We start from the raw sequence: 57,671 nt of genomic DNA on the forward strand, positions 1-57,671 counted from the left end.
CGGCCCCGGGCTTGAACTCGAAGTCGTGGTTCTCCTGGTTGTAGACGCTCACGCCGGTCACGTCGCTGGGCAGCAGGTCCGGGGTGAACTGGATCCGGCGCACCGAGCAGTCGATCGACCGTGCCAGGGCTTTGGCGAGCTTTGTCTTGCCAACGCCGGGAACGTCCTCGATGAGCAGGTGCCCCTCGGCGAGGAGGACGGCGAGCGCGAGCCGGACGATGGCGGTCTTGCCCTCGATCACCTGCTCGATGTTGGCGACGATCGCGGAGGTCGCCTCCTTCAGCTCCTCCGCGCCCAAGGGCGCTCCGAGCTCGTCGGCGGTGCGCGGTGTGGTCACCAGGGCCTCCTCATTCAGTTCAGGAACGGACTGAATTTTTTCAGCTTCGATGGAATGTTTGTGCCGCCAAGATGGCATCAGTTCGGTTACCGTCCGGGCACGGGGAACGGAGCCTACTCGATCATCCTGACCAATGCGACGAGGTCGTGCATCAGACGTTCGGTCCGTTCCGGACCAAGCGCCCGTTCCATCGCTCTGTGCTGGGACACCGCACGCCTTTTGGCCCGATCGAGCAGAGCTGTGCCCTGATCGGACAGATACACCACGACCCGACGTCTGTCCGCCGGATCCTGGTGCCGGTAGACGAGCGCGGAGTCCACGAGCCGATCGACGGCCTTCGTCAGCGTCGGGTGCGGCATCAGCACGGTCTCCGCCAGCTCGCCCATGGGCTGACCGGGGTTTTCGGCCAGGGCACTGAGAATGCGCCACTGTTCCACCGTAATCCCGGCCTCGGCCAGCGCCACGGAGAGATCGCGATTGGCGGCCCGTTCCGCTGCGCTCAGGGCGTAGGCCAGGTGGGTGCGCAAGTCACTCGCTGGCATGGGTCGCCCCTTTCCCTCACGGTCGGTGCAGACGATACTCGGGTCGTGCGTGCGGATGTGACCATCGTCAGTGACCTGTTGGAAGCCCGACTGTTGGCTCCCGAACCACACGAGGCGGTCCGGGTCGCGTTGGTAGTCCCGCTGTCGGGAACATTGGGCATGGTCGGGCCCGGCGCGGTCAACTGCGCGAAGCTCGCGGTCGCCGAACTCAACGCCGGGGCCGGCATTCTGGGCCGTCCGGTGGAACTCGTCCTCGTCGACGGCGGCCGGTCGCCGGCGGAGGTGACCGCCGACGTGATGGGGCTGGTGGAGGCTGGCGCGGTGCGCGCGCTGGTCGGCTCGCACGCCAGCGATGTGCGGATCGCGCTGAGCAGGGCGATCGGCGGCCGGCTGCCATTCGTGTACACGCCGCCATACGAGGGCGGCGAGCACACCCCCGGGGTGTACCTGTCGGGTGAGACCCCCGAACGCCAGCTGCTCCCAGTGCTCCGCTGGTTCGTGGAGGTCCGGGGCCGGCGGCGCTGGGCGCTGGTCGGCAACGACTACGTCTGGCCGCGCCGGCTGCACGGTGCGGCTGCCGTGTACCTGAAGAGCTGTGCCGCCCAGGTGGTCACCGAGCGTTACGCGCCGCGTGGCCTGACGGATCCCGGTCCGCTGTTGCACGCGATCGCGGCGTCCCGGGCCGACGCCGTGCTGCTGACCCTGGTGGGCGCGGACCTGACGTTGTTCAACCGGGCGTTCGCCGCGAGCCCGCTCGCCGGCCGGGTGGTCAGGCTCGGCGCGGCCCTGGAGGAGAACGGGCTGCTGGGGGCCGGTGGCGACGACACGGGCGAGCTGTACGCGTCGATGGGTTTCTTCGCGTCGATGGCCACGGACGCGTGCGCGGATTTCACGGAGCGCTACACCCGGCGTTTCGGGAGTCCGGCGCCGATGCTCAACGGGCACGCGGAGGCGGTGTACGGCGGAGTCCGGTTGTTGTCGGCGCTCGCCGAGCGGGCGCGTTCGTTGGATTCGGCTGAGATTGACGTCACATCGGATGGTGTGTCCATTATGGCGGGCCGGGGAATGCTGACCGTCACGCATCGTCATGTGGCCCAGTCCGTGCACCTCGCGCGGGCGGACGGACTCGAGTTCGACGTCGTCAAAACTTTCTAGAGAAACCTTTTCTCTTTTAAGTAACCGGACTACTCTGCCGCGTTATGACTAGCCAGCAACAGGGGCATTCCCTCGAAGAGTTCGGATACCCTCAGGAGCTCAGACGGTCGTTGAGCTTCACCGATCTCTTGTTCTACGGGCTCATCTTCATGGTCCCGATCGCGCCGTTCGCCATTTTCGGCCAGGTTTATCAGGCCTCCGGTGGAATGGTCGCCCTCGCCTACGTCATCGGCGCCGTCGCGATGATGTTCACGGCGCTGTCCTACGCGCAGATGTCCAAGGCGTTCCCCATGGCGGGCTCCGTCTACACCTACGCGGGTCGCGGGATCGGCGCTCCGGTCGGCTTCCTCGCCGGCTGGGCGATCCTGCTGGACTACATCCTGGTGCCCGGCCTGCTGTACCTGGTGGCCTCGATCGCCATGCACGCGACGATCAGCGCCATCCCGGTCTGGGCCTGGCTGATCGTGTTCGTCGCGGTGAACACCGCGGTCAACTACCTGGGCATCAAGCTCACGGCCACGGTCACCAAGGTGCTGCTCATCGGTGAGCTCATCGTCCTGGCGATCTTCCTGGTGGTCGGGTTCGTCGCGCTGGCGCAGGGCAAGGGCAACGGGAAGGCGTTCGGCGCCCTGTTCGAGAGCGGCACCTTCTCCTGGCCGCTGATCTTCGGCGCCGTGTCGGTCGCCGCGCTGTCCTTCCTGGGCTTCGACGGCATCGCGATGTTGTCCGAGGAGAACAAGGGCAACGAGCGCCAGATCGGCCGCTCGATGATCGCGGCGCTGGCGATGGCCGGTCTGCTGTTCTTCGTCCAGACCTGGGTCGCGTCCCTGTTCGTCACCGACCCGGCGGCCCTGATCGCGAAGGGCGACGCCGACGGGGTCGCCTTCTACAGCGCGGCGGAGGCCGCCGGCGGCCACTGGCTCGCCGTGCTGACCGCCGTCACCACCGCCATCGCGTGGGGCTTCGCCGACTCCCTCGTCGCCCAGGTCGCCACGTCCCGGCTGATCTTCGCGATGGCCCGCGACCGGCAGTTGCCCTCGTTCCTGGCCAGGATCAACGTCCGGCGCGGCGTGCCCGGCAACGCGATCCTGCTGGTCAGCGCCATCTCGCTGGCGCTGGGCCTGTTCATGAGCACCCGGCCGGAGGGCATCGGCGACCTGAGCTCGATGATCAACTTCGGCGCGATGTTCGCGTTCCTGGTCCTGCACGTGTCGGTGATCTGGCACTTCCTGGTCAAGAAGAAGAGCAAGGACTACCTGCGCCATCTGGTACTGCCGCTGATCGGCTTCGGCATCCTGGCCTACGTCATCGTCAACGCCAAGGTCGCGGCGACCCGACTGGGGGGTGCCTGGATCCTGCTCGGAGTGGTTATCCTCATCGGCCTGTACGTCTTCGGTCGCCGGCCGAAGCTCTCCGGTCTCAGTGGTGAGGAATCGGCTTGAACCTCGTGACCTACCGGCCCACGCCGGAGGACTACGCGTACACGTTCGGCGGCCGGGCCCCCGTGGCCCGGCTCCGGGCCGGTGACGCCCTGTCCGTCTACACCGAGGACTGCTTCGGCGGCAAGGTGCTGGGCTATGACGACTTCCCCTCCCAGGTGTGCGAGTTCCCGTACCTGAACCCGGTCACCGGGCCGTTCCACGTGGAGGGCGCGGAGCCCGGCGACACCCTCGCCGTGCACTTCGTGTCGATCACCCCGGCCCGGGACCGGGCGGTGTCGACCACGTTCCCGCACTTCGGGGCCCTGACGTCGACGTCGCACACGGCGTCGTTGCAGCCCCCGCTCGAAGAGCGGATCTGGGTGTACGAGCTGGACGTGGCCAAGGGGATCGCCCGCTACTCGGCGCGCAACAGCGACTACACGGTCGACCTGCCGCTGGACCCGATGCACGGCACGGTCGGGGTGGCCCCGGCGGCGTTCGAGTCCCGGATGACGATCACCCCGGACGCGCACGGCGGGAACATGGACAGCCCGGAGCTGCGCGCGGGCGTGACGGCGTACTTCGGGGTCAACGTCCCCGGCGCGCTGTTCGCCCTCGGCGACGGGCACGCCCGGCAGGGCCACGGCGAGGTGTGCGGCACGGCCGTGGAGTCGGCGATGAACACGGTCGTGGTCGTGGACGTGATCAAGGGCCAGGCCACGCCGTGGCCGCGCCTGGAGTCCGACAACGCGATCATGTCCACCGGGTCGGCGCGGCCGCTGGAGGACGCGTACCGGATCAGCCAGCACGACCTGGTCACCTGGGTGAGCGGGCTGACCGGGCTGGACACCCTCGACGCGTACCAGCTCGTCAGCCAGGCCGGCGAGGCGCCGGTCGGCAACGTGTGCGACCCGAACTACACAATGCTGGCCAAGATCGAAAAGTCCGTCTTGCGGGGGGCGCTCCCGTACCACGGGGTGCACGACAGACTCCGGGCTGTTGCTGCGAGGATCTGAACGTGCCCCTAGGCGATGACCTGTACCTGCTGGCCCACTCCAGCGAAGGCAAACCGTACGTCCATCTGCCCTCGCTGAGTGTCGGTCTGGCTACTGCCGTCCTGATCGAACTCATGCTCGCGGGAAGGATCGGTGTCAGCGAGGGCCGGGTGATCGGCTACGAGCGGCGTCCGATCAACCTGTCCGTCGCGGACAGCGCCCTCGGCGCGATCTTCGCCGGCGCGAACCAGACGCCGAACTACTGGCTACGGGCCGTCGCCTCCGACAGCTACGACCGGATCTCCGGTGCGCTCACGGCCTCGGGTCTGCTCCGCAAGGTGCAGACCCGCAGGCTGGGCCTGGTCCCGGTCACCCGGATCCAGCCGGTCGACCCGGAGATGGCCGTCCGGATCCGCGCCCGGCTGCGCTACGCCCTGCGCGGCCCGGACGAGGTCCCGGTCGCCGACGCGGCCCTGTGCGCCATCGTCGGCATCGTCGGGCTGGAGAGCCGGGTGTTCCTCGACGGCCTGCCCAACGGCCACCTCGCCGCCGTGTCGGCCGGGCTGCACCCGATGCTCCGGGCGATCCTCGGTGCCGCCGAGCACGAGATCGCGCAGGCGGCGATGTCGGCGTACCGCTAGGTTGGTCACGTGAGCGCGTACGAGATCGACGACGACCCGGCCCGGATCGACCGCGACGCGGCCTGGGCGTTCCTCTCCCAGCACGCGTACTGGGGCCGGTGGCGCACCCGCGAGGTCTTCGACCGCCAGCTCGACCGCGCCTGGCGGCTCGTCGGCGTCTACGAACGGGAGTCGGGTCGGATGGTCGGCTTCGCCAGGGCGACCTCCGACGGCGAAGCCCTCGCCTACCTCGGCGACGTGTACGTCGAGCCCGAGCACCGGGGTGCGGGGCTGGGCCGGGCGCTGGTCACCAAGATGCTCGAAGAGGGGCCGGGGGCGGACTTCCGCTGGATGTTGCACACGTCCGACATGCACCCGCTGTACGCGAAGCTGGGCTTCCGCGCCCCGGACCACACGTACATGGAACGCCCGGCGTCCCCGAACCTCGGCCCCCGCCTGGTGCCCTAGAGGTCCACTGCGCGGACGAGCGGGGCCAGGTCGAGGTCGATGGGCCACGGAGCGTCCAGCGTGAGGTGATCGGTGAACTTTCCGATCTCGACGTAGATGCCCGTGGCGGGGTCGATCTCGTGGGCGGTGATGAGGAGCCCGTCCTCGGTCTCGATCCGCCAGAACCACGGGATGCCGTATTCCGCGTAGTGCCGGGGCTTCAGGATGCGATCCATGCTCCGACTGCCCGGTGAGACGATCTCGACAGCGAGCAGCACCTCGTGCACCTCGAACTGGGCTCTGGTGCGACCGGCGACCGCTTCGGCCTTCACCGCGAGGATGTCCGGGATGTAGCGCAGCCGTGGCGCGAGCTTGATCTCGACACCTTGGGTCACGTGGAATTCGGCCGGCGCGGTTTGGAAGAGGGCCGCTCCCAGCAGCATCGCAAGGGATTGGTGTGCGTGGGTCGGGCTCGGGGTCACGTGCAGAACTCCATCGATCAGCTCGCGGCGGACGCCGTCCAGCGGGAGCGAGTCGTACTCCTCCGGAGTCATGCCGTCGCTCAGGTAGTGCTCGAGCGCCAGGGCCATGTCGAAGTCCTCGTCTCGGGGGGCGTGCAGTTCTTCGGACACCTGTTCGTCCTCCCCGTCACGTTAGTCGGGTTTCGTCCATGATCGCCACTGGGTCGCCGTCGGTTTGACCCTCCACGCTATGATGCCATCATGACCGGGTTCTTCCTGCTCCTTAGCGAGCCGTGCTGACGGGTCCAACCAGCACGGCGCCCCCTCCTGTGTGAGGGGTTTTTTTATGCCCGAAGCCCGGGGACCGGGCGCGACGACACGTCCGACCGCAATCCACAGGTGGAGACAATGAGCGAGACAGACACCCCGGCCTTCCGGTACACCGCGGCCATGGCCCAGGACATCGAGCTGCGCTGGCAGGAGATCTGGGCCGCCAACGGCACCTTCCACGCGCCCAACCCGACCGGCGAGCTGGCGGACCCGGCCCACCCGCGCGCGCACGCCCCGAAGCTGTTCGTCCTGGACATGTTCCCGTTCCCGTCGGGGGCCGGCCTGCACGTCGGGCACCCGCTGGGCTACATCGCCACGGACGTCTACTCCCGGTTCCAGCGGATGGCGGGCTTCAACGTGCTGCACCCGATGGGCTTCGACTCGTTCGGGCTGCCGACGGAGCAGTACGCGGTGCAGACCGGCACGCACCCGCAGATCACCACGGACCGCAACATCATCCGGTACAAGCAGCAGCTGCGCCGGCTGGGCCTGGGCTACGACGAGCGGCGCTCGTTCGCGACCACGGACCCGGAGTACTACCGCTGGACCCAGTGGATCTTCCTGAAGTGCTTCACCTCGTGGTACGACCCGGAGCAGGACAAGGCGCGCCCGATCGACACCCTGGTCGAGAAGCTGTCGGCCGAGCCGGGCTGGGCGGAGAAGTCCGCGGGGGAGCGCCGGCAGGCGATCGACGAGCACCGCCTGGCGTATGTCTCGCACGCGCCGGTCAACTGGTGCCCGGGCCTGGGCACGGTGCTGGCCAACGAGGAGATCACCTCCGAGGGTCGTTCCGAGCGGGGCAACTTCCCGGTCTTCAAGCGCAACCTGAAGCAGTGGATGATGCGGATCACCGCGTACGGTGACCGGCTGCTGACCGACCTGGAGGCGCTGGACTGGCCCGAGTCGGTCAAGACGATGCAGCGCACCTGGATCGGCAAGTCCACGGGCGCGCACGTCGACTTCGCCTCCCCGGCCGGGGACATCCGGGTGTTCACCACCCGGCCGGACACCCTGTTCGGCGCGACGTACATGGTGCTGGCCCCCGAGCACGAGCTGGTCGACGCGCTGGTGCCGGACGCGTGGCCGACGGGCGTCGGTGAGCGGTGGACCGGGGGGCACGCGACCCCGGCGGAGGCCGTGGCGGCGTACCGGAAGTTCGCGGCGACGAAGAGCGACCTGGAGCGCCAGACCGAGGGCAAGGACAAGACCGGCGTCTTCACCGGCGCGTACGGCACCAACCCGGTCAACGGCGCCGAGGTGCCGATCTTCATCGCGGACTACGTGCTGGCCGGCTACGGCACCGGCGCGATCATGGCCGTGCCGGCGCAGGACACCCGGGACTGGGAGTTCGCCGAGGCGTTCGGCCTGCCGATCGTCCGCACGGTTCAGCCGCCCGCCGACTGGGAGAACGGTCCGTTCACCGGCGACGGCGTCGCGATCAACAGCGCCACACCCGAGGGCTTCACCGGTGGCCCCGCCGTCAGCCTGGACGGGCTGGCCGTCGCCGAAGCCAAGGCGAGGATCATCACCTGGCTGGAGGAGACCGGGCGCGGGGTCGGCGCGACCACGTTCCGGCTGCGCGACTGGCTGTTCAGCCGCCAGCGGTACTGGGGCGAGCCGTTCCCGATCGTCTACGACGCCGAGGGCTTCGCGCACGCGGTCCCCGAGTCGATGCTGCCGGTCGTGCTGCCCGAGATCGACGACTTCTCGCCGAAGACGTTCGAGGCCGACGACGCGAACAGCTCGCCGGAGCCGCCGCTGGGTCGGGCCACCGACTGGATCACGGTCGAGATGGACCTGGGCGACGGCGTGCAGACGTACACCCGTGAGACGAACACGATGCCCAACTGGGCGGGTTCCTGCTGGTACGAGATGCGGTACCTGGACCCGGCCAACGCCGAGGCGTTCGTGGGCGCGGAGAACGAAGAGTTCTGGATGGGTCCGAGGTCCGAGGGCGACCCGGGCGGCGCGGACCTGTACGTCGGCGGCGTCGAGCACGCAGTCCTGCACCTGCTGTACGCGCGATTCTGGCAGAAGGTCGTCCACGACCTGGGCTACGTCTCCGCCAAGGAGCCTTTCCGCCGGCTGTTCAACCAGGGCTACGTCGACGCCTACGTGTTCCGTGACAGCCGCGAGTTCCCGGTCGAGGCCTCCGAGGTCGTCGAGCGCGACGGGAAGTACTTCTTCGGGGACGAGGAGGTCAGGCGCAGCTACGGCAAGATGGGCAAGTCCCTGAAGAACGTGGTGACCCCCGACAGCATGTGCGAGGAGTACGGCGCGGACACCTTCCGGGTGTACGAGATGTCGATGGGCCCGCTGGACGTCAACCGCCCGTGGGAGACCCGGGCGGTGGTCGGCGCGCAGCGGTTCCTGCAGCGGGTGTGGCGGCTGGTGATCGACGAGGAGTCCGGCGAGATCCGGGTGGGCGACGCCCCGGCCGACGACGAGACCCGCAGGCTGCTGCACAAGACGATCGACGGCGTGCGCGGCGACACCACGGAGCTGCGCTTCAACACCGCGATCGCCAAGCTGATCGGGCTGACCAACCACGTCACCGGGCTGGCCGTGCCGCCCCGCGAGGTCGTGGAGCCGCTGGTGCTGATGGTGTCGCCGTTCGCGCCGCACCTGGCCGAGGAGCTGTGGACCCGGCTGGGCCACGACGGCGGGCTGTCCTACGTGGACTTCCCCGTGGCGGACCCGGCCCAGCTGGTCGCCGACACGGTGACCTACCCGGTGCAGGTCAACGGCAAGGTCCGTGGCCGGATCGAGGTGGCGGCCGACCTGCCGGAGGCCGAGGTGCAGGCCGCCGCGCTGGCGGAGATCGCGTCCAGCCTGGACGGTCGTACCCCGAAGAAGGTCATCGTGGTCAAGGGTCGGATGGTCTCGGTCGTCGTCTAGCGGGTTCCCCGGGGAGGCCTTCGTGGCCTCTCCGGGGCGGGGTCTAGCCGCAGGCGATGTGGTAGACGCCGCCGACCCACCAGCCGGACGGGGTCCGCTGCCAGATCCGGTACGCGTTGTCGGCCGAGCCGACGCACGTGTAGCTGGCGTGGTAGCCGGGCGTGCCGACCGTGATCCAGGTGCTGTCGTAGTTCAGCCGCTCGAACCGGTAGTACGCCGAGCCGTCCGCGCCGTTGGAGCAGGTGTAGTAGCCGGACGCGCTCAGCACGGGCGGATCGACGACGACGTCGCCCTCGATCACGCCGCACCACGCGGCCTGGGCGGGGGTCGCGCCGGTCAGGGTGGCCACACCGGTGGCGGCCACGAGCGTGAGGCCGGCGAGCAGTCGGGTGAGGATCGTTCGGGTCATCGGGCTCTCCTCGGTCAGTCTGTCCACTATAGACAGCCGAGGGGAGCATATCGCCGGTGTTCGATGAAGTGAAGGATCAGAACAGCGGGGACCTGTCCAGGGACGCCAGCCGCACCGCGCTCTCCTCGTCGACCGGGGTGTACACCACCATCCGGGTGTCCGGCGGGCTGGTGAGGGCCATGCCGGTCGAGTGCAGCCGGATCTCGCCGTCGGTCCTCGGGTGCCGGAACAGCTTGACCCGGGGCTCGTTGTCCGCGACGTCGTGCGCCGCCCACAGCCGGACGAACTCGGAGCTGCGGTCGCTCAGCCGGCGGATGAAGTCGGTCCACGCCGGCTCGCCGCCGTGCCGGCCGTACCCGGCGCGCAGGGTGGCCACCATCTTCGGCAGCTCGGCGTCGCGGTTCACGAACGGGCTGTTCGAGGGTCGGCACACCAGGGACTGCCAGAGCGCGTTGCGCTCCTCCACCGGGGCCCGCACGAGATTGGGGAACAGGCACTCGAAGGGGTCGTTCCAGGCCAGCAGGTCGTATCTGCTGTTGTTCACGCTCGCGGCGAGCGGGGCCAGCCCGTCGAGGATCAGCTGGACGGGCGGGGGCACGGCGACGTCGTCGGCCGGCAGCGGCGGCACCGAGGGGACGTCGGCGAGCCGGTAGAGGTGCAGCTTCTCGGCCTGGTCGAGGCACAGGGTGCGGGCGATCGCGTCGAGGACCTGGGCGCTGACGTTGATCGGCCGGCCCTGCTCCAGCCAGGTGTACCAGGTCACGCCCACCCCGGCGAGCTGGGCCACCTCCTCGCGGCGCAGCCCCGGCGTCCGGCGGCGGAAGCCCGGTGGCAGGCCGACGGTCTCGGGGCTGATCCGGTCGCGGCGCGTCTTCAGGAACGCTGCGAGGTCGGTGCGGCGGGTCGTCATGCCACCATGATGCGTGGTGGTGGGGAGCCGTGCCAGGTGGTGTTGGTACCAGGATAACCAGGCTCTCGTTACCGGTACCAGGAATGGCGGAGCCTGGATCCCATGACAGCGACCCTCACCGCCCCGGCCGCGCGGCCGGGTACCACGGCCCGGACCGGCTGGCTGCTCGCCACCGTCCTCGCCGGACTCTTCATGGCCATCCTCGACGTGTCCATCGTCAACGTCGCCGTGCCGGCGATCCGCACCGACCTGGGCGCGTCCGGCTCCGGCCTGCAGCTCATCATCGCCGGCTACACCATCGCGTACGCGATGCTCCTGATCACAGGGGCCCGGCTCGGCGACATCCTCGGCTCCCGCCGCGCGTTCACCGGCGGCCTGGCCCTGTTCACCCTCGCCTCCCTGGCCTGTGGGCTTGCCGGCGGCGAGGCCTCGCTGATCGCCTTCCGGATCGTCCAGGGCGCCGGGGCCGCGCTGATGGTGCCGCAGGTGCTGGGCGTCATCCAGCGGTCGTTCGAGGGCGCGGCGCGGGCGAAGGCGCTCAGCCTGTACTCGGCGGTGATCGCCGGCGGGGCCGTCGTGGGCCAGGTGGTCGGCGGCGTCCTGGTCAGCGCAGACCTCTTCGGTACCGGCTGGCGGCCGGTCTTCCTCGTCAACGTCCCGCTCGGCGTCGCCCTGCTGGTCGCCGCGCTGAAGCTGATGCCGGCCGGGGCCGGCAACCGGGACCGCAGGCTCGACCTGGCGGGCGTGCTCACCCTGTCCCCGGCCGTGCTGCTGCTCGTGGTGCCGCTGGTCCTCGGGCACGAGAACGGCTGGCCGGTGTGGGGCTGGGTCTCGATGGCCGCGGCCGTGCCGGTGTTAGGGCTGTTCGCGCTGCTCCAGCGCCGCTCGGCGGCCCCGCTGGTCCCGGGCCGGCTGCTGCGGGTGCCCGGATTCGTGCCTGCCGCGGCGAGCATCTTCGCCCAGACGGGCACGTACGCGGCGTTCCTGCTGGCCCAGACCCTGCACCTGCAGGGCGGCCGGGGCTTCACCGCCATGATGGCCGGGGTCGCGTTCATCCCGGGCGCCGCGGCGTTCGCCGCCGTCAGCCTCAACTGGCGGCGGGTACCCGCCCGGTGGCACGCCGCCATGACGCTCGGCGGCCTCGTGGTCGCCGCCGGCTCGCTCGCGGCCCTCGGCCCGGTGACCGGCCACGCCACGGCCTGGTACGACCTGGCCCTCACCGGGCTGGGGATCGGCGCGGGGCTGGGGGCGGCGTTCGGGCCGATGATGGCGGCGGCGTTGCGGAACATGCCGGTGACCGACGCCGGGGAGGCCGCCGGGCTGCTGGCGATGGTCACCCAGCTCGGGCAGGTGGTCGGGGTGGCCACGATCGGCACCCTGTACCTGACCCTGGTCCGCACGCACGTCAGCTCCGAGGCGCTGACGACGACGGGGCTCGCGATGGGCGGGGCGGCGCTGCTCGCGGCCGTCTTCGCCCTCCGCGCCCGGGGAAGGACCCGCTGAGGACGACGCTGGACGGCGCGGCTCGGGAAGGCGCGGGGCGGGCCCCAGCGCCTTCCCGAGCCGCTTGCCAGCCCCGCCCTCAGCGGGCCACCAAGGTCAGATCAAGAGCGTTAGGACAGCGCCGCCAGGCGTTCGCCGCGCAGCTTCGTCGGCCACTCGTCGTCGAGCGGCGGAAGCTGCCGGCCGACCACCCAGGACAGCAGCAGGTCGGCGAGCGCCGGGTTGCGGGCCAGCGCCGGACCGTGCAGATACGTGCCGATCATCCGGCCCGACCACACGCCCTCGGTGGTCCCGTCGTTGCCGACGCCGTGCTTCACCGACGCCAGCGGCCGGACGTTCGGCCCCAGGTGGGTGCGCCCGCCGTGGTTCTCGAAGCCGGTCAGCGGCGGCAGCCCCAGCTCGGGGGTGACGTCGCCGGCGAGCTCGCCGACGGCGCGGGTCTCGCCCCGGTCCGAGGAAAGATCGATCAGACCCAGTCCCTGGTACCGCTCCCCGTTGCCGTAGAAGCTCGTCCCCAGCAGTTGGTAGCCGGCGCACACCGAGAAGATCGCGGCCCCTCGGGACACGGCGCGGTGCAGCCCCCCGTCGGCGCGCAGCTTCTCCGCCGCGAGCACCTGGGGCCGGTCCTCGCCGCCGCCGAGCAGGTAGATGTCGGCGCTGTCGGGCAGCGGCTGGTCGTAGTTGACCCCGACCGCCTCGACGGGCAGGCCGCGACGACGGGCCCGCTGGTCGAGGATGAGCAGGTTGCCCCGGTCGCCGTACGTGGAGAGCAGGTCCGGGTAGACCCAGACGATGCGGATGGCCTCAGTTGACACGGTCAAGCTCCGCCCGGATGTCCTGGAACGCTGTGTAGTTGGCGATCACTTCGAGCCGGCCGTTGCCGGTCCTGTCGAGGGCCGTCCCGAAGTTCGGCACGTGCTCGAACGGCACCTCGTTGATGTCGAGCCGCACGCACAGGTCGTACGCCCGGTCCCCGGCGACCAGCACCCGCCGGCCCCGCAACGGTGAGAAGTCGACGTCGTACAGCCACGAGGTGTCCAGCCCGTCGGGGTCCCGCGCGTTGATCGCGAGCAGCACCGGGCAGCCCGGCTCGACCATGTCGAGGGCCTCCAGCCAGCCGGCCGGGTTCTTCGCGAGCAGCAACCGGATGACGTGCTCGCCCTTGACCACCGTCGCGTACCGCCCGGCGATCGAGGCGACCTGCGCGATCCGGGGCAGGGCCTGGGCCGGGGACACCCCGAACCGGGCGGCGACCGCCAGCGCCGTGGCCGCGTTGGCCTTGTTGACCCGGCCGGGGAGCTGGAGCGTCACCTCGTACCGGTTGCCGTCCGGGGCGAGCACCGCGTCCGTGTCGTCCAGCGACCAGGTCGGGGTCGGCCGGCGCAGCTGGCAGCCGGGGCACGCCCAGTGCACGCCGTCGCGGTCGAGGTGCCGGCCGCAGTTCGGGCAGACGAAGGAGTCCTCCTGCCAGCGCTGCCCGGCCGCCACCCAGGTCACCTCGCGGCTCGTGGACGCCGCCCACACGATCATCGGGTCGTCGCAGTTGGCCACGATGTGGGTCGAGACGCCGTCGAGCGCCTTGCGCCACGCCTCGGCCATCATGCCGACCTCCATCGCGCGGTCGAGCTGGTCGCGGGACAGGTTGAGCAGGGCCACCACCCGGGGCGTGGTCTGCGGGAGCACGCCCCGCAGGTAGTGCTCGTCGACCTCCAGCACCGCGTACGGCGCGCCGGTCGACTGGGCCAGCGCCGTGGTGTGCCCGGTGGGCATGTTCGCCCCGAAGCTGTTGGTGGCCACCTCGCCCAGCGCGCCGAGCGCCGCGGCGATGAACCGGGTGGTCGTCGTCTTGCCGTTCGTGCCGCTGACGAGGGCGACCTCTTTGCCCCGGGCGAGCATGGCCAGCAGCTGGGGCTCGACCTTCAGGCCGACCCGGCCGCCGATCACGGACCCGTCGCCCCGGCCCGTGGCCCGGGACAGGGCCGCCGCGCTCTTCAACAGCGTCGTGGCCAGCTTGGCTCGCAGCGGAAGGGGAACCGGTTCGGTGTTCACCCGCCCAGAGTAATCGGGTTGCGCGCGGCCCGATCAACCCGGAGGGTGACCACCGTGCGTGATCTTCTGGCGAACCGACGCTTCATGATCTTCTGGCTGGGCCAGGCGGTCAGCGTGCTCGGCGACGGGATGACGCCGATCGCGATGTCCGCCCTGGTCCTGCACCACTACGGCCCGTCAGGCTTCGGCATCGCGCTGGCCTGCTACTCCCTGGGCTACGGCGTCCCGATGCTCCTCGGCGGCGTGATCGCCGACCGGTACTCCCGGACCACGGTGATGGCCGTCGCCGACGCGCTCCGCCTCGGCGTGGTCGTCGGCTACCTGCTGCTCGCCGGCCGGATCCCGATCGCCGGCCTGGGCGCGCTGTCCGTGGTGGGCGGGATCGGCGCGGCCCTGTACACCCCGGCGTTCCGGGCCTCGCTCGCCCAGCTGCTGGAGCCCGAGCAGCTCCGGCAGGCCAACGCCTTGCAGGGCGTCGCCAACAAGGGCGCGTTCGCCGTGGGCGGCGCGCTCGCCGGCGTGCTGGTCGCCACGGCCGGCGCCCGGTGGGCCTTCGCCGTCGACGGGGCCACCTTCGCCGTGTCGATCGTCACGTTGCTGGCGATCCGGCTGCCCCGGGTGTCGCGGTCCGAGGAGGCCCAGGGCGTGGTCCGCGACGCGGTGGAGGGGATCCGCGCGGTGTGGCGCCGGCCCTGGGTCGCGGTGATCATGGCGCAGGGCACGGTGCAGGTCGTGGCCGGTTTCGCCCCGTTCATGGTGCTGCTGCCGATCGTGGCGCTGGACCGCTACGGGGCCGGAGGCTACGGCACGCTGGCCTTCTGCCAGGGCGTCGGCAGCATTCTCGGCGGTCTGCTCATCCTCAGGTGGAAGCCGCGCCGTCCCGGGGTCGCCGCGATGCACGCCGTCGCGCTGTTCGCGCCGATGTGCCTGTTCCTGGCCCTGCCGGTGCCCCTCTGGGCCTATGCCGTCGCCCAGCTGCTCGGCGCCGCCGGCATCTCGGTGTTCTTCGCGCTGTGGACCGTGGCGTTGCAGCGGGAGTTCCCGGCCGAGATGCAGGGCAGGGTGTTCTCGCTGGACTCGCTGCTGACGTTCGTCCTCAATCCGGTCGGGCTCGCGCTGACCCCGGTCCTGATGACCCTCGTCGGGGTGCCGGCGCTCGCCGTCGGGTCGGCGGTCGCGATCGTGTTCTTCTCCTACGTCGTCCTCCTCGTGCCGGGCGTCGCGGCGTTCCGGACCCCTCCACATCCCTCCACCGACGGATTGACAGCCCCCCTCGTGGAGTCTCGAACCGGCTGAAATCCAGGGTTTTCTGGGGGTTTGTGAAGGCGCGACACGCTGTCGACTAGCCGACCGCAACCGGCGGAACCGTTCTGCCCTCCACCTCACTCCACCCCCTCTGACCTGGGTGTTTACCCCCTCTTCAGGATCGATGTACGCCGTTTCGCCGTTGCAGGTGGAGGGAAGTGGAGTATGGTGGAGCGCATTGGTGGGGTCGGGAGGCCCTGCTGACCGCTCCGTCCGGGGGGAGGGCCGATGTTTCTCGGCACACACACCCCGAGGCTGGACGAGAAGGGTCGGTTGATCCTCCCGGCGAAGTTTCGCGATGAGCTCGCAGGAGGTCTTGTGATCACGAAAGGGCAGGAACGCTGCCTCTACGTGTTTCCCATGGCCGAGTTCCGGCGGATCGCGGAGCAGTTGCACGAGACGCCCATGACGCACAAGGCGGCTCGGGCGTACAGCCGGGTGTTCTTCGCCAGCGCCCACGACGAGGTGCCCGACAAGCAAGGCCGGGTCACGGTCCCGATCCACCTGCGCGGTTACGCGGGGCTGGACCGGGAGCTCGTCGTGATCGGGGCGAGCAGTCGGGTGGAGATCTGGGACGCCGCGGCATGGGCGTCCTACCTCGAGGACAGCGAGGACGACTTCGCTGACATCGAGGAGGGGGTGTTGCCCGGGGGGCTGTAGCCACACGGGCCGGTGAGCCGCGGTGACCGTGCCGCGAGATTGCCTGGCGCCACTTCCCCGGCGCCAGGAAATCTCGCGGCACGGAGCCGATAAGAGCAGGAATGGGGGGCGAGATGAAGGACAAGGCAGCGCGACGTCGGCCCGGGGGGGTCCCGGCGGAGCACACACCGGGCACACACGTGCCCGTCCTCCTCGACCGCATTCTGCACCTCCTCACGCCGGCTCTCGAGGACCGCGACGCGGTCTGCGTGGACGCCACCCTGGGCCTCGGTGGGCACACCGAAGCCCTGCTCACGACTTTTCCGCGGCTGACCGTCGTGGGGCTCGACCGGGACCCGGAGGCGCTGCGGCGTTCCGGTGAGCGCCTGGCGGGCTTCGGCGACCGGTTCCGCCCGGTGCACGCGGTGTACGACGAGTTCACCGACGTCCTGGCCCGACTCGGCTACGACGCGGTGCACGGCGTGCTCTTCGATCTCGGCGTGTCCTCCCTGCAGCTGGACGAGGCCTCACGGGGCTTCGCCTACGCGCAGGACGCGCCGTTGGACATGCGGATGGACCCGACCCGGGGCCGTACCGCAGAGGACATCGTCAACGACTACTCAGCCAAGGAGCTGAGTCGCATCCTCCGCGTCTACGGCGAGGAGAAGTTCGCATCCAGGGTTGCCGCCGCGATCGTTCGCGAGCGGGACCGTGAGCGACTGACCTCGTCGTCCCGCCTGGCCGAACTGGTGCGCGAGTCGATTCCGGCCGCGGCACGTCGGACAGGTGGGCACCCTGCGAAACGGACCTTCCAGGCCCTTCGCATCGAGGTCAACGAGGAGTTGTCCGCACTGGAGACGGCGATGCCGGCGGCGCTGGAAGCGCTGGCCGTCGGTGGTCGGATAGCCGTGCTGGCGTACCACTCACTGGAGGACCGCATCGTCAAGCGCGAGCTGACGCAGCGGTCCCGCTCGACGAGTCCGCTCGACCTGCCGGTCGAGCTGCCCGAGGGCGCAGCGGAGCTCCGGCTCCTGACCCGGGGCGCGGAGCCGCCCACCGAGGCCGAGATCGCGAGTAATCCGCGGTCGGCCTCGGCGAAGCTCCGTGCCGCGGAACGCATACGTGAATCGGCGGCACGACGCACCGCGGCGACCAGAGCCGACGGACGTCGTACCCACATGCCAACGCGGAGCCCCGGGGGGCGGTTCCGCGAAGGGGAGGAACAATGACCAACGCCGAGCGACGCGAGGTGGCCTGATGACCGCCGCCGCGCGCAACATCCCATCCGACGACGACTTCACCGGCACCTCGACCCGACGCCCGACCCGGGCGGGGGTCTCCGCCCCGGGCGGGTCGGCGCCGGCCCGCCGTGGGGACCGCAAGCTGACCCTGGTCACCGACGCCGACTTCGACTTCGAGCCGGTCGCTCCGAAGCGTGCCAGGAGCGGGCCCGCGGCTCCGAAGAGCCCGAAGAAGGTCGAGGTGATCGGTCGGGTCGACGTCGACCCGGTCACCGTCGGCACCGCGGCGCTCAAGCCCGAACGGGCGCCGGAGGAGACCCAGACCCGGGCCGACGCGCTGCGCCTGGCGCCGCCGGCCCCGGTCATGGTCGCCAGGATGCCGTTCGTGGTGCTCACCCTCGGTCTCATCGTGGGTGGCATCGTCGGCCTGCTCCTGCTGAACATGCAGATCAACGAGGACGCCTTCAAGCTCACCGAGCTGCGGGAGCGTCAGGCGGAGCTGCAGACGGCCGAGCAGCAGCTCAACAAGGAGCTGGCGGACAAGGGGGCTCCGGGGGCGCTGGCCGCCGAGGCCGCCCGCCAGGGCATGGTGCCGGCCGGCACACCCGCGTACATCACCCTGCCCGACGGCCGGATCCTCGGCGTTCCGCAGCCGGCAGGGCAGCCGAGGAGGTAGCACGGTGGCAACGGATCGTGGCCGGCCCAGAGAGCAGCCGCGGGACGACAACGTGGTGCCGCTCCGCCGGGACCGGAGTTCGATCTCCGATGCCCGGCGGTACACCCCTCGGGGGCGGACGCTGAAGGAGACCGGGGACGCGGAGAACGCCGAGCGTCCCCGGCTCCGCGTCGTGGCCGACGGGGACACCGACGCGTCGGCCGCGCCCCGGCCGCGCCGCAGGGCGGAAGCGGGACGGGAGGCCGACGAGGCCACGGACGCGCGCCGGAACTCCGGCGCGCGTCGTCGTGCCGAGGATGAGAACCGGTCCGCTGAGCCGGTGGCCCACACCCGCGACCGCGCGGCCGGACCCCGCCGGGCGGCCGACAGGGCCGCCGACCGGGCAGCCAGGCCGGGCACGCCCGCTGACCGGGGGACCGGGGCGGACCGCTCCGGGACCGGTGACGCCCTGAGGGCCCGGGGGACCCGCAAGGCCGTCGAGCCCCGCCGGGACCCCAGACCGCGCACCCCGGCCCCGCCGCGCCGGCTCGGCAAGCTGGTCGCGTTCTTCACCACGGACTCCACCCGCCCTTCCCGGCGCAAGCGGACGGCCGACCCGCGCCGCCGGCTGCGGTTCAGCGTCGCGTTCCTGCTGCTGTTGTTCACCGTGCTGGGGGGCCGGCTGATCCAGCTCCAGATCACCGAGGCCGCGGCGTTCGCCGCCCAGGGGCTCAGCGACCGGCTGACCCAGTTGCCGATCCCGGCCCCGCGCGGGGCCATCCTCGACCGCGACGGCAACGTGCTCGCGCACAGCGTCGAGGCCCGCTTCGTGTACGCGGACCCGACGCTGATCACCGACCCCAGCGCGGTGGCCGACAAGCTGTACCCGCTGCTCGGGGTGTCGCGGAAGGACCTGTGGACGAAGCTGCAGCCCACGAAGCACGAGGACGGTACGACGAACCAGTACGTGATCCTCCAGCGGGGCATCGACGTGCCCACCGCCGAGCGGATCATGGGCCTGAACCTCAAGGGCATCGTCGTCCCGCGTGACACCCGCCGCGAGCTGCCGGGCAGCGACCTGGCCGCGAACATGGTGGGCTTCACCGGGCAGGACGGCCGGGGCCAGTTCGGCCTGGAGCTCGCCTACGACAAGGTGCTCTACGGCCAGGACGGTCGGCGGGAGTTCGAGACGAGCCGGTCGGGACAGGTGATCCCTAGCGGGTTCAGCCGGACCACCCCGGCCCGGCCCGGCGCGGACGTGCGGTTGACCCTCGACCAGGACCTGCAGTTCCAGGCCCAGCACCTGCTGACGCAGGGCGCGGCGAAGGTCGGGGCGGCGTTCGCGTGCGCGGTGGTGATCGACGTGAAGACGGGGGAGGTGCTGGCGATGGCGAGCACCCCGACGTACAACGCGGCGAACCCGCAGGGCGTGCCGCCGCCGGACTCGTGCACCCAGCAGGTCGTGGACCCGGGCTCGGTGCACAAGGCGATCACGATCGGCGCTGCGCTGCAGGAGGGCGTCGTGAAGCCCACCGACACGATCGGGGTCACGCCGTCGATTCACAAGGGCACGCTCGAGGTCAAGGACACGCACACCTACACCGGGCAGCTCACGATTCCGGGGATCCTGGCGTGGTCGAGCAATGTGGGGTCCATCCACATCGCCGAGAAGCTGGGACCGCAGAAGTTGTACGAGTACCAGAAGAAGTTCGGCCTGGGCGCGCCCACCGGCGTGGGCCTGCCGAACGAGGCCCCCGGCATCGTGGCGGACCCGGCCGACTGGACCTCGGAGAGCGAGGGCTCGATCCCGATCGGCATGGGGGTGTCGACGACGCCGCTGCAGATGGCCGGGGCGTACGCGACGATCGCCAACGACGGGCTGTACGTGCAGCCGCACCTGCTCAAGGCCACGGTCGGCCCGGACGGCAAGGTGAAGCAGGCCCCGAAGCCCGCCCAGCACCGGGTGATGGACGCGAACCACGCGCAGGAGCTGCGGACGGCGTTGGAGGCCGTGACCACGGTGGACAGCGGCACCGGGCGCTCGGCGGCGATCTCCGGCTTCCGGGTCGCAGGCAAGACGGGCACCGGCGCGTTCAACGGCAACTACCGGCAGTACGAGGTGCAGTCGTTCATCGGCATGGCCCCGGCGGAGAACCCGCGGTTCGTCGCGGCGGTGTTCACCTACACGCCCGGCAAGGAGGGCAGTTCGATCTGCGGGTCGGTGTTCAAGGATGTGATGAGCTTTACGCTCCGTAAGTACGGAGTGCCCCCGAGTGGAGTAAATCCACCAGAGTTCGTGTTACACGGATAAAACGCCGTGCGGAGGAGATCACGCCGGGCGTGGTGGTGCGTCGGGCCACGGACCGGTGCGGGTAGGGTACGGGGCCGTGCCAGGCTACCCACGACCTGAGAACGTCCGACCTCTTCCGCTGGCGGATCTCGCCGCGCTGGTCGGCGCGAAGGTCCCCGAAAACCCCCAGGTCACGGGCGTGACCCTCGCCAGCTCGGAGGTGCGCCCCGGTGATCTGTACGCGGCGCTGCCGGGTGCCAGACGCCACGGCGCGGAGTTCCTCGCCGAGGCGCGCGCTGCCGGTGCCGTGGCGGTGCTGACCGACGCCGCCGGCGCGGACCGGGCCGCCGAGCAGGGCCTGCCGGCCCTCGTGGTGCCCGACCCGCGCGCGGTGCTCGGCACGGTGTCGGCCCGGGTGTACGGCGACCCGAGCTCCCGGCTCCTGATGCTCGGCGTGACGGGTACGGCCGGCAAGACGTCGACCTCCTACCTCCTCGAGTCGGGCCTGCGCGCCGCCGGCCACGTGACCGGCATGATCGGCACCGTGGAGACCCGGCTCGGCGACGAGGTGATCGCCAGCGCCCGCACCACCCCGGAGGCCCCGGACCTCCAGGCCCTGCTGGCCCGCGCCGTGCAGCGCGGCGTGACGGCGGTGGCGATGGAGGTGTCCAGCCACGCGCTGAAGCTCGGCAGGGTCGAGGGCGTGCGGTACGCGGTCGGCGGCTACATCAACTTCGGCATGGACCACCTGGACCTGCACCTGACCGTCGAGGACTACTTCGCGTCGAAGGCGAAGCTGTTCGACGGCCGCTCGGCCCGCGCGGTGCTCAACCACGACGACCCGGCCCTGAAGTCGCTGGTCGACGAGGACACGGTCACGTTCTCCGCGACCGGGAACACGGACGCGACGTGGTACGCCACCGACGTCGCCGGCGAGGGCTACGAGCAGACCTTCACGGCCGTGGGCCCGGCCGGACCGGTGCCGGCCGGGGTGCGCCTGCCGGGGCGTCACAACGTGGCCAACGCGCTGCTGGCGATCGCGATGCTGGTGGAGGCCGGGGTGGACCCCACGGTGGCCGCGGACGGCGTCGCCGCGTGTACCGGGGTGGCCGGCCGCCTGGAGCTGGTCGTGGCCGCGCCGGTCCTCGGCGTCGTGGACTACGCGCACAAGCCGGACGCGATCACCGCGGCCCTGGCGGCGCTGCGCGAGGTGACCGCCGGCCGGGTGATCTGCGTGATCGGGGCCGGCGGCGACCGGGACCGGGCCAAGCGGCCGGTGATGGGCCACGCCGCAGCCGTCGGGGCCGACGTGGTGATCGTGACTGACGACAACCCGCGTACCGAGGACCCGGCGGTGATCCGGGCCGAGGTGATCGCCGGAATATCCGGTTCGTGCGTGGAGGTCGCCGGCCGGCGGGCCGCGATCGAGGAGGCGGTCCGGATCGCCGAGCCCGGCGACACGATCGCGCTGCTCGGCAAGGGACACGAGAAGGGCCAGGAGGTCGCTGGCGAGATCCTGCCGTTCGACGACCGGGTCGAGTTGGCGGCGGCGCTGGCCGAACGGTTCGGACACCCTGGGGGTACCCGATGATCGCACTGACCCTGGCCGAGATCGCCCGGGCGGTGGAGGGCACGCTCGTCGGCGGCGACCCTGACGCCCTGGTCACCGGCCCGGTGGAGCACGACTCGCGGAAGATCGTGCCGGGCGGGCTGTTCTTCGCCTTCCCTGGCGAGAAGGTCGACGGGCACGACTTCGCGCCGGTGGCGGTGGAACGCGGGGCGGTGGCGGTGGTCGGCCAGCGGCCGGTGGACGCGCCGACGATCGTGGTCGACGACCCGCTGCGCGCGATCGGCCTGCTCGCCACCCACGTGGCGCCGCGGCTGGGGGCCACCATCGTCGGCGTGACCGGCTCCTCCGGCAAGACGACGACCAAGGACCTGATCGCGCAGCTGGTCGCGGAGCTGGGGCCGACGATCGCCCCGGCAGGCTCGCTCAACAACGAGCTGGGCCACCCGTCGACGGTGCTGCGGGCGGACGCGGACACCCGGTTCCTGGTGCTGGAGTACAGCGCGCGGCACATCGGGGACATCGACTACCTGTGCCGGATCGCGGGGCCCCGGATCGCGGCGGTGCTCAACGTGGGCACCTCGCACATCGGCGAGTTCGGCTCGCAGGACAACATCGCCACCGCGAAGGGCGAGCTGGTCGAGGCGCTCCCGGACACCGGCCTGGCCATCCTGAACGCCGACGACCCCCGGGTCCGGGCGATGGCCCCGAGGACCCGCGCGCGGGTCGTGCTGGTCGGCGAGGCGGCCGACGCGGACGTGCGGGCGGCCGACGTGACGGTCGACGAGCGGGGCCGGGCCGCGTTCACCCTGGTCACGCCCGAGGGCGATGTCCGGGTTGCGCTGGGGGTGGCGGGCCGGCACCAGGTGGGCAACGTGCTGGTCGCCGCGGCCGTGGGCCGGGAGCTGGGGATGACGCCCGCACAGCTGGGTGACATCCTGCCCCGGCTGCGACTAGTCTCCGCCAGACGGATGGACGTGTTCGACCGGCGCGACGGGGTCACGGTGATCGACGACTCGTACAACGCGAATCCGGCATCGATGGCGGCGGCGGTGCGCGCGCTCGCCGACATGGGCGGAAGCGGGAAGCGCCGGTGCTGGGCGGTGCTGGGTTACATGGCCGAGCTGGGCGCCGAGGAGGTCCCCGGCCACCGGTCGGTGGGCCGGCTGGCCGCCGAGCTGGGCGTGGACCGGCTGGTCGCCGTGGGCGACGGTGCCGGTCCGCTCGCGGACGGCGCCGAAGAGGTGGCCGACTGGGCAGGAGAGGCTGTGCGGGTGACGGACCAGGAGGCGGCGATCGCGCTGTTGGGCGGGGCACTGCGCCCCGGTGACGTTGTGCTGGTGAAGGGCTCGCGGTACCGGACCTGGCAGGTCGCGGACGCGCTCAGGGAAGGGTTGTCGGCGTGAGGGCCGTCATCGCAGCGGCATTCGTCGCGTTCGTACTGTCCCTGTTGACCACGCCGCTCGCGGTGCGGATATTCCGGGCGCTCAAGGCCGGCCAGCCGATCCGGGAGATCGGTCCGCAGACCCACCTGGGCAAGCGGGGCACCCCGACGATGGGTGGCGTGGTCTTCATCCTGGCCACAGTGATCGCGTACGTGACCGGTCACCTGGTGCTGCTGAACATGCCGGGCAAGGAGGGCCGCTCCGACGGGTTCACGATCACGGGCCTGGTCCTGGTCGGACTGTTCGTGTGCTGCGGCCTCGTCGGCTTCCTCGACGACTGGATCAAGGTCCGGAAGAAGAACTCGGCGGGCCTGAGTAAGAAGGGCAAGCTGATCGGCCAGATCGCGGTCGGCGGCACGTTCGGCGTGATCGCGCTGAACTTCCCGCGTACCGTGCACGGCTACAAGGACTTCACGTTGACGGTGGGCAGCGAGTACCTGTCGCTGTCGCGGGACATCGACTGGCTGTACACAGGCAAGATCGCCGCGATCGTGATCTTCATCTTCGTGATCATGTCGATGTCCAACGCGGTGAACCTCACCGACGGGCTGGACGGCCTGGCCACCGGCGCGTCGATCCTGGTGCTGATGGCGTACACGATGATGGCGTTCTGGCAGTACCGGCACTGGTGCCCGGACTACCCGGCCGCCCGCTCCGGCGCGTACTGCTACGTCAGCCGCGACCCGCTGGAGATCGCGCTGGTCGGCGCGGCGGCGGCGGGCGCGCTCCTCGGCTTCCTGTGGTGGAACACCTCGCCGGCCCGGATCTTCATGGGCGACACCGGCGCGCTGGGCCTGGGCGGCCTGATCGGCGGGATGGCGATGGCCACCCGCACCGTGCTGCTGACGCCGATCCTGGGCGCGCTGTTCGTCATCATCACGATGTCGGTGGTGCTCCAGGTGATCTCGTTCCGCACCACCGGCAAGCGCATCTTCAGGATGTCGCCACTGCAGCACCACTTCGAGCTCAAGGGCTGGAGTGAGGTCAACATCGTGGTGCGGTTCTGGATCATCGCGGGGCTCGGCGTGCTCATCGCGCTGGGCGTCTTCTACTCCGACTTCCTGAGGGCGTACGGCTGATGGGTTTCGAAGGACGCAGGTACCTGGTCGCCGGGGCACGGGTCGCGGGCATCGCGTCCGCCGAGGCCCTGCTCCGGCGGGGCGCGGTCGTCACGGTGGTGGACCGGTCCGCTGGCGAGTGGGTCGACCGGCTGACCACCGCGGGGGCCGAGGCGCTGGTCAGCGATGAGCCGCCGACGGACCTCCTGGACCGGGTCGACGAGATCGTGGTCTCGCCGGGCTTCCCGCCGCACCACCCGTTGGCGGTCGCGGCCCGATCCCGGGGCATCGAGGTGTACTCCGAACCCGAGCTCGCCTGGCGCCTCCGCCCGGCGGACGCCGCCCCGTGGCTCGCGGTCACCGGCACCAACGGCAAGACGACGACCACGACGATGCTGGTGTCGATCCTGCGCGCCGCCGGGCTGCGCACCGAGGCGCTCGGCAACATCGGCGTGCCCCTGGTCGACGCGGTCGCCAGCGACCTGGACGTCCTGGCCGTGGAGCTGTCCAGCTTCCAGCTGCACTGGTCGAGCACCCTGGCCCCGCACGCCGGCGCGTGGCTGAACCTGGCGGACGACCACCTGGAGTGGCACGGCGACTTCGAGCACTACGCGACGGCGAAGAAGGCCGTGTGGCGCGGCCCGGTCGCGGTCGGCAACCTCGACGACCCGTACGTCGCCCGGGAGCTGCGCGCGCACGAGGGCCGGACGATCGGGTTCACCCTCGACGCGCCCCGGCAGGGCAACCTCGGCGTCGTCGAGCACATGCTGATCGACCGGATCGGGGACGGAGACGCGCACGAGATCGCCGTGCTCGACGACGTGAAGCCGTCCGGCCCGCACAACGTGGCCAACGCGCTGGCCGCCGCGGCCCTGGCCCTCGCGCACGGCGTGGACCGGGAGGCCATCCGGGCCGGGCTGTCCGGCTACGTCCCCGAGCCGCACCGCAACGCCCCGGTGGCCACCGTCGACGGCGTGCTCTACGTGGACGACAGCAAGGCCACCAACCCGCACGCGGCGTACGCGTCGCTGCGGTCGTACCCGAAGGTGGTCTGGGTCGCCGGCGGTCAGCTCAAGGGCGTGGACGTCGACGACCTGGTCGCGGCGGTCGCCGGCCGGCTGTCGGGCGCGGTGCTGATCGGGGTCGATCGGGCGGAGCTGGCCGACGCGCTGGCGCGACACGCCCCGGACGTCCCGGTCGTCGATGTGCCGAGGACCGATGATGGGGCCATGGCGGAGGCGGTGACGGCGGCGGCGCGGCTGGCCCGGCCGGGGGACACCGTGCTGCTCGCGCCCGCGGCGGCCTCCCTGGACATGTACACCAGCTACGCGGCCCGTGGCGCGGCGTTCGAGACCGCGGTAAGGGGACTGCGGCAGTGACGGCCCCGCGGCCGGCCACCAGCCCCCTGGCGGCGCTGCGCGGGCTGCTGTCGCGGCCCCTGGCCTCCTACTATCTCCTCCTGTCCAGCGTCGGCCTGCTGGTCGCGATCGGCCTCGTCATGGTGTTCTCCGCGACCGGGGTCGACTCGTTCAAGGACACGGGCAACTCGTTCGCCGTGGTGGCCAAGCAGAGCATGTGGGCGCTGCTGGGGCTCGTCGGCTTCTGGCTGTTCCAGCGGCTGCCGGTGAACACGTACCGGTCGGTGGGCACGGTCCTGATCGCCATCGCCATCCCGGTGCAGCTGTTCATGCTCATCGGCGGCGAGATGGCGGGCAAGCTGGCGTTCGGCGGGATCTCGGTCGACGAGAAGGCCAACTGGCTGCACGTCGGGGCCTTCCAGGTGCAGCCGGCGGAGTTCGCGAAGCTGGCCCTGTTGCTGTGGGGCGCGGAGATCCTGGTCCGCAAACGCGAGCTGCTCGGCGACCTCAAGGAGCTGATGGTCCCGCTGTTCCCGGTGGCCGGCGTGCTGCTGGCCCTGATCGGCTACCACGACCTGGGCACCATGCTCTCGCTGCTCACCATCTTCGGCGCGCTGCTGTGGATCGGCGGGGTCCGGACCAGGATCCTGGGCCTGCTGCTCGGGGTCGCGGTCGTCGGGGTGCTGGTGCTCATCTTCGTGGGCAACGAGTACCGGGGCGCGCGGCTGAGCTCGTTCCTGCACCCGGAGCTGGTGAAGAACACCGACGGTTTCCAGGCCATGCAGTCCTACTACGCGATCAGCAACGGCGGCTGGTTCGGCGTCGGCCTGGGTGCCGGCAGCCTGAAGTGGGGCTACCTGCCCGAGTCCGCCAACGACTTCATCTACGCCGTGATCGCCGAGGAGCTGGGCGTCGTCGGCTGCATGGTGGTGCTGGCCCTGTTCGCGGTCCTCACGTACGCGGGTCTGCGGATCGCCCGCCGGGTGACGGACCCGTTCCGCCGGCTGGGGGCCGGGGCGGCCACGATCTGGCTGGCCGGCCAGGCGATCCTGAACATCGGGGTCGTGATCGGCCTGGTGCCCATCACGGGCGTGACGCTGCCGTTCATCTCGGCCGGCGGCAGTTCGCTGGTGGTGTCGCTGGCGACGGTGGGCATGCTCGCCTCGTTCGCCAGGGCCGAGCCGGACGCCGCCGCGGCGCTGCACGCCAGGCCGCCGGGCAAGTGGGGCCGGATACTCTGGGCACCGCTGCCGCCTCTGACCTCCGCCGGGCAGCCCGAGCGGCGGGGGGACGGCGGGGTCACCCGCCCCCGGCAGCGCAGCGGTTCGACATCGCAGGGCCGATCGAAGTGAAGGACAGCGCATGAGGTCAGTGGTTCTCGCCGGTGGCGGCACCGGGGGACACATCTATCCGTTGCTCGCGTTCGCCGACTGCCTGCGGCGGTATGATCCGAACATCAAGATCACCTGCTTGGGCACGCCGCGCGGGCTGGAGAACGAGATCATCCCCGCCGCCGGGTACGACCTGCGGAACGTGCCCGCCTACCAGCTGCCGCGTTCGGTGAACGTCGACCTGCTCAAGACCGCGCCCCGGATGTACCGGGCGATGCGGGCCACCCGCGCGATCCTCGACGAGGTACACGCCGAGATCGTGGTTGGTTTCGGTGGCTATGTCTCCGTCCCGGCCTATCTGGCCGCGTGGCGCCGGCACACCCCGACCGTGATCCACGAGGTCAACGTGCCGCCGGGCGTCGCGAACAAGATGGGCATGAAGATCGGCGGGCACATCGCGCTCGGCTTCCCGGCCCAGCTCAAGGTCCCGTCCCTGGCCGGTGGCCGGGTCGTCGGGGTGCCGCTGCGGACGTCGATCACCCGGCTGGACCGGGCCGCCCGGCGCGCCGAGGCCCGCGCGCACTTCGGCCTCGACCCCGACCGGCCCACCCTGTTCGTGTTCGGCGCCTCGCAGGGCGCCCGGCAGATCAACCTGGCCATGGCCGGGGCGGCGAAGGCCGTCACGTCCGCCGGGTTCCAGGTCCTGCACATCACCGGGGCCCGCCAGGACGAGCCGGTGGAGATCCCGACCGGCCTGGACGCGCCGTACGTGACGGTGGAGTTCCTCAAGGAGATGGAGCTGGGGTACGCCGCCGCGGACCTGGTCCTGTCCCGGGGCGGCGCGATGACCTGCGCCGAGGTCGCGGCCCTCGGGCTGCCCACCATCTACGTGCCCCTGCCGTTCGGCAACGGCGAGCAGCGCCGCAACGCGCTGCCGGTCGTCGAGGCCGGCGGCGGCATCCTCGTGGACAACGCCGACTGCGTGCCCGCCTGGATCGAGGCGAACGTCATCCCGCTGCTCGGCGACCGGGCCCGGCTCGACGCGATGAGCGCCGCCGCCGCCGGCTACGGCCGCCGCGACGGCGACGAGGCCCTGCTGTCCTACGTCCAGGAGATCCTCGCCACCGCGTCGAGCGGGAGCGCAGCATGAGGGTCGTCGAGCTGTCGAGCGCACAGGATGGTGCAGCGTGAAGTCCCTGATCGACGACGGAGTCACCGCCGAGGACCTCGGCCGGGTCCACCTGATCGGCATCGGCGGGGTCGGCATGAGCGGCCTGGCCCGCCTGCTGCTCACCCGGGGCGTGCCGACGTCTGGCAGCGAGCTGCGCGAGTGGCCGTCGCTGGTCGGCCTGCGCGCCCTCGGCGGCGTGATCCACATGGCGCACGTCGCGGAGAACCTGCGTGACGTCGACACCGTGGTCTACTCCACGGCCATCCCCGACGACCACCTCGAACTCGTCGAGGCCCGCCGGCTGGGCCTGCGGATCCTGCACCGTTCCGAGGCCCTGGCGGCCACGATGACGGGCCGCAAGACGATCGCGGTGGCGGGCACCCACGGCAAGACCACCACGACGTCCATGACGACGCTGATCCTGCAGCACTGCGGGCAGGACCCGTCGTTCTGCATCGGCGGGGAGAGCTCCGAGGCCGGCTCCAACGGCCACCACGGCACCGGCGACTACTTCGTCGCCGAGGCCGACGAGAGCGACAGATCCTTTCTGCGGTACCGGCCGCACGTCTCCCTCGTCACCAACATCGACGCCGACCACCTCAACACGTACGGTGACCTGGACGGGCTGACCGAGGGATTCGCCGAGTTCTGCCGGCAGACCACCCCGGACGGCTTCGTGGTGACCTGCGCGGACGACGTCCGGTGCCGGGGCCTGGCCGAGCGGCTGCGCGCCGAGGGCCGCAGGGTCTACACCTACGGCGAGGCCGACGACGCGGACCTGCGGATCTCCGACGTCACCTCCGACTCCTCGGGCGCGCGCTACCTGGCCTGGCTGGACGGCGAGCCGCTCGGCGAGATCACGGTGCCCACCCCGGGCCACCACATGGCGCTGAACTCCGCGGCGGCCGTGCTCACCGCGCTCCGCCTCGGCCTGCACGCCACCTGCGTGGTGGAGGGCCTGGCGGCCTTCCCCGGGGTGCGCCGCCGGTTCGAGCTCAAGGGCACCGCCGACGGCGTCCGGGTCTACGACGAGTACGCCTACCACCCGACCTCGATGGACGCGGCGCTGCGTACCCTGCGCGGGGTCGCCGGGGCCGGCCGGCTGATCGTGGTCTTCCAGCCCTACCGGGTGTACCGCACCCGCGACTTCCAGACCGAGATCGCCGCGGCGCTGTCCCTGGCCGACGAGGCCGTTGTGATGGAGGTGTTCGGCCCCGGCGAGGTCCGCGAACCGGGTGAGGGCGGCGCGGCGCTGACCCGCGCGGTCGCGCTCGACGAGGACCGCAAGGTGTTCGTGCCGTCCTGGTCGGACGTGCCGGCCGAGGTGGCCCGCCGGGCCCGGCAGGGCGACGTGGTCGTGACCATGGGCGCGCCGCCGATCTCGCTGCTCGGCGACGAACTGCTCGCGGCGCTGTCCACCCGGGGCGCCGACCCGGACAGCGACGCCGGCCCGGGCGCGGGTCCCGGATCCGGGGCCTGACGTGCCCCGGCGCTGGCAGCTGGTCCGGGCCCGCCGCGAGGCGGTGCCGGTCTCCGTGCGCCGGTTCGCCGCCCGGGCCCGCCAGCGCCGCCTGAACACCGCGCGCCCGTGGCTGTTCGTCGTCGGCGGGACGGCCGTGGCCGCCCTGCTCGCCTGGGGCGTCTACGGCAGCCCGCTGCTGTCCGTGTCCGAGGTGCGGGTGGAGGGCGCGGCGATCCTCACCCCGGAGCAGGTGCGCGAGGCCGCGCACGTCGTGCCGGGGACGCCACTGGCCAGAATCGACACCGACGGGGTGGTGCGCAGGGTCGCGGCGCTCGCCCCGGTGGACCGGGTCGACGTGTCCCGGTCCTGGCCGAGTGCCGTGGTGGTCACGGTGACGGAGCGTAGACCTCTGGCTGTCGTACCCCAGGACACGTCCTTCGGTCTTCTCGACCACCAGGGGGTGCTGTTCCAGGTCGTGGCCGCGCGGCCGGCCGGCCTGCCGTTGTTGAGGCTGCCCAGTCCGGGGCCGTCGGATCCGACCACTCAGGCCGCTTTGCGGGTCCTGTCGGCTTTGAGTCCTGAACTACGCTCCCAACTGGGTACTCTGGAGGCCGAGTCGGTCACCAGGATCCGACTGGAGCTGGCCAAGGGACGTTCCGTGGTGTGGGGCGACGCCGAGGACAGCGACAAGAAGTCGAAGACCGCGACGCTGCTCCTCGGCCGTCCTGGTGCGGTCATCGACGTCAGCGCGCCGGACTTCCCCGTGATGCGGTGATCTGTTCCCACAGTCCGGAACAAGATCCGCGACACGCCGGGGGATGTCTTTGGTTTGGGGCCGGATGCGGAATACGTTCCGGGCCAGTACAGGAAGTTGACATAACTGTAAGTCTCTAGTAGAGGTTTAGGGTTTTGTCCTTCGCCACAGACGGCACGGGGGTAAGCGTGCACCACGCGGGCACCCTGAACGGGCGAGCAGATCACCTCGAAGGGATGGCAGACCGATGACAACTCCGCACAACTACCTCGCGGTCATCAAGGTTGTCGGGATCGGCGGGGGCGGCGTCAACGCCGTCAACCGGATGATCGAGGTCGGCTTGAAGGGCGTCGAGTTCATCGCGATCAACACCGACGCGCAGGCGCTGTTGATGAGCGACGCCGACGTCAAACTCGACGTGGGTCGCGAGCTCACCCGGGGCCTCGGCGCCGGGGCGAACCCCGACGTCGGCAAGAAGGCCGCCGAGGACCACCGCGACGAGATCGAGGAGGTCCTCAAAGGGGCCGACATGGTCTTCGTGACCTGCGGCGAGGGCGGCGGCACGGGCACCGGCGGCGCGCCGGTCGTCGCGAGCATCGCCCGCAAGCTCGGCGCGCTCACCATCGGCGTGGTCACCCGGCCGTTCTCCTTCGAGGGCAAGCGCCGCCAGGTGCAGGCCGAGTCGGGGATAGACGACCTGCGCAACGAGTGCGACACCCTCATCGTCATCCCGAACGACCGCCTCCTGGCGCTCGGCGACCGGTCGATGTCGATGATGGACGCGTTCCGCCAGGCCGACCAGGTGCTGCTGTCCGGTGTCCAGGGCATCACGGACCTGATCACCACGCCTGGCCTGATCAACCTCGACTTCGCCGACGTCAAGAGCGTCATGTCCGGCGCCGGCAGCGCCCTGATGGGCATCGGCTCCTCGCGGGGCGACTCCCGCGCGGTCGAGGCTGCCACGGCGGCGATCTCCAGCCCGCTGCTCGAGCAGAGCATGGACGGGGCGCGCGGCGTCCTGCTGTCCATCGCTGGCGGCTCGGACCTCGGCCTGTTCGAGATCAACGACGCGGCGCAGCTCGTCACCGACGCCGCGCACCCCGACGCGAACATCATCTTCGGCGCGGTCATCGACGACGCGCTCGGCGACGAGGTCCGGATCACCGTGATCGCGGCCGGCTTCGACGGGGGCAGCCCGGCGTACAAGCCGGCGGAGCCCGCGCGCAAGGCCCCGCAGCCGGTCGAGCAGGCCGCCCCGGCGAATGTGACCCCGGTTCGCCCTGTCACCCCGGCGCCGACCCAGCCGCAGCCGCGCAGGGTGCTGTTCGACGACGTGGACGTGCCGGACTTCCTGAAGAACGGTGCCTGAGCTGTTACCTGAGGAGACACCGGTGGGTGGCCAGGGGCCGAACGCCGGAGAGGACAATGCGACACAGGTCGAGCCGTCGGGGCATCCCGGCGGCTCGTCCGCTGCCGCCCGTCGTCCGGAGGGTGCCGCCGGGCGGGACACCTCCACTGGAGATGACGCCGGAGCTGTGCGGCGGGCGGAGTTGGCCGACGGGCTGGCGCGGGTGCGGGCGCGGATCGCCGCCGCTTGCGCCGCAGCCGGGCGGGACCCCGGGGAGATCACCCTGGTCGCCGTCACCAAGACGTATCCGGCCAGCGACGTCGTGCACCTGCGGCACCTGGGGGTGCGCGACGTCGGGGAGAACCGCGACGCCGAGGCCGCCCCGAAGGCGGCGCTGGTCGCCGGGGCGCTGGCGGGTTGGGCCCCCGGGGCGGCCGGCACCGGTGCCGCCGCATTCGGTGGTGGGCCGTTGACCTGGCATTACATCGGGCAGCTCCAACGGAACAAGGCGCGCTCCGTGGTCCGCTATGCCGACATGGTGCACTCCGTGGACCGGGAGTCCCTGGTCGACGCGCTGGCCGCCGCCGTGGCCCGCGAGCGCCCGGACCGGCCGCTGGACGTCCTGCTCCAGCTGAGCCTCGACGGGGCGGTCGGCCGGGGCGGGGTGCCGGAGCCGGAGCTCATGGCGCTGGCCGAGGCCGTGGTCAGGCGTCCTGAGCTGCGGCTGCGGGGGCTGATGGCTGTCGCGCCGCTGGACTGGGAGGCGGCGCGGGCGTTCGGTGTTCTCGCGGAGTACACGGCGAAGTTTCTTGTCGGATATCCGACAGCCACCGTGCTGTCGGCCGGAATGAGTGGCGATCTTGCCGAGGCCATTGCGTTCGGTGCCACTCATGTGCGTGTCGGCAGCGCAATCCTCGGAAGCCGACCGCCCGCTGGGTTAGCCTGAACGAGCATCGAATCACATCGGTGTGATTACCAAGACCAACGTTTGCGAGGGGGGAGACGCTATGGGTGCTCTGCGGAAGGCCGGCGTCTGGCTCGGCCTCATCGAGGATGACGAGGACCGCTACGCGGACGAGAACGACAACGGCCGCTACACGGAGCGTGACCGTCGGCCCAGCTCGCGGGACCGGGATCGGGATCGGGACCGCGACCACCGGTACGACGAGTACGAGGACGAGGAGCCCGAGGCCCACCACGAGGACTCCCGGGGCCGTCAGCACGAGGAGGACGCCCCGCGCCTGCGGGCCGCCGCCGCCGCGATGGAGACCCGTGCGGAGCGGGCGAGTGTCCGGCCCCTGCGCGAAGGCCGGGCCGGTGTGACGACCCTCACCCAGGACAATCTCGCGCTCGCCCCGCAGGTGCAGCTCCGCGAGCGGGCGGTCGTGGTCGAAGAGGACGACACGAACTACCGGATCATGACCCTGCACCCCACGACGTACAACGAGGCACGGACGATCGGGGAGCGGTTCCGGGACGGTACACCCGTGATCATGAACCTCACGGAGATGGACGAGGCCGATGCCAAGCGTCTGGTCGACTTCGCGGCAGGCCTGGCCTTCGGACTCCGGGGTACGATCGAGCGCGTCACCAACAGGGTGTTCCTGCTCTCACCGGCCAATGTCACAGTGACCGCTGAGGACAAGGCGAAGATCGCCGAGGGCGGGTTCTTCCACCAGAGCTGAAGCGAGGGCGCGGGGCCGGTGCTGTCGAACGTCGTTCAGGTCGTCTACCTGCTCCTATACGTATTTTTCCTGTTCCTCCTCGCCCGGATTGTGTTGGATTGGGTTCGCTCCCTGTCCCGTCGTTGGCGGCCCGGACGTGGGGCCGCCGCAGCGATGGAGTGCGTGTGGAGCGTCACTGAACCACCCCTTCGGGCGTTGAGGCGAGTGATCCCATCGCTCAGGATTGGTACGGTGAGCGTGGACCTGGCCTTCCTAGCTCTGCTCGCTATCGTGTTAGTGCTGATGTACTTCGTAGTAGGGCCTCTGGTCCGGGCGGCCTAGCCGCTAGGACCGTGTGACCGCGCGGCCTCTAACTGACCCGAGGAGTTCCGATGCCGCTGACCCCGGCCGACGTGCACAACGTCGCCTTCAAGAAACCCCCGATTGGCAAGCGGGGCTATGACGAGGACGAGGTGGACGCCTTCCTCGACGAGGTCGAGCGCGAGCTCGCCCGACTGATCGAGGAGAACACCGACCTCCGCACCGCCGGTGCTGGTGGTGGCCGTCAGGCTCCCGCTGGTGGGGGTAACGACCCGCGCCTCGTCGCCGAGCTGACCGACCTGAAGTCGCAGTTCGAGCGCGTGCAGCGGGAGAAGGCGGCGGCCGAGCAGGCAGCCCGTCAGATGCAGCAGGAGCTCGAGCAGATCAGCGCCGGTGGCGGTGCCGCGGGCGGCGACGCCGGTGAGCAGCAGGCGCTGCGGGTGCTGATGATGGCCCAGCGCACCGCCGACGACCACGTCGCCGACGCCCGCCGCGAGGCGGACAAGGTGCTCGCCGAGGCCCGGGCCAAGGCCGACGAGGTCACGCGGGACGCGCGCGGCAAGGCCGAGGCGCTCGAGCGGGACGCGCGGCAGCGGCACCAGGAGGCCATGGGCGGCCTGGAGACGAAGCGCAACGCTCTGCAGAAGCACCTTGAGGAGCTGAAGGCCTTCGAGCGGGAGTACCGGACGCGCCTGAAGGCGTACCTGGAGAGCCAGCTGCGGGACCTGTCCGGCAAAGGACAGGGGCTCGAGGACGAGCTGACCCGCGCCGAGAGCGGCCGGAGCAACGGCACCCCCGCCGGCGGGCTGGCCACGGCCGGCCTCAGCGGTGGGTACGGTCCGACGGGGCGTAACACCCTCGACGGTCCGGGCCGCTGACCTTTCATCTGTGACGCGGCGGGGGTGAGCCCGTGTTGGTCGGAAGTCTTCTGCTCATCCTCGTCGCGGTGGCACTCGTCATCGCGGGGTTGGCGTACGCGTCGAACCTGCTACTCATCGCGGCGGTCGTGATCTGCGGCGTGGCGGCGGTCCTGATCTACCGGGGCTCCCGCCAGCCGGTCGCGGCCGCGCCGACGAGTTCCCGCGCGACCGTGATCGCACAGAGTCGGATCTCCGACACTTCTCCGAGCGAGTCGTCCGGGGGCGAGGACCCGTCAGGCAGGTATGCCGACCGGGTCCGACTGGCCGGGCGGATAACGACGGCTGAGACCGTGGCTCCCGACTGGTTCAGGGACCGGCACGCGACGCCCGCTGCGGACACCCCCGGCGCGTCGGGGTCGTCCGGCGGCAGAGGCGAGCCGTTGTCCGACCTGGGCGGTTCGGGTTCCGACGCTGGTGAGCCGTCTTCCGATCCGGAGCGGTCGACCTTCTCTTCGAGTCAGGCGTTCTCCGACCCGGGGCCGGCAGGCTCAGGTCAGGACTTTTCCGGCTCCGCGCCGACGGCCCACGGCTCGGGGCGGGTGTTCTCCGACTCACCGGCGGCCTTCGACTCGGGCCGGGACGGCTCCGACCCGAGTACGCCCACCCTCGAGCCAGGGCAGGCGGGTTCCGACCCGGAGCCGGAAGCCGGGCGGTCGGCGTCCGGCGCGAGCGGCGCGGTTTCCAGCCCGGGGCTGACGACGTCCGGCCCGGGACAGGCGCCATCTGGCCTCGGCCTGACTTCCTCCGGCCTGGGGAGTGCGCTGTCTGACCTCGGCCAGGCTTCCTCTGGCCTGGGGGGCGCGCTGTCCGAGCTGGGGCTGGCTGCGGATTCCCAGCTTCCGGAGGCGGGTCGCCGGCATCTGACTGGTTCCAGCTATCTGGGGCTCACCGATCCGCCGGAGCGGGCGGCCGAACCTGCCGCCCCGCCGCCGGGCCATCTCGGGGGCTCGGCGTTCGCGGGACCGGCCAACCGCACCACCCCGGACCTCGACGACGAGGAACTGGAGTACGAGGACGACCCCGAGGACGAGCCGGCGGCCCAGGAGGTCGCGCCGGCGGTCACCTCCCGGATCGGGCGACTGACCACGCGGGTCTGGGTCGTCGACGGCCGGCCCCGCTACCACCTGTCCGGCTGCCACCACCTGGTCGGCCGCGATCCCGAGCCGCTGCCGGTGGGCGAGGCCCAGGCGCTCGGCTTCTCGCCGTGCGGCCTCTGCGAGCCGGCCACCGCCCTCGGCGGCAGGAGCTGACCTCCCGAGGCCCGGGCCTGGGCCAAGCCCAGGGCCAAGGCCTGAGCCAGGGCCAGGGCCATGGCCTGAGGCGGGGCTGGGGCGAGGGCCTGAGGCTCGGTCGGTCGGTGGGCCGATGATCGTGGCCGTCCGGGTCCGCCCCGGCGCCTCCCGGACGAAGGTCGGCGGCAGCTATGCCGGGCCGTACGGGCCGGCGCTCGTCGTGGCCGTGTCGGCCCCCGCCGTGGACGGCCGGGCCACCGAGGCCGTGATCAAGGCCGTGGCCAGCGCGTTGGGCCTGCGGCCGCGGGCCGTGGCTCTGCGTACCGGGCACACCAGTCGGGACAAGTTGCTCACCGTGGAACCGGACACGCCACAGGTCGCGGAACGGTTGCGGGATCTTCTCGAGTTGTGACCGGTTTGGTGGGGCTGGGCGTAAAATTGTAAAAACGCGCTCTCAGGTGTGGCGTGTTTGTGGCTCGGCGATTCGTTACGTATTCTTGCCACCCTCTGGAGTGCGCGGCGCCCCGCCGCGTACCCGTTTTTTTCCATTTTTGGGGGCAGTCATGGCCGAGCGTGCGGGGGTTACCCGAAAGGTCGCGCCGGCCGAGGCTGCCGAGGTCACCGCTCCGGCGACGGCCGCCAAGGCTCCGGCCAAGGCGACCAAGTCCCTGCGGACCACGGCTGCGGCGACGAAGTCCGCAGCGACGAAGACGCCGGCCAAGGCCGCGAAAGCTCCGGCGAAGGCGACCGGTGCCGCCGTCGCGAAAGCCGCGTCGGAGGGCACGAAACCGGCCACCAGGGCGGCAAGTGCCACGAGAAAGGCCGCGCCGGCGGCCGCGAACACGACTCGAACGTCCAAGGTCGATAAAAGGACTGCGGCGGGTGCCGAGATCACCGAGGATGCCAAGCCTCAGCGCGTAACAGGAACGAATACCAGCAAGGCCGCCGCGGCCCAGGCCGTGGCGACACCCCCCGTGAAGGCACCGCCGACCGCCGCGCGAACCGCGGCCAAGGGAGCGACGATGGCCAAGCCAGCCGATACCAGTACGGCCACCAAGAGCGTGGCCGGCAAGACCGCCCGCGGCTCCGCCCGGAGTGCCTCGGACACCGAGAAGATCCGCACCGCGCTCTCCGAGCGGCTCGAGGAGCTGCGCGGCGAGTACGACCAGATGATCACCGATTCCAACGAGATGCAGCGCGAGCGGCTCACCGACTCGGCCGGCGACGACCAGGCCGACACGGGGACGAAGACCTTCGAGCGCGAGCAGGAGATCTCGCTGGCCAACAACCTCCTCGAGCGGGTGACCCAGCTGGAACGCGCGCTGGAGCGCGTGGACGAGGGCGGATACGGCCACTGTGAGAAGTGTGGCAACGCCATCCCGGTCGAACGCCTGGCCGCTTTCCCGTCAGCTACCTTGTGTGTGACGTGTAAGCAGCTGGAGGAGCGGCGCTGAGTACCCCCGAATCATCTGAAACAGGACATAAGAAACGGCCAGTGCTGTGGTTGGCGCTTCTCGCGCTGACCACGCTGGCCGTTGACCTCGGCACGAAGACCTGGGCGCTGGCCGAGCTGGACGGCCACGAGCCGATCCGGCTGCTCGGTGGCGCGCTGTATCTGAGCTTCGCCCGCAACACCGGGGCGGCGTTCAGCCTCGCCAGCGGGTACACGATCGGGTTGACCCTGGTCTCCCTGACCGTGGTCGCGGTCATCGTCCGGTTCGCCGGCCGGTTGCGTTCCCTGCCCTGGGCGATCGCCCTGGGGCTGATCCTGGGCGGCGCGACGGGCAACCTGGTGGACCGGTTGTTCCGCCCGCCGGGCCCCCTGCGGGGCGCGGTGATCGACTTCCTCAGCCTGTTCGACAAGCACGGCGACGCCTGGCCGATCTTCAACATCGCGGACTCCGCGCTGGTGTGCGGGGTCGGGCTGGCCGTCGTTCTCGAACTGACCGGGCGCCGGCTCAACGGCACCCGCGTCGTGAAGGCGGAGAGAGCATGACGAGTCGTACCCTGCCCGTCCCCGACGGCCTGGACGGCCTGCGCCTGGACCAGGCGGTGTCCCGGCTGACGGGCGTGTCCCGGACCGTCGCGGCCGACCTCGCCGAGGACGGCAACATCCTCCTCGACGGCGTCGTGGCCGGAAAGTCCGACAAGGTGCGGGCCGGCTCCTGGCTGGAGGTGACCCTGCCCCCGCCGCCGGAGCCGCCGAGCATCCGGCCGGAGCGGATCGACGGCCTCGCCGTGGTCTACGACGACGACGACATCGTCGTGGTCAACAAGCCGGTCGGCGTCGCGGCGCACCCGAGCCCCGGCTGGACCGGACCGACGGTGATCGGCGGGCTCGCCGGGATGGGCTACCGGATCTCGACGAGCGGCGCGGCCGAGCGCCAGGGCGTCGTGCACCGGCTCGACGTCGGCACCACCGGGCTGATGGTGGTGGCGAAGAGCGAGCGCGCGTACACGGTGATGAAGCGCGCCTTCAAGGAGCGCACGGTCGAGAAGCGCTACCACGCGGTGGTCCAGGGCCACCCGGACCCGTCGCGTGGCACGATCGACGCCCCGATCGACCGGCACCCGACGGCCGACTACCGGTGGGCCGTGATGTCCAGCGGCAAGCCGAGCGTGACGCACTACGACACGCTGGAGGCCTTCCCCGCCGCGAGCCTGCTCGACGTGCACCTGGAGACCGGTCGTACCCATCAGATCCGGGTGCACTTCTCCGCCCTGCGGCATCCGTGTGTCGGTGATCTGACATACGGCGCGGACCCGTCGCTGTCCGCCCGGCTCAAGTTGGACCGGCAGTGGCTGCACGCGCGGACTCTGGGCTTCGCCCACCCCGGGACCGGGGACTACGTTGAGTTCACCAGCGATTACCCTGAGGATCTGGAGCGGGCGCTGCGCATCCTGCGGGGCGACGCTCCCTAGGGAGTCGTCGTGCCTGACCTGCTCCGCCGGTTGGACCAGCGGGTCGTGCCCATGCTCGCCTCCGCGCTGCGCAGGGCCGCCGGGGGCAGGCACCGGCGGGGGGTCCTCGCCGCGGTCGGGATGACCCTCGCCGTCGCCGTCGTGCTCGCCGCGGTGCTGTCAGCCCGGGAGGCGTTGCCGGGCAGAGGCCATGCCGCGGGTACGCCGCTGCGGGTCGGGGTGTCCGACGGCGACTCGATCCCGGCGTACGTGGCCGGGGCCCGCGAGCGGCTGGCCGGCGTGGACCGGCCGACCCTGGCCCTGGTGTCCCTCGCCGCGTACCTCGGCCCCGACCGGCTCGGCCCCCTGCTGGAGAACGCGCGCCCCTCCCGGGTCTACCTGCGGGTCCCGCTGCCCGGCATCTCCACCGAGGTCATCGCCGTCGACGTGCGCCAGCTGCCCGGCGACGTGGTCGCGGGGATGGACGCCGCGGCGGTGCGCAAGGAGGAGGAGGTGGCGATCGCCACCCGCCTCGCCGGCCGGCTGACCGGGGACAGCCCGAGGGAGCGGGAGCTGCGGGAGGAGTACCAGGCCAGGGCCGCCGAGGCGGGGCTGGAGGCCACGGCGTACCGGGAGCATTGTTCCTGCGTCTACGCCGCGGTGGTCCGGGCAGGCCCGCCCGCCCTCGCAGAGTTGTCCCGGCGGCCCGGGGTGCGCGCGGTGGACCCGACCCCGGGGCTCGACCGGCTGGAGCAGGCGGTGTTCCGGCCGCCGATCCCCGAGCAGCACGCGATCGCCTCCGACCCGGCCGACGTGCCGGTGTCCCCGTCGCCGACCCCGGCCCCGCGTCCCTCGGTCACCCGGACCCCGCCGCCGTCCGCCCCGCCGACCGGGCCGATGCCGGAGTGGCCCGCCTCACCCACCCCGAGTCAGGTTCGCGCACCCAGCCCCTCGCCGGAGCGTTAGGTAAGCGAATACGCTGACGTGTCGAGGGGCGGCGGCCGGCGAGAGGACGAACACAGTGGCGGAGCGAACCGAGGCCGGCTGGAGCCGGTCAGGTGAGGCGGCGCCGCGCTGGCGGAGTCTCCTGGGCCGGGGCAGGGGCGATCGTGCCGCGGACCCCGCCGAGGCCGCGAACGGCGCCCAGCGGGGCGCTCAGGCGTCCCCCGTGGACGAGTACGTGGCCCGCCTGCGCCGCGACATGGGCCCGGCCAAGGTGGTGGCGTTCGCCAACCCGAAGGGCGGGGTGCACAAGACCACCGCGACGGTGCTGTGCGCGGCCACGATCGGCAGCGCCCGGGGCCGGGGCGTCCTGGCCTGGGACGACAACGAGCTGCGCGGCACCCTGGGCCTGCGCGCCGGCAGCGCCCGGCACGCCCGCACGATCCGGCACCTGATCGAGAACCTGGTCGAGGTGGAGAACTCCAGCGGCGAGGAGTTACGCGACCGGCTGGACGAGTTCCTCCGGCACGCCGCCGACGGGTCCTACGACGTGCTCGCCGGGGACGAGGACCACCGGGTGGCCCGGCTGCTCGATCCGCCGATGGTGTGGCGGGTGCTGGAGCTGCTGCGGCGTACCCATGACGTGATCTGCGTCGACACCGGCAACAACGTGGAGAGCGCCAACTGGCAGACGGTGATCAAGGCCGCCGACCAGCTCGTGGTGACGTCCGTCCCCCGCGAGGACGCGGCGTTCACGGCGGACTGGATGTTGGACCTGCTGGAGGAGATGGGCATGGGCGACATCGTCGCCAACGCCGTGACCCTGCTGTCGTGCCCGACACCGACCCCGTCTCCGATGCTCGCTGACCTGGTCAAACACTTCCAGAGCCGGACCAGGACGGTGGCGGTGGTGCCGTATGACCCGGCGTTGGAGTCGGGCTCGTCCATCGACTACGCGAGCCTGAAGCCGGAGACCCGGATGGCGTGGTTACAGGCGGCGACGGCGGTGAGCGACGGGTTCTGACCCCGCGTCGGTTTGGGGTCTTGTCGGGGGGTGCGGTTAGGCTCGGGGGCGTTCCCAACTCCAGAGGAGGCTGCCGCCGATGAGTGACTCTTTTGTGCATCTGCACGTGCACACCGAGTACTCGATGCTGGACGGCGCCGCCCGGATGAAGCAGTTGTTCGCCGAGGTCAACCGGCAGGAGATGCCGGCTGTCGCGATCACCGACCACGGCAACATGCACGGGGCGTACGACTTCTACAAGCAGGCCACCGCCGCCGGGGTGACCCCGGTGATCGGCGTCGAAGCCTACCTGGCGCCGGCGTCGCGGTTCGACAAGAAGCGCATCAACTGGGGCACGCCCGACCAGAAGGGCGACGACGTCTCCGGCAACGGCGGCTACACCCACATGACGATGTGGGCCCGCAACGCCGAGGGGCTGCACAACCTCTTCCGGCTCAACTCGCGCGGCTCGATGGAGGGCTACTACTACAAGCCCCGGATGGACACCGAGCTGATCGCCGAGTATTCGGCCGGGATCATGGCCACCACCGGCTGCCCCTCCGGCGAGATCCAGACCCGGCTGCGCCTCGGGCACGACGAGGAGGCGCTGAAGGCCGCCGCGAAGTACCAGGACATCTTCGGCAAGGAGAACTTCTTCCTGGAGATCATGGACCACGGGCTGTCCATCGAGCGCCGGGTCCGCGACGGGCTGATCGACATCTCCCGCCGGTTGAACATCCCGCCGGTGGTGACGAACGACTCGCACTACACCCGGCCGGAGGAGGCCGACGCGCACAACGCGCTGCTGTGCGTGCAGTCCGGCTCGCTGCTGTCCGACCCGAACCGGTTCAAGTTCGACGGCGACGGCTACTACATCAAGTCCGCCGACGAGATGCGCGCGATCGACACCTCCGACATCTGGGCCGAGGGCTGCAGGAACACCCTGCTGGTCGCCTCCAAGGTCGAGACGGAGGGGATGTTCAAGTACAAGAACCTGATGCCGATCTTCCCGGTGCCCGACGGCGAGACCGAGGAGACCTGGTTCCGCAAGGAGGTCTGGGCCGGCATGGAGCGGCGCTGGCCGGCCGGCTACGACGAGGAGCACCGCGCCCAGGCGGAGTACGAGATCGGCGTCATCCTCCAGATGGGCTTCCCGTCGTACTTCCTGGTGGTCGCCGACTTCATCATGTGGGCCAAGCGCAACGGGCACTCCGTGGGGCCGGGGCGTGGTTCCGGGGCCGGCAGCATCGTGGCGTACGCGCTGGGCATCACCGACCTCGACCCGCTCGCGTTCGGCCTGATCTTCGAGCGGTTCCTCAACCCCGAGCGCGTCTCGATGCCCGACTTCGACGTCGACTTCGACGAGCATGGCCGCAACGAGACGATCCGGTATGTCACGGAGCGCTACGGCGCGGACCGGGTGGCCATGATCGCCACGTTCGGCACGATCAAGGCCAAGGCCGCGATCAAGGACTCGGGCCGGGTGCTCGGGTTCCCGTACGCGCTGGGCGACAAGATCACCAAGGCGATGCCCCCGGCCGTGATGGGCAAGGACATCCCGCTGTCGGGCATCTTCGACCCGAAGCACCCGCGCTACGCCGAGGCCGGCGCGGTCCGCGAGCTGGTCGACACCGAGCCCGACGTGGCCAAGGTGATGGAGGTCGCCCGGGGGCTGGAGGGCCTGGTCCGGCAGACCGGCGTGCACGCGGCCGGCGTCATCATGTCCGCCGAGCCGCTGATCGACCACGTGCCGCTGATGCGTCGGGACGCCGACGGCACGATCATCACCCAGTTCGACTACCCGACGTGCGAGACGCTCGGCCTGCTGAAGATGGACTTCCTCGGCCTGCGCAACCTCACGATCATGGCCGACGCCGTGAAGAACGTGGAGCACACGACCGGCCGGAAGATCGACCTGCTGTCGCTGCCGCTGGACGACGCCCCCACGTACGAGCTGCTCTGCCGGGGCGACACCCTGGGCGTGTTCCAGCTCGACGGCGGCGCGATGCGCCAGCTCCTGAAGCTGATGCGCCCCGACCACTTCGAGGACATCTCGGCCGTCCTCGCGTTGTACCGGCCCGGTCCGATGGGCGCGAACTCGCACATCAACTACGCGCTGCGCAAGAACAAGCAGCAGGAGATCGTCCCGATCCACCCGGAGCTCGAGGCGGACCTGGAGGACATCCTCGGCGTCACCTACGGCCTGATCGTCTACCAGGAGCAGGTCCAGCGCGCGGCGGTGAAGCTCGCCGGCTACACCCTCGGCCAGGCCGACAACCTGCGCCGGGCCATGGGCAAGAAGAAGAAGGAGGTCCTCGACAAGGAGTTCATCCCGTTCCGCGACGGCATGCGGCGCAGCGGATACTCCGACGAGGCCACCCAGGCGCTGTGGGACATCCTGGTCCCGTTCGCCGACTACGCGTTCAACAAGGCGCACACCGCCGCCTACGGGATGATCTCGTACTGGACGGCGTACCTGAAGGCGAACTACCCCGCCGAGTACATGGCGGCGCTGCTCACGTCCGTCGGCGACGACAAGGACAAAATGGCGATGTACCTGGGGGAGTGCCGCAAGATGGGCATCAAGGTCCTCCCCCCGGACGTGAACGAGTCCGCCGGCGCGTTCACCCCGATCGGGCGGGACATCCGCTTCGGGCTGGGCGCGGTCCGTAACGTCGGCACGAACGTGGTGGCCTCGGTCGTCGCCACCCGTGCGGCCAAGGGCAACTACACCTCCTTCCCCGACTTCCTGTCGAAGTCCGAGCTGGTGGTCTGCAACAAGCGGACCGTCGAGTCGCTGGTCAAGGCCGGTGCGTTCGACTCCCTCGGGCACACCCGCAAGTGCCTGGTCGAGCTGCACGAGACCGCGATCGACGCGGTCGTGGGGCTCAAACGCCAGGAGGCCGTCGGGCAGTTCGACCTGTTCGGCGGGCTGGAGGAGAACTCCGACGACAGCCTGGTGGGGCTGGACCTGCAGTTCACCCCGACCGAGTGGCCGCGCAAGGAGCTGCTGGCCTTCGAGCGGGACATGCTGGGGCTCTACGTCTCCGACCACCCCCTCGCCGGGGCCGAGCGGATCCTGAAGGCCAACTCCGAGCAGAGCATCGTCGAGGTGATCGACGAGGACGTCAACGACCGGATGCCCGTCACGATCGCCGGCATGATCTCCGGGGTGCAGCGTCGGATCACCAAGCAGGGCGCGAGCTGGGCGATCGTGATGCTCGAGGACCTGGACGCCTCGGTCGAGGTGCTGTTCTTCCCGAAGACGTACGAGCTGCTGTCGCACCACCTCGCCGAGGACATCGTCGTCACGGTCAAGGGGCACGTGAACAAGCGCGACCAGGCGATCAGCGTCGTCGGCTCGGACATGCTGATCCTGGAGGTCTCCGAGGCCGACCTGGCCGCGAACCCGCCGGTGGTGCTGAACTCGACCTGGGACAAGATCGTGGAACCGACCGTGCTGGAGCTCAAGCGGATCCTGCTCGGGCACCGTGGCGACTGCTCGGTGCACCTGCGGCTGCGCAGCCGGGGCGGGGAGACGCTGCTCGCGCTGGGGCCGGATCTGAAGGTCCGCAACGATGTGGCGTTCCGTTCGGAGATCAAGACGCTGTTCGGCGCGGGGGGCGTGGACTAGTCGGGGCCGTTCGGGTCACGGCCGCTCGGCAGGTGTGTCGGAGGTCGGTCGCCCGGTCCTGCTCAGATGTGCCGGGGGTGCTCGGTCGCCGGTTCGGCTCAGCTGTGCCGGAGGTGCTCGGTGCGGCTCGGCGAGCGGGTCGGCCCGGCCACCACCACCCGGGCACGCCGGACCGCGGTATGCCGCTGTCCCGCTTCGGCACGGGTGCCGAAGGGCCTGGGCGCCGCGGCGCGGGGCACGCCGGATCGCGGTCCGCCGCCGTCCCGCGCCGGCCCGGATGCCGATGGGCCCGTCCCCCGCGCCGGAGCGCGGGGGACGGGGTCTGGCGCGCGCACCTAGTATGGGCCGGGTGAGCACCGCGGAGCAGTATCCGACCCCGCCGTCCCCGATCTGGCCCGAAACGGGCCTCTATGGGACCCCGGTCCCGCCCCGGCCGCGCCGGGACTGGCCGCGGGAGATCCTGGCGGGGCTGCTCGTCGTCCTGACGATCGCGACCCTCGGGGCGCCGCTCGGGGTGCTGTGGTCGGCGTTGGCCCCCCGGGTGCTGTTTCAGATGACCGCCGACGGGTTGTTCTACACGGACGCGGAGCCGGAGGAGTACGTCGGCGCCGATGTCGTGTTCACCCTGATCGGCCTCGGTGCCGGGATTCTGCTCGGGCTGGCCTGCTGGCTGCTGCTGCGCCGGTGGCGGGGCGCGTTCGTGCTGGTCGGGCTGATGGTCGGTTCGCTGCTCGGCGCGTGCCTGGCCTGGCAGATCGGCCGCAGGATCGGGCTGGACGACTACCTGTCGCTGAAGACGACGGCGCACGTGGGCTGGCAGTTCTACCGGCCGGCGTCGATGAACTCCGGGGAGTTCCTCCGGATTCTCGACGTGCCGGTGTTCCCGAGGGGCGCGCTGGCGGCCCAGGCGTTGGCGGCGGTCTTCACCTACACCATGATCGCCGGCTGGTCCCGCTTCCCGGGCCTCCGCCCGGGCTCCGACTGAAGATCAACCCCATTATCTGACTACGGAGGGGCCTCCCCCGGCCGCGCCGGCCCTCGGCGGGGCGGCGCCCGGTGGGGTGATCCTCATGTGGGCGGTTGGTGGCGGGCGTCCGGCCGCTGGAAGCCGGGTCGGGCCCCACTCGTACACGATGATGGGTTTGATCGGGGTGACCCTGGTCACGGGGAGATCGGATGCTGGGACCGAGCCGTCCGGTGGCTGGGAGCGCCGACTAGGCTGAACAGGTGCTGAACCGCATCGACCTCCGGGGTGACACCAGGGATCCGCGCGGGCTGCTGCCCCGCGCCCGGTTCGACGTGACCGCCGCGATCGAACAGATCCGGCCGGTCGTGGAGGCGGTCCGCGAGCATGGGGCCGCCGCCGTCAAGGAGGCCACGCATCGGTTCGACCACGTGGTGATCCCGAGCCTGCGGGTGCCGGTCGAGGAGATCGCGAAGGCGGCCGACGCCCTGGAGGGGCCGGTCCGCGCGGCCCTCGAGGAGGCGATCGCCCGGGTCCGGGTCGTGCACGCCGCCCAGCTGCGGCCCTCGCACACCACCACCCTCGCCCCCGGCGGCACGGTCACCGAGAAGTGGCTGCCCGTCGGGCGGGTCGGGCTCTACGTGCCCGGCGGCCTGGCGATGTACCCGTCGAGTGTCGTCATGAACGTCGTCCCGGCCCAGGTGGCCGGCGTCGGCCAGATCGTGGTCGCCAGCCCGCCGCAGGCCGACAACGACGGCCTGCCGGACCGCAGGGTCCTCGCGGCGTGCGCGCTGCTCGGCGTGACGGAGGTGTATGCGATGGGCGGCGCCCAGGCCATCGCCGCCCTTGGCTACGGCACCGAGGAGAACCGGCCCGTCGACATGATCACCGGGCCGGGCAACATCTGGGTGACCGCCGCCAAGCGGCTGCTCCGTGGCACGGTCGGCATCGACTCCGAGGCCGGCCCGACGGAGATCGCGATCCTCGCCGACGACACGGCGGACCCGGCGCACGTCGCCGCCGACCTGATCAGCCAGGCCGAGCACGACCCGCTGGCTGCGAGCGTGCTGGTCACGACGAGCGTGGCGCTGGCCGACGCCGTCGACCGGGAGCTGGAGCGCCGGGTCGCGGTGACCAAGCACGCGCCCCGGGTGCGCGAGGCGCTGACCGGACCGCAGTCGGGGACCGTGCTCGTCAGCGACATCGAGCAGGGGCTCGCGGTGGTGGACGACTACGCCGCCGAGCACCTGGAGATCCAGACCGCCGACGCGCCGGCCGTCGCCGACCGGGTCCGCAATGCCGGGGCCATCTTCGTCGGGGCCTGGTCCCCGGTGTCGCTCGGGGACTACTGCGCCGGGTCCAACCACGTCCTGCCCACCGGCGGCTGCGCGCGGCACTCCTCGGGGCTGAGCACGCACACGTTCCTCAAGGCCGTGCACGTCATCCAGTACGACGAGGCGGCGCTGCGGGAGGTCGCCGGGCACGTGGTGACGCTGGCCGAGGCCGAGGATCTGCCGGCGCACGGCGAGGCCGTCACGGCGAGGTTCCGGTGAGCGCGCCGGGATCCGAAGGCGCGGCGGAACAGTCGGTCGGCGGCGCGTTGCCGGTCCGGCCGGAGTTCCAGGGCATGTCGCCCTACGGCGCCCCGCAGCTCGACGTCGCCGTCCGGCTGAACACCAACGAGAACTCCTACCCGGTGCCGCCGGAGGTCGTCGACGCGATCTCGGCGGCCCTCGGCGCGGAGCTCTCCCAGCTCAACCGCTACCCGGACCGCGACGCCGTGGCCCTGCGCGCGGCCCTGGCCGACTACCTGGGCGTGACCACGGCCCAGATCTGGGCGGCCAACGGCTCCAACGAGGTGCAGCAGGAGATCCTGCAGGTGTTCGCCGGCCCCGGGCGTTCGGCGCTCGGGTTCACGCCCACCTACTCGATGCACCCGCTGCTCGCGCTGGGCACGGGCACGACGTGGATCGCCGGGGAGCGCACGGCGGACTTCGCGCTGGCCGACCCGGTGGCCCAGGTGCGCGCGGCGGACCCGGACGTGGTCTTCCTGTGCTCGCCGAACAACCCGACCGGCACGGCGCTGGACCTGGACACGATCCGTTCCGTGGCGCGGGTGGCCCGGGGCATGGTCGTCGTGGACGAGGCGTACGCGGAGTTCCGCCGGGCCGGCACGCCCAGCGCGTTGGACCTGCTGCCGGAGTTCCCCCGGTTGATCGTGACCCGGACGATGAGCAAGGCGTTCGGGTTCGCCGGCGGCCGGCTCGGGTACCTGGCGGCGAGCCCGGCCGTGGTGGACGCGGTGCAGCTGGTCCGGTTGCCGTACCACCTGTCGGCGCTGACCCAGGCGGCGGCGCGCGCGGCCCTGGCGCACCGCGCTGTCCTGCTCGGCACCGTGGCGGCCATCAAGGCCCAGCGGGATCGGATCGTCGCGGAGCTGCGTGGCCTCGGCCTGACCGTCGCCGACTCCGACGCGAACTTCGTGCTGTTCGAGGTGGGCGGCGACCAGGCGGTCTTCTGGGAGAAGCTGCTGGCGGCGGGCGTGCTGGTCCGCGATGTGGGCCTGTCGGGCTGGCTGCGCGTCACGGCCGGCACGGCGGAGGAGACGGACGCATTCCTGCAGGCTGTGAAGGAGTCACTGTGAGGACCGGACGGGTCGAGCGGGTCACCAAGGAGACCAAGGTCCTCGTCGAGCTGGACCTCGACGGCGGCCCGGTCACGGTGTCCACCGGGGTCGGCTTCTACGACCACATGCTGCACCAGCTCGGCCGGCACGGCGGCATCGGCATGAACATCGCCGTCGAGGGTGACCTGCACATCGACGCGCACCACACGCTGGAGGACACGGCGATCGGGCTGGGCGACGCGTTCGCCGAGGCGGCCGGGGACAAGCTCGGGGTGCGCCGGTTCGGGCACGCGATCGTGCCGCTCGACGAGGTGCTGGTCCAGGCGGTGGTCGACCTGTCCGGCCGGCCGTACTGCGTGCACGAGGAACCGGCGGGGCTCGCGCCGTTGATCGGGCCGGCGTACCCGACGAGCATGACCCGGCACATCTGGGAGTCGTTCGCCCACCATGCGAGGATCACCCTGCACGTGACCGTGCAGCGGGCCGCGCGGCCCGGAGCCCAGCCTGACGCGCACCACGTGGTGGAGGCCCAGTTCAAGGCCGTCGCCCGGGCGTTGCGGGACGCGATCCGGATCGAGGGCACGGACGTTCCGAGTACCAAGGGAATTCTTTGAGCATCGTTCTTCTCGCCTTGGCGGGCATCCTGTTCGGTGGCGCGTGGTCGTTGCAGCAGCAGGACCGGCCGAAGCCGGTGATCGCGATCGTCGGGCTCCTCGGCGTGCTGTCGCTCCTCGGCGGCATCCTGTGGATGTTGCCGAAGTGAGCCGGGTCGTCGTCCTGGACTACGGTTCGGGCAATCTGCGCTCCGCCGAGCGGGCCATGGTCCGGGCCGGCGCGGACGTCACGGTGACCGACGACCTGGCGCTCGCGCTGGAGGCCGACGGACTGGTCGTGCCCGGCGTGGGCGCCTACGCCGCGTGCGTCGCGGGCCTGCTGGCCCTCGGCGGGGACGCCACGATCCGGGAGCGGTTGCGGCGGGAGCGGCCGGTCCTGGGCATCTGCGTGGGCGCGCAGATCATGTTCGGGTACGGCGACGAGCACGGCACGCACACCGAAGGCCTGGGTCTGCTGCCGGGCGGGGTGACCCGGCTCAAGGCGCCGGTGGTGCCGCACATGGGCTGGTCCCCGGTCGCCGTCGCGCCCGGGTCGGTGCTGTTCGACGGCGTCGAGGGCGAGCGGTTCTACTTCGTGCACTCCTACGCGGCCCGGCCGTGGGACGCCCCGGGGGTCACCACCGCCACCCACGGCGAGGAGTTCGTGGCCGCAGTGGAGGCCGGGGCGTTGTCGGTGACCCAGTTCCACCCGGAGAAGTCCGGCGACGCCGGGGCCCGGCTGCTGCGCAACTGGGTGGCGACGCTGTGACCGGGGTGTGCCGTGGCTAAGGTGCGGGCGCAGAAGCGGGCCGCCCGGCTGGCCGAGGGCCAGGCGCGCCGGCTGAGGGCGGAGCGTCGGGAGAACCGCCGCCGCCGGGTCCGTGCGTTGTTCCGCCCGCGCCGGAGGGGTACCGGTCGGATCAGCCCCCGCCGCAGCCGCGCCGAGCGGGCCGGCATCGTGCTGGTGGCCGTCGCGCTGCTCTTCCTCACCTGGTTCTACCTGGACTCGTTCCCGGCGCAGCTCGCGATCACGGTGCTGCTGTTGGTGGCGAGTCCCGCCCTGATCGTGATGACCCTGGACCGGAGAACCCGATGACGCTGGAACTGCTGCCCGCCGTGGACGTCGCCGACGGGCAGGCGGTGCGCCTGACCCAGGGCGCCGCCGGTACCGAGACCTCCTACGGCGACCCGTTGTCCGCCGCGCTGGACTGGCAGAACCAGGGCGCGGAGTGGATCCACCTGGTGGACCTGGACGCGGCGTTCGGCCGGGGCTCCAACGCCGCGCTGCTCGCGGACGTGGTCGCCCGGCTGGACACGAAGGTCGAGTTGTCGGGCGGGATCCGGGACACCGCGTCCCTGGAGGCGGCGCTGGCCACGGGCGCGACCCGGGTGAACATCGGCACCGCGGCGTTGGAGGACCCGGAGTGGTGCGACCGGATCGTCGGCGAGTACGGCGACCGGGTCGCGATCGGGCTCGACGTGCGGGGCCGGACCCTGGCGGCCCGGGGCTGGACGAAGGAGGGCGGCGACCTGTACGAGGTCCTCGACCGTCTGGAGCTGGCCGGCTGCGCGCGGTACGTGGTCACCGACGTCACCAAGGACGGCATGCTGTCCGGCCCGAACCTGGAGCTGTACCGGGACCTGTGCGCGTACACGTCGAAGCCGGTGGTGGCCAGCGGCGGGGTGTCCACGCTGGACGACCTGCGCGCACTGTCCACGGTGCCGGGCCTGGAGGGCGTGATCGCCGGCAAGGCCCTGTACGCCGGCGCGTTCACGGTGACCGAGGCCCTGGCGGTGCTGCGGTCAGCCTGACCGGAGCAGGGTGCTGAGCTGGGTGCGGGAGCGGACGCCCAGTTTGCGGTATACCCGGGTCAACGTCGCCTCCACCGTCTTCACGCTGAGGAACAGGGTCGCGGCCACCTCCCGGTTGCTCGCCCCCTGTCCGACCAGCTCGGCGATCCGGGCCTCGGTCCCGGTCAGCGGCTGGGTGACCGCCGCCCGGGGCTCGGCGGGTCCGCTCTCCAGCCGGTCCAGCGCCGTGGCGGCCAGGGTCACCCACGGCCGGGCCCCGGTCTGCTCGAACGCCTCCAGCGCCGCGGTCAGCACGTCCCGGGCGGCCCCGCGCCGCCGGCGGCGCTTCTCGACCTGGCCGAGGGCGAGCAGGGTCCTGCCGTGTTCGACCGGCAGTCCGAGCAGCGCGAAGTCCAGCGCCGCCCGGTCGAGGAGGTCGACGGCTCCGGCGGCGTCGCCGAGCGCCGCGCGGTAGATGCCCTCGGCGCGGCTGAGCGCGGCGAGCACCCCGGGCCGGTCGAGGGCCAGGGCGGTGAGCCGGGTGGCGGCGATCAGCGCGTACCCCTCGTCGGGGTCGCCGGCCGCGACGTACGCCGTGGCCAGGTCGGCGTGCCAGCGCAGCAGGGCCGGGTCGAGGACGTAGCCGGCGGTCTCCAGCTCGCGGACCCGGCGCAGAGCGGTGACCGCGCCGGTGGCGTCGCCGGTGACGAGCTTGACCAGGCCGGACACGTGCAGGTTGCGGGACAGGAAGACGACGTCGTGCTCCTCCTCGGAGGCGTGCGCGCCGCGTTCGGCGTAGCCCGCCGCGCGGGCGAAACTGCCCCCGGTCGCCTCGACCTGGGCCATCGTGAACCACGACGGGCCGGGGGACAGGCCGGCCTCCTCGCTGACGGCGACGGCCCGGTGCGCGTGGTCGAGGGCGGCGGCGCACCGGCCGGACTTGGCCTCGACCTCCGCGAGGCTGCGCAGCACCTCGATCAGGTCCTCCGCCCCGGTGCGCTCGGCGACGGGGAGCAGGCCGAGCAGGGCGGCGCGCGCCTCGGGGAGCTGGTCGTCGTAGACGGCGTGCCGGGCGGCCAGGTAGCTGGGGGTGTTGCGCAGGCCCATCGGGGCCTCGGGGGCGTCGCAGGCGAGCGCGCGCTGGAGGGTGCGGGCGGAGTCCGGTACCCCGAGAATGCGTTCGACGCGGGCCTGCATCGTCAGGGCCATCGCCTCGATGACCCGGTCGCCACCCTGGGCGGCGAGGGTCGCCGCGCGCGCGGCCTCGGCCCTGGCCCGCTGCGGGGAACCCTCGGACAGGTTGGCCCGCCAGGCGAGCCGCAGGTGCACGGCGGCGAGCAGCGCGGGCTCGTCGGCGGCGTCGGCGATGGCCCTGGCGAACGTCTCGTCCAGGTCGTCGAGGGCCTGGCCGGCGGCGTCGACGATCGCCAGGTGCGCGCGGACCCGGACCGCCGGGGCCGTGGCCCGGGCGAGCAGCGCGTCGGCGGCCCACCGGGCCAGGTCGGTGCGGCCGGCGTGCCCGGCCTCCTCGGCGGCGGTGAGCAGCCGGCGTTCGGCGCCCTCCGGGTGGCACAGCGGGGTGCGTTCGGCCGCGAGGATGTGCAGCTCCGCCGAGCGGGCCCGGTCGCGGGCCGACCGGCCGGCGGCGCACAGCTCCTCGGCGAGTTCCTCGTCGGGCACGTCGGTGGCCAGGGCGCGGTGCCGGATCCGGTCGAGCGGGTCGGCGGCCAGGTCGGCGAGCGCCGCGTGCCACGAGGTGCGCTCGTCCCAGGACGCCTCGGCGGCCAGTGCGGTGGCCAGCACGCCGGCCGTGAACGCGACGGCCCCGCCGTCGGACACCGTGACCAGCCCGGCGGCCTCCGCGACGGCCAGTTCCTCCGCCGCGTCGGCCCGGCCGGCCCGGCGGAGCAGCGCCACGGTGGGGGCGGCGGTCAGTGCGGCCGGCAGCAGGGTGGCGAGCACGGCCGGGGGCACGGCGGCGAGGCGGGCGCCGATCAGGTCGCGGAGCCGTTCGGGCAGCGCGACGTCGTCGAGGGGCCGGGTGCTGCCGGCGCCGGCGGCCACGGCCCGACCGATCTCCAGCATCAGGTACGGGTTCCCCCCGCTCGCCGCGTGCACCGGCCCGACGAGCCGGCAGGGCAGCCCGTGGGCCTCGAGGAACGCCGCCACATCGTCGGAGTTCAATGGTGGGACGCCCAGCTCGGTCACCGGCGAGGGGCACAGCGCCCGGCCGGGACCCCCGCAGCCGTTACGCTCCGCGACGAGGAGTGGGATGTGGGGGTCGGTGCGCCGGTGCGCGTGCCCGAGGACCGCGACGCTGTCCGGGTCGGCCCACTGCGCGTCGTCGACGACGATCAGGGCCGGGGCCGTGCGGTGCAGCAGGGTCGCCACCGCGATCCGCAGGGCGAGCCGGTCCGGCTGGCCGGGGGCCGGGTCGGCGAGCCGCAGGACGGCGTGCACGGCGGCGCGCTGCGGCCCGGGCAGGGCCGCGACGAACTCGGCCGGCACGGCGCCCAGCACCTCGGCGACCAGGCTGTACGGCGTCGTGACGTCGGCCGGCACGGCCCCGGCCCGTAGGCACGGCCCGTCGGTGCCGGCGACCACCGCGTCGAGCAGTGCCGTCTTGCCTGCGCCGTCGGGGCCGGTGAGCAGGACCTGGCCGTCCCGGTCCAGCCGGGCGCGCAGCTCGGCGAGCAGCTCGTCGCGCCCGACGAGGGTGAGGGTGACGGCGGGGCCGATGAGTCGCATCGTCCACCCCCTGTCCACGCGAATGTCTCGATGACGTTACTGCACAATTCCTTAACACAGGGTGAAAGGGGGTTCCGATCTTGTCACGGTGAAATAACTGTCCGTATTTCCCTGGGGGGACAAGGGAATTCCCCGTATCGCGCACGCCTGTCGATGCCTAGCGTTTCGTCGCACACCATCGATCACAGAGGATGTGCGCAGATGAAACGCAGTATCTGGCTGGCCGTGACCACGGCCGCGCTGGTGACGACGGGAGTGGCGGCCGGATATCCGGCCCTGGCCGGCTACGGTGCCGGCGGCGGCACGGCCGCGTCCCCCGAGATGCTCGCCGGCATGCAGCGCGACCTGGGCCTCACCGCCTCACAGGCGCGGACCCGCCTCGACCAGCAGGAGTCGGCGAACCGGGCGGCCGGGGCCCTCGGCGGGGACCTGGTGGCCAGCTCGTGGTTCGACCCGGCGACCGGCAAGCTGACGGTCGCGGTGTCCGACGCGGACGCCGCCGCCCGGGTCAGGGCCGCCGGGGCCGTACCGAGGAACGTCACGCACTCCGCCGCCGAGCTGTCCGGCATCGCGCGCAACATCGGCCGGCTCGCCGAGGGCGGCTCCGCCGGGGTGGCGAGCTGGGGCGTGGACGCGAGGAGCAACAGCGTCGTCGTGTCGGTGTACGACACCGTCGCCGCCGCCGACTTCACGGCCCGCGCGAAGGCCCTCGGCGACGCGGTCCGGGTGGAGACGGTGGCCCGGCCGTTCGTGCAGCAGACCGGCGTGGTGCAGGCCGGCGACCCGTGGTGGCCGGGGACGGAGTCCAACTGTTCCGTCGCCTTCGCCGCCACGGACTCCTCGGGAGGCAGGCACTTCGTGACAGCCGGGCACTGCACGAACGACGCGAACCAGGCCGCGTACGGCAAGAACTCCTCCGGCACCAAGGGCGAGCAGCTCGGCACGTCCAATGTGGGCGGCAGCCGCAGCGTCAACGCCCGCGAGGGCGACATGGGCGTCGTGGCCGTCAACCACGCCAACGCCTGGACGCTCAGCAACTCCGTCAACACCTGGGGCGGCGCGGCGGTCAGCGTGAACGGCGTGGCCGAGGCCGTCGTCGGCACCGCGATCTGCAAGTCCGGCAACACCAGCCACTGGACCTGCGGCACGGTCACGAAGGTCAACGAGTCGGTGGACTACGGCAACGGCCTGATCATCGACGGCCTGTCGGAGACGAACGCGTGCTCGGCCGGCGGCGACTCCGGCGGCGCGTACGTGATGGGCACCGGGGCAACGGCCAAGGCGGTCGGCATCCACTCCGGCGGCGGGAACGGCTGCGGGCAGAGCGACCCGAACACCATCTTCCAGCCGGTCAGCGAGGCCCTGACCAAGTGGGGCCTGACCCTCTACACCGGCGGGTCGACCCCGACCACGGCCCCGCCGACGACCGGGACGCCCACGACGGCCCCGCCCACCACCCGGCCGCCGACCAGCCAGCCGCCGACCACGGCCCCGCCGGCCGGCCGGACGTTCACCAGCACCCAGTTCGGGTTCATCCCCGACCCGGGCACCCTGGACAGCCCGGTCACGTCGACCGCCCCGGGCAGCGCGGCCGGCACGGTGACGGTGAAGGTGACCGCCTCGCACTGGTGCGGCTCGGACCTGGAGATCACGCTGGTGGGGCCGAACGGGGCGCAGTACCCGGTGAAGCAGGCCGGCGGGAGCTGCACCTCCTACAACGGCGGCACCTACCCGGTGTCCGGGGTCTCCTCGCCGGCGGCCGGGACCTGGACGCTGCGGGTGACCGACGTGAAGGCCTGGAACTTCGGCAACCTGTCGGGTTGGTCTATCACGGTATGACCGGTTTCGGGGCCACCGACCACCCCGGTGGCCCCGAAACTGTCCGATAAGGCCAGTGTCGAATAGATGTGTCCTGGCGTTATCAGGGCATGTCTGTGGAGCGATTGACGACCGGCGGCCCGTGGGAGAGCCTGTACGGCTACGCCCGGGCCGTGAAGGCCGGCCCCTGGATCGTCACCGCCGGGTGCACGGCCACGGTGCAGGGCGACGTCCGGTGCGTGGGCGACCCGGCCGGCCAGACCAAGGAGGCGTTCCGGATCGCGCTCGACGCGATCGTGGACGCCGGCGCCTCGGTGGGCGACGTGGTGCGGACCCGGATGTACATCACCGACCCGATGCACGCCGACGCCGTGGGGCGGGCGCACGGGGAGCTGTTCGGGGTGGTGAAGCCGGCGGCCACCGTGGTGGTGACCCGGCTGCTGCACCCCGAGCAGTTGGTCCAGGTGGAGGTCGAGGCCTACCACCCGGAGGAGCCGACCGCGCCGGAGCGGGCCGGTTGGCGGGACTCCGCCGGCCTCAGCGCCGACGACCCGGGCAACGACGGGCTCAGCGCACCGGGAGATCTGCTGCTCGAAGGGCTTCTTTGACCTGTGCGACGCTCAACTGGCCGAAGTGGAACACACTCGCCGCCAGCACCGCGTCCGCCCCGGCCGCCACCGCGGCCGGAAAGTCCCCGACCGCCCCCGCGCCCCCGCTCGCGATCAGTGGGATGTCGACCTCGGCCCGGACGGTGCGGATCAGCTCCAGGTCGAACCCCGCCTTCGTGCCGTCCGCGTCGATCGAGTTCAGCAGCAGCTCACCGGCACCGAGTTCGGCGGCGCGGGCGGCCCAGGCCACGGCGTCCATGCCGGTGCCGCGCCGGCCGCCGTGCGTGGTCACCTCGTAACGGGGGCTTCCGGACGGGGTGTCGCCGGAATCCGCCCCGGTCCGCCGCACGTCCAGTGACAGCGTGAGCACCTGGCTGCCGAACCGTTCGGCGATCTCCCGGATCAGCTCGGGCCGGCTGATCGCCGCGGTGTTCACCCCGACCTTGTCGGCCCCGGCGCGCAGCAGCGCGTTGACGTCGTCCACGCTGCGCACCCCGCCGCCGACGGTCAGCGGAATGAACACCGTCTCCGCGGTGCGCCGCACGACATCGAGCATCGTGCCGCGTCCGGCCACGGAGGCGGACACGTCGAGGAAGGTCAGCTCGTCGGCGCCCGCGGCGTCGTAGGTCGCGCCCAGTTCCACCGGGTCGCCGGCGTCGCGCAGGTCCGCGAACCGCACGCCCTTCACGACCCGCCCGTTGTCCACGTCTAGGCAGGGGATGACCCGGATCGCCACGCTCATGCCCCCACCCTAAGCGCGTCCAGCCCCTGGGACGGACCGGGGCTTCGCCCAAAACCATCATTCGATTACGAATCGGGGCGTCCCCGGCGCGCGGCGGCGGCCCGACGCCCTCGTCGACGCACGGCGTCAGCCCCGGGCCGCCCACGCCGTCCGCAGCGCCTCCAGGGTCGCCCGGATCGCCGGCCGGTCGCCGGCGGCTGTGCGCCACACCACGATCATCCGGCGGGTCGGCGGCGGCGTGACCTCCAGGATGTCCACCCCGGCCGGCACCCCGGTCCGGGCCAGCCGGGGCACCAGCGCCACTCCGAAACCGCGTTCGATCAGGGTGAACTGGGTCGCGAACTCATCGACCAGGAAGTCCGGCCGCACCCCGGGCAGCACCCGCAGCAGCCAGGTGTGGCAGATAGCGCCCGGGGTCGCCGAGATCCACCGCTCGCCGAACAGGTCGGCCAGCGCGACCGGCCCGGTGAACCGGCCGGCCGGGGCGAGCAGGTCCGCGACGTCGAACCCGAGTTCGAGGTGCGACATGCCGGGCGGAAGGTCCAGGGCCGCCTCGGGCCAGTCGTCGGCCACCGCGAGGTCGGCCAGCCCGCGCTGCACGAGGTCCAGGCCGATGTTGGGGTTGCCCTCACGGACGGCGACGGTGAGGTCCGGGTACCCGTCGGCCAGGGTCTGCAACGCGTGCGGCAGCAGCCCCCGGCACGCCGTGGCGATGGAGGCGACCGTGACCCGGCCCTCGACCGTGGTCCGGTGCGCGGCGACGGCGGCCTCGGCCTCCTCGACGGCTGCGAGGACCCGGCCGGCGTGGTCGGCGAGCACCCGGCCCAGCTCGGTGAGCCGGAGCCGGCGGCCGTCCTTCTCGACGAGGGGCGCGCGGATCTCCCGTTCGAGTTTGCCGAGGTGCTGGGACACCGCCGACGGGGTGCAGTGCAGGGCGTCGGCGGCGGCGAACACCGTCCCGTACAGCGAGACGGCGTGCAGCGCGCGCAGCCGGGCGAGCTCGATCATGCAGTAACACTAAATCAATCGTGAAGAAATATGAACTGGTGCTTCACGGTTCGAGGGGGCACTCTCGGGGCATGAGACCCCGTGATCTTGTTCTGGCACTGCTGGTGGCCGCCGTGTGGGGTGCCAACTTCGTCTTCCTACACATAGGGCTGGAGACGATCCCGCCGCTGCTGTTCAACGCGCTGCGGTTCGGCCTCGCGGCGTTCCCGGCGATCCTGTTCCTGGGCCGGCCCCGGGTCGCCTGGCGCTGGGTGATCGCGGTCGGGCTGGTCCTCGGGGTGGTCAAGTACAGCCTGCTGCTGTGGAGCATCCACGCCGGGATGCCGGCCGGGCTGTCCTCGGTCCTGCTGCAGAGCGCCGCCGGGTTCACCCTGGTCTTCGGGTTCGTGGCCCTCGGCGAGAGGCCGCGCCGCCGCCAGCTCGTCGGCCTGGCCGTGGCCGCGTGCGGGATCGTC

53 protein-coding genes and 1 pseudogene (2 of these 54 only partly in view) are annotated in these 57,671 nt (G+C 71.7%); 44 read left to right on the forward strand and 10 right to left on the reverse strand.

Annotated features, from left to right (window positions below):
* Both IW245_RS36465 and IW245_RS36470 read right to left on the reverse strand, forming a co-directional pair.
* Window positions 1-337: the 5' end (the start) of an AAA family ATPase gene (locus tag IW245_RS36465; protein ID WP_197007629.1), read on the reverse strand. The gene continues 671 nt to the left of window position 1, outside the view; only the first 337 of its 1,008 coding nucleotides appear in the window; it begins with the start codon at window positions 335-337; its stop codon lies beyond the left edge, outside the window.
* Between the two features lie 113 nt (window positions 338-450).
* Entirely contained in the window at window positions 451-879 is a 429-nt protein-coding gene (locus IW245_RS36470; protein WP_197007630.1) for a MarR family winged helix-turn-helix transcriptional regulator, read from the reverse strand.
* A 45-nt stretch (window positions 880-924) separates the two neighbouring features.
* On the opposite strand from IW245_RS36470, the gene IW245_RS36475 reads away from it, so the two are divergent.
* Genes IW245_RS36475 through IW245_RS36495 form a run of 5 tightly spaced genes read left to right on the forward strand, consistent with a single transcriptional unit; the run spans window position 925 to window position 5,538 of the window.
* The gene (locus tag IW245_RS36475; RefSeq protein WP_197007631.1) at window positions 925-2,034 is read left to right on the forward strand and encodes a substrate-binding domain-containing protein; all 1,110 of its coding nucleotides are present in this window, start codon (window positions 925-927) and stop codon (window positions 2,032-2,034) included.
* A gap of 44 nt (window positions 2,035-2,078) precedes the next feature.
* Complete coding sequence (locus IW245_RS36480; RefSeq protein ID WP_197007632.1) at window positions 2,079-3,476, forward strand: APC family permease; 1,398 nt, start codon at window positions 2,079-2,081, stop codon at window positions 3,474-3,476.
* Window positions 3,467-4,471 (forward strand): acetamidase/formamidase family protein, encoded by a 1,005-nt coding sequence (locus tag IW245_RS36485; protein ID WP_197008868.1) that lies wholly within the window; start codon window positions 3,467-3,469, stop codon window positions 4,469-4,471. Before IW245_RS36480 ends, IW245_RS36485 begins: the two co-directional genes overlap by 10 nt.
* A gap of 2 nt (window positions 4,472-4,473) precedes the next feature.
* Complete coding sequence (locus tag IW245_RS36490) at window positions 4,474-5,091, forward strand: GOLPH3/VPS74 family protein (RefSeq protein WP_197007633.1); 618 nt, start codon at window positions 4,474-4,476, stop codon at window positions 5,089-5,091.
* 9 nt (window positions 5,092-5,100) lie between these two features.
* The gene (locus tag IW245_RS36495; protein ID WP_197007634.1) at window positions 5,101-5,538 is read left to right on the forward strand and encodes a GNAT family N-acetyltransferase; all 438 of its coding nucleotides are present in this window, start codon (window positions 5,101-5,103) and stop codon (window positions 5,536-5,538) included.
* Here the strand turns inward: IW245_RS36495 and IW245_RS36500 are convergent.
* Complete coding sequence (locus IW245_RS36500) at window positions 5,535-6,149, reverse strand: Uma2 family endonuclease (protein ID WP_233473184.1); 615 nt, start codon at window positions 6,147-6,149, stop codon at window positions 5,535-5,537. The two genes, IW245_RS36495 and IW245_RS36500, sit on opposite strands and share 4 nt — an antisense overlap.
* Before the next feature lie 237 nt (window positions 6,150-6,386).
* Between IW245_RS36500 and leuS the strand changes: the two genes are divergently transcribed.
* Window positions 6,387-9,206 (forward strand): leucine--tRNA ligase, encoded by a 2,820-nt coding sequence (gene leuS / locus IW245_RS36505; RefSeq protein WP_197007635.1) that lies wholly within the window; start codon window positions 6,387-6,389, stop codon window positions 9,204-9,206.
* A gap of 43 nt (window positions 9,207-9,249) precedes the next feature.
* On the opposite strand, the gene IW245_RS36510 is transcribed toward leuS, so the two are convergent.
* Together IW245_RS36510 and IW245_RS36515 are read right to left on the reverse strand one after the other, a co-directional pair.
* Entirely contained in the window at window positions 9,250-9,615 is a 366-nt protein-coding gene (locus IW245_RS36510) for a hypothetical protein (protein WP_197007636.1), read from the reverse strand.
* 76 nt (window positions 9,616-9,691) lie between these two features.
* Complete coding sequence (locus IW245_RS36515; RefSeq protein WP_197007637.1) at window positions 9,692-10,525, reverse strand: helix-turn-helix transcriptional regulator; 834 nt, start codon at window positions 10,523-10,525, stop codon at window positions 9,692-9,694.
* 102 nt (window positions 10,526-10,627) lie between these two features.
* Between IW245_RS36515 and IW245_RS36520 the strand changes: the two genes are divergently transcribed.
* Window positions 10,628-12,028 carry an MFS transporter gene (locus tag IW245_RS36520; RefSeq protein ID WP_197007638.1) on the forward strand — a complete coding sequence of 467 codons (1,401 nt, stop codon included), beginning with the start codon at window positions 10,628-10,630 and terminating at the stop codon, window positions 12,026-12,028.
* Between the two features lie 110 nt (window positions 12,029-12,138).
* On the opposite strand, the gene IW245_RS36525 is transcribed toward IW245_RS36520, so the two are convergent.
* Window positions 12,139-12,843 (reverse strand): type 1 glutamine amidotransferase, encoded by a 705-nt coding sequence (locus IW245_RS36525; RefSeq protein WP_197007639.1) that lies wholly within the window; start codon window positions 12,841-12,843, stop codon window positions 12,139-12,141.
* Window positions 12,833-14,077, reverse strand: coding sequence for a Mur ligase family protein (locus tag IW245_RS36530; protein WP_197007640.1), 1,245 nt, complete (start codon window positions 14,075-14,077; stop codon window positions 12,833-12,835). The genes IW245_RS36525 and IW245_RS36530 overlap by 11 nt, the downstream gene beginning before the upstream one ends.
* Before the next feature lie 54 nt (window positions 14,078-14,131).
* Here IW245_RS36530 and IW245_RS36535 point away from each other — a divergent pair, with 54 nt between their 5' ends.
* The 34 genes and pseudogenes from IW245_RS36535 to priA all read left to right on the forward strand — a co-directional run bounded on the left by IW245_RS36535 (window position 14,132) and on the right by priA (window position 50,313).
* The gene (locus IW245_RS36535) at window positions 14,132-15,373 is read left to right on the forward strand and encodes an MFS transporter (RefSeq protein WP_197007641.1); all 1,242 of its coding nucleotides are present in this window, start codon (window positions 14,132-14,134) and stop codon (window positions 15,371-15,373) included.
* A 237-nt stretch (window positions 15,374-15,610) separates the two neighbouring features.
* On the forward strand, window positions 15,611-16,042 hold the full coding sequence (gene mraZ / locus IW245_RS36540) for a division/cell wall cluster transcriptional repressor MraZ (RefSeq protein ID WP_197007642.1): 432 nt from the start codon (window positions 15,611-15,613) through the stop codon (window positions 16,040-16,042).
* Window positions 16,043-16,155: 113 nt separating this feature from the next.
* Window positions 16,156-17,250, forward strand: a complete 1,095-nt coding sequence (gene rsmH / locus IW245_RS36545) for a 16S rRNA (cytosine(1402)-N(4))-methyltransferase RsmH (RefSeq protein WP_197007643.1) — start codon at window positions 16,156-16,158, stop codon at window positions 17,248-17,250.
* 28 nt (window positions 17,251-17,278) lie between these two features.
* Entirely contained in the window at window positions 17,279-17,938 is a 660-nt protein-coding gene (gene ftsL, locus IW245_RS36550) for a cell division protein FtsL (RefSeq protein ID WP_197007644.1), read from the forward strand.
* A 4-nt stretch (window positions 17,939-17,942) separates the two neighbouring features.
* The gene (locus IW245_RS36555; protein WP_267920127.1) at window positions 17,943-20,228 is read left to right on the forward strand and encodes a peptidoglycan D,D-transpeptidase FtsI family protein; all 2,286 of its coding nucleotides are present in this window, start codon (window positions 17,943-17,945) and stop codon (window positions 20,226-20,228) included.
* 76 nt (window positions 20,229-20,304) lie between these two features.
* The gene (locus IW245_RS36560) at window positions 20,305-21,798 is read left to right on the forward strand and encodes a UDP-N-acetylmuramoyl-L-alanyl-D-glutamate--2,6-diaminopimelate ligase (protein WP_197007645.1); all 1,494 of its coding nucleotides are present in this window, start codon (window positions 20,305-20,307) and stop codon (window positions 21,796-21,798) included.
* Window positions 21,795-23,180 carry a UDP-N-acetylmuramoyl-tripeptide--D-alanyl-D-alanine ligase gene (locus tag IW245_RS36565; protein WP_197007646.1) on the forward strand — a complete coding sequence of 462 codons (1,386 nt, stop codon included), beginning with the start codon at window positions 21,795-21,797 and terminating at the stop codon, window positions 23,178-23,180. Before IW245_RS36560 ends, IW245_RS36565 begins: the two co-directional genes overlap by 4 nt.
* Window positions 23,177-24,298: a phospho-N-acetylmuramoyl-pentapeptide-transferase gene (gene mraY / locus IW245_RS36570; RefSeq protein ID WP_197007647.1), complete on the forward strand. Its 1,122-nt coding sequence runs from the start codon at window positions 23,177-23,179 to the stop codon at window positions 24,296-24,298. The genes IW245_RS36565 and mraY overlap by 4 nt, the downstream gene beginning before the upstream one ends.
* Complete coding sequence (murD, locus tag IW245_RS36575; protein WP_197007648.1) at window positions 24,298-25,656, forward strand: UDP-N-acetylmuramoyl-L-alanine--D-glutamate ligase; 1,359 nt, start codon at window positions 24,298-24,300, stop codon at window positions 25,654-25,656. Before mraY ends, murD begins: the two co-directional genes overlap by 1 nt.
* Complete coding sequence (locus IW245_RS36580; protein ID WP_197007649.1) at window positions 25,653-26,987, forward strand: FtsW/RodA/SpoVE family cell cycle protein; 1,335 nt, start codon at window positions 25,653-25,655, stop codon at window positions 26,985-26,987. Before murD ends, IW245_RS36580 begins: the two co-directional genes overlap by 4 nt.
* 10 nt (window positions 26,988-26,997) lie before the next feature.
* Window positions 26,998-28,116, forward strand: coding sequence for a UDP-N-acetylglucosamine--N-acetylmuramyl-(pentapeptide) pyrophosphoryl-undecaprenol N-acetylglucosamine transferase (locus IW245_RS36585; RefSeq protein WP_197007650.1), 1,119 nt, complete (start codon window positions 26,998-27,000; stop codon window positions 28,114-28,116).
* Window positions 28,117-28,153: 37 nt separating this feature from the next.
* Window positions 28,154-29,617 carry a UDP-N-acetylmuramate--L-alanine ligase gene (gene murC / locus IW245_RS36590; protein ID WP_197007651.1) on the forward strand — a complete coding sequence of 488 codons (1,464 nt, stop codon included), beginning with the start codon at window positions 28,154-28,156 and terminating at the stop codon, window positions 29,615-29,617.
* Between the two features lies 1 nt (window position 29,618).
* On the forward strand, window positions 29,619-30,374 hold the full coding sequence (locus tag IW245_RS36595; protein WP_197007652.1) for a cell division protein FtsQ/DivIB: 756 nt from the start codon (window positions 29,619-29,621) through the stop codon (window positions 30,372-30,374).
* 226 nt (window positions 30,375-30,600) lie between these two features.
* A complete protein-coding gene (gene ftsZ, locus IW245_RS36600; RefSeq protein WP_197007653.1) occupies window positions 30,601-31,722 on the forward strand; it encodes a cell division protein FtsZ in 1,122 nt (373 codons plus the stop codon).
* A 166-nt stretch (window positions 31,723-31,888) separates the two neighbouring features.
* Window positions 31,889-32,647, forward strand: a complete 759-nt coding sequence (locus tag IW245_RS36605) for a YggS family pyridoxal phosphate enzyme (RefSeq protein WP_197008871.1) — start codon at window positions 31,889-31,891, stop codon at window positions 32,645-32,647.
* A gap of 61 nt (window positions 32,648-32,708) precedes the next feature.
* Complete coding sequence (locus IW245_RS36610) at window positions 32,709-33,386, forward strand: cell division protein SepF (protein WP_197007654.1); 678 nt, start codon at window positions 32,709-32,711, stop codon at window positions 33,384-33,386.
* A gap of 18 nt (window positions 33,387-33,404) precedes the next feature.
* A complete protein-coding gene (locus IW245_RS36615; RefSeq protein WP_197007655.1) occupies window positions 33,405-33,707 on the forward strand; it encodes a YggT family protein in 303 nt (100 codons plus the stop codon).
* Between the two features lie 50 nt (window positions 33,708-33,757).
* Window positions 33,758-34,564 (forward strand): DivIVA domain-containing protein, encoded by an 807-nt coding sequence (locus tag IW245_RS36620; RefSeq protein WP_197007656.1) that lies wholly within the window; start codon window positions 33,758-33,760, stop codon window positions 34,562-34,564.
* A 32-nt stretch (window positions 34,565-34,596) separates the two neighbouring features.
* On the forward strand, window positions 34,597-35,856 hold the full coding sequence (locus IW245_RS42765; protein ID WP_197008958.1) for a chromosomal replication initiator protein DnaA: 1,260 nt from the start codon (window positions 34,597-34,599) through the stop codon (window positions 35,854-35,856).
* A 115-nt stretch (window positions 35,857-35,971) separates the two neighbouring features.
* Window positions 35,972-36,250, forward strand: coding sequence for a DUF167 domain-containing protein (locus tag IW245_RS36630; protein WP_197007657.1), 279 nt, complete (start codon window positions 35,972-35,974; stop codon window positions 36,248-36,250).
* A gap of 610 nt (window positions 36,251-36,860) precedes the next feature.
* Window positions 36,861-37,292, forward strand: a complete 432-nt coding sequence (locus tag IW245_RS36635; protein WP_197008872.1) for a TraR/DksA family transcriptional regulator — start codon at window positions 36,861-36,863, stop codon at window positions 37,290-37,292.
* Window positions 37,293-37,333: 41 nt separating this feature from the next.
* Window positions 37,334-37,834, forward strand: a complete 501-nt coding sequence (gene lspA, locus IW245_RS36640) for a signal peptidase II (protein WP_233473183.1) — start codon at window positions 37,334-37,336, stop codon at window positions 37,832-37,834.
* Entirely contained in the window at window positions 37,831-38,760 is a 930-nt protein-coding gene (locus IW245_RS36645) for an RluA family pseudouridine synthase (protein ID WP_197007658.1), read from the forward strand. The genes lspA and IW245_RS36645 overlap by 4 nt, the downstream gene beginning before the upstream one ends.
* 9 nt (window positions 38,761-38,769) lie before the next feature.
* Window positions 38,770-39,705 (forward strand): hypothetical protein, encoded by a 936-nt coding sequence (locus IW245_RS36650; RefSeq protein ID WP_197007659.1) that lies wholly within the window; start codon window positions 38,770-38,772, stop codon window positions 39,703-39,705.
* A gap of 103 nt (window positions 39,706-39,808) precedes the next feature.
* A pseudogene (locus IW245_RS36655) lies at window positions 39,809-40,705 on the forward strand (MinD/ParA family ATP-binding protein); the annotation flags it as partial.
* Window positions 40,706-40,784: 79 nt separating this feature from the next.
* Window positions 40,785-44,318, forward strand: a complete 3,534-nt coding sequence (gene dnaE, locus IW245_RS36660) for a DNA polymerase III subunit alpha (RefSeq protein WP_197007660.1) — start codon at window positions 40,785-40,787, stop codon at window positions 44,316-44,318.
* A gap of 349 nt (window positions 44,319-44,667) precedes the next feature.
* A complete protein-coding gene (locus IW245_RS36665) occupies window positions 44,668-45,303 on the forward strand; it encodes a DUF2567 domain-containing protein (protein WP_197007661.1) in 636 nt (211 codons plus the stop codon).
* 242 nt (window positions 45,304-45,545) lie between these two features.
* A complete protein-coding gene (hisD, locus tag IW245_RS36670; protein ID WP_197007662.1) occupies window positions 45,546-46,835 on the forward strand; it encodes a histidinol dehydrogenase in 1,290 nt (429 codons plus the stop codon).
* Window positions 46,836-46,882: 47 nt separating this feature from the next.
* Window positions 46,883-47,926: a histidinol-phosphate transaminase gene (locus tag IW245_RS36675; protein WP_307788964.1), complete on the forward strand. Its 1,044-nt coding sequence runs from the start codon at window positions 46,883-46,885 to the stop codon at window positions 47,924-47,926.
* Entirely contained in the window at window positions 47,923-48,522 is a 600-nt protein-coding gene (gene hisB / locus IW245_RS36680) for an imidazoleglycerol-phosphate dehydratase HisB (protein ID WP_197007663.1), read from the forward strand. Before IW245_RS36675 ends, hisB begins: the two co-directional genes overlap by 4 nt.
* On the forward strand, window positions 48,519-48,671 hold the full coding sequence (locus tag IW245_RS36685) for a CG2302 family histidine operon protein (RefSeq protein WP_197007664.1): 153 nt from the start codon (window positions 48,519-48,521) through the stop codon (window positions 48,669-48,671). The genes hisB and IW245_RS36685 overlap by 4 nt, the downstream gene beginning before the upstream one ends.
* A complete protein-coding gene (hisH, locus tag IW245_RS36690) occupies window positions 48,668-49,270 on the forward strand; it encodes an imidazole glycerol phosphate synthase subunit HisH (protein ID WP_197007665.1) in 603 nt (200 codons plus the stop codon). The genes IW245_RS36685 and hisH overlap by 4 nt, the downstream gene beginning before the upstream one ends.
* A 12-nt stretch (window positions 49,271-49,282) precedes the next feature.
* Window positions 49,283-49,597: a hypothetical protein gene (locus tag IW245_RS36695; RefSeq protein ID WP_197007666.1), complete on the forward strand. Its 315-nt coding sequence runs from the start codon at window positions 49,283-49,285 to the stop codon at window positions 49,595-49,597.
* Window positions 49,594-50,313, forward strand: coding sequence for a bifunctional 1-(5-phosphoribosyl)-5-((5-phosphoribosylamino)methylideneamino)imidazole-4-carboxamide isomerase/phosphoribosylanthranilate isomerase PriA (priA, locus tag IW245_RS36700; protein ID WP_197007667.1), 720 nt, complete (start codon window positions 49,594-49,596; stop codon window positions 50,311-50,313). The genes IW245_RS36695 and priA overlap by 4 nt, the downstream gene beginning before the upstream one ends.
* Here priA and IW245_RS36705 read toward each other — a convergent pair.
* Window positions 50,305-53,040, reverse strand: a complete 2,736-nt coding sequence (locus IW245_RS36705; RefSeq protein WP_197007668.1) for a helix-turn-helix transcriptional regulator — start codon at window positions 53,038-53,040, stop codon at window positions 50,305-50,307. The genes priA and IW245_RS36705 overlap by 9 nt on opposite strands.
* Before the next feature lie 201 nt (window positions 53,041-53,241).
* On the opposite strand from IW245_RS36705, the gene IW245_RS36710 reads away from it, so the two are divergent.
* Together IW245_RS36710 and IW245_RS36715 are read left to right on the forward strand one after the other, a co-directional pair.
* Window positions 53,242-54,879, forward strand: coding sequence for an alpha-lytic protease prodomain-containing protein (locus IW245_RS36710; protein WP_197007669.1), 1,638 nt, complete (start codon window positions 53,242-53,244; stop codon window positions 54,877-54,879).
* An 89-nt stretch (window positions 54,880-54,968) separates the two neighbouring features.
* Window positions 54,969-55,466, forward strand: a complete 498-nt coding sequence (locus tag IW245_RS36715; protein ID WP_197007670.1) for a RidA family protein — start codon at window positions 54,969-54,971, stop codon at window positions 55,464-55,466.
* Here the strand turns inward: IW245_RS36715 and hisF are convergent.
* Window positions 55,426-56,208 (reverse strand): imidazole glycerol phosphate synthase subunit HisF, encoded by a 783-nt coding sequence (hisF, locus tag IW245_RS36720; protein WP_197007671.1) that lies wholly within the window; start codon window positions 56,206-56,208, stop codon window positions 55,426-55,428. The two genes, IW245_RS36715 and hisF, sit on opposite strands and share 41 nt — an antisense overlap.
* 126 nt (window positions 56,209-56,334) lie before the next feature.
* The gene (locus IW245_RS36725; RefSeq protein ID WP_197007672.1) at window positions 56,335-57,216 is read right to left on the reverse strand and encodes a LysR family transcriptional regulator; all 882 of its coding nucleotides are present in this window, start codon (window positions 57,214-57,216) and stop codon (window positions 56,335-56,337) included.
* Between the two features lie 71 nt (window positions 57,217-57,287).
* Here IW245_RS36725 and IW245_RS36730 point away from each other — a divergent pair, with 71 nt between their 5' ends.
* A protein-coding gene (locus tag IW245_RS36730; RefSeq protein ID WP_197007673.1) for an EamA family transporter crosses the window boundary here: on the forward strand, window positions 57,288-57,671 show its 5' portion. It continues 585 nt past the right edge of the window; only the first 384 of its 969 coding nucleotides appear in the window; it begins with the start codon at window positions 57,288-57,290; its stop codon lies off the right edge, out of view.

The sequence above is a fragment of the Longispora fulva genome (assembly GCF_015751905.1).
Taxonomy (GTDB): domain Bacteria; phylum Actinomycetota; class Actinomycetes; order Mycobacteriales; family Micromonosporaceae; genus Longispora; species Longispora fulva.

Excerpts from the sequence above, each read along its gene's own strand:
- IW245_RS36470 (WP_197007630.1), bottom strand. The coding sequence starts at position 879 with ATGCCAGCGAGTGACTTGCGCACCCACCTGGCCTACGCCCTGAGCGCA.
- IW245_RS36480 (WP_197007632.1), top strand. The coding sequence starts at position 2,079 with ATGACTAGCCAGCAACAGGGGCATTCCCTCGAAGAGTTCGGATACCCT.
- leuS (WP_197007635.1), top strand. The coding sequence starts at position 6,387 with ATGAGCGAGACAGACACCCCGGCCTTCCGGTACACCGCGGCCATGGCC.
- IW245_RS36510 (WP_197007636.1), bottom strand. The coding sequence starts at position 9,615 with ATGACCCGAACGATCCTCACCCGACTGCTCGCCGGCCTCACGCTCGTG.
- IW245_RS36515 (WP_197007637.1), bottom strand. The coding sequence starts at position 10,525 with ATGACGACCCGCCGCACCGACCTCGCAGCGTTCCTGAAGACGCGCCGC.
- IW245_RS36520 (WP_197007638.1), top strand. The coding sequence starts at position 10,628 with ATGACAGCGACCCTCACCGCCCCGGCCGCGCGGCCGGGTACCACGGCC.
- mraZ (WP_197007642.1), top strand. The coding sequence starts at position 15,611 with ATGTTTCTCGGCACACACACCCCGAGGCTGGACGAGAAGGGTCGGTTG.
- rsmH (WP_197007643.1), top strand. The coding sequence starts at position 16,156 with ATGAAGGACAAGGCAGCGCGACGTCGGCCCGGGGGGGTCCCGGCGGAG.
- ftsL (WP_197007644.1), top strand. The coding sequence starts at position 17,279 with ATGACCGCCGCCGCGCGCAACATCCCATCCGACGACGACTTCACCGGC.
- IW245_RS36565 (WP_197007646.1), top strand. The coding sequence starts at position 21,795 with ATGATCGCACTGACCCTGGCCGAGATCGCCCGGGCGGTGGAGGGCACG.
- murD (WP_197007648.1), top strand. The coding sequence starts at position 24,298 with ATGGGTTTCGAAGGACGCAGGTACCTGGTCGCCGGGGCACGGGTCGCG.
- IW245_RS36585 (WP_197007650.1), top strand. The coding sequence starts at position 26,998 with ATGAGGTCAGTGGTTCTCGCCGGTGGCGGCACCGGGGGACACATCTAT.
- ftsZ (WP_197007653.1), top strand. The coding sequence starts at position 30,601 with ATGACAACTCCGCACAACTACCTCGCGGTCATCAAGGTTGTCGGGATC.
- IW245_RS36610 (WP_197007654.1), top strand. The coding sequence starts at position 32,709 with ATGGGTGCTCTGCGGAAGGCCGGCGTCTGGCTCGGCCTCATCGAGGAT.
- IW245_RS36620 (WP_197007656.1), top strand. The coding sequence starts at position 33,758 with ATGCCGCTGACCCCGGCCGACGTGCACAACGTCGCCTTCAAGAAACCC.
- IW245_RS36630 (WP_197007657.1), top strand. The coding sequence starts at position 35,972 with ATGATCGTGGCCGTCCGGGTCCGCCCCGGCGCCTCCCGGACGAAGGTC.
- IW245_RS36635 (WP_197008872.1), top strand. The coding sequence starts at position 36,861 with ATGGCCAAGCCAGCCGATACCAGTACGGCCACCAAGAGCGTGGCCGGC.
- IW245_RS36645 (WP_197007658.1), top strand. The coding sequence starts at position 37,831 with ATGACGAGTCGTACCCTGCCCGTCCCCGACGGCCTGGACGGCCTGCGC.
- dnaE (WP_197007660.1), top strand. The coding sequence starts at position 40,785 with ATGAGTGACTCTTTTGTGCATCTGCACGTGCACACCGAGTACTCGATG.
- priA (WP_197007667.1), top strand. The coding sequence starts at position 49,594 with ATGACGCTGGAACTGCTGCCCGCCGTGGACGTCGCCGACGGGCAGGCG.
- IW245_RS36705 (WP_197007668.1), bottom strand. The coding sequence starts at position 53,040 with ATGCGACTCATCGGCCCCGCCGTCACCCTCACCCTCGTCGGGCGCGAC.
- IW245_RS36710 (WP_197007669.1), top strand. The coding sequence starts at position 53,242 with ATGAAACGCAGTATCTGGCTGGCCGTGACCACGGCCGCGCTGGTGACG.
- IW245_RS36715 (WP_197007670.1), top strand. The coding sequence starts at position 54,969 with ATGTCTGTGGAGCGATTGACGACCGGCGGCCCGTGGGAGAGCCTGTAC.
- hisF (WP_197007671.1), bottom strand. The coding sequence starts at position 56,208 with ATGAGCGTGGCGATCCGGGTCATCCCCTGCCTAGACGTGGACAACGGG.
- IW245_RS36725 (WP_197007672.1), bottom strand. The coding sequence starts at position 57,216 with ATGATCGAGCTCGCCCGGCTGCGCGCGCTGCACGCCGTCTCGCTGTAC.